Raw genomic sequence first — 57,671 nt, forward strand, 5'->3', positions numbered from 1 at the left:
AGCCCGCCCCGGGCGAGTACCCCGTGATCGACCGGAACGACGCCCCGATCCGTGCCTTCAAGGATGACGTGCTGGCCCACTTCGGCAAGCCGCTGATCGACGTCCGCTCCCCTGAGGAATACACCGGCCAGCGCACCCACATGCCTGCCTACCCCGAAGAGGGCGCCCTGCGCGGGGGGCACATCCCCACCGCGGCGTCCATCCCGTGGGCACGCGCCGCTGCCGAAGACGGCACGTACCGTAACCGGACCGAACTTGAGGACCTCTATCTCGGGGAAGCGGGCCTCACGGAAGGCGACGACGTCGTGGCCTACTGCCGTATCGGCGAGCGTTCCAGCCACACCTGGTTCGCCCTGAAGTACCTGCTTGGTTTCGAAACGGTCCGCAACTACGACGGTTCCTGGACGGAGTGGGGCAACGCGGTGCGCGTCCCGATCGCCAAGGGCGCTGAGCGGGGCTCCGTCCCCGCACTCGCCGGAAAGTAGTCCGGAATCTCCGGGCCCTGCCCGATAGGCCTGCCACCTTGGCTAGGCCATATTCAAGCAACAGGAGCCAGACCGGCCCGGACTTGCGTAAGCTGGAAGTGATGAGTACTTATACTTTGCCCGCCGCATTGGCGGAAATTGTCGATGACTTCCAGGCACTGACCGAGCCCGATCGCCTTCAGCTGTTGCTTGAGTTCTCGCGTGGGCTCCCGGCTTTGCCGGAACGGCTGCTGGACCACCCTGAGCTGCTGGAACAAGTGGTGGAGTGCCAGTCGCCGCTGTTCCTGACCATTGAACAGGAAAAGAACCCCGACGGCGTCGCTTACCGTTTGTTCTTCAAGGCACCGCCGGAGGCACCTACCACGCGCGGCTTCGCGGGGGTTCTGCACGAAGGACTGGATGGGCTGACTGCCGCGGAGATCCTGGCTGTACCGGATGACATGCCGGAACTGCTGGGCCTCACCCGGGCAATCACTCCCTTGCGCATGCGTGGCATGACGGCCATGCTGGGGCGGATCAAGCGCAAGGTCGCCGCGGCGGACCGCTTGTTGTCCTGATCCGGGATACCGGGAATGGCCAAGAAACAGGCTTCACAGGGAACGCCGGCCACAGCCGTACTGGCTGCGGCCGGCGTTCCTTTCACGCTGCACCCCTATGCGCACGATCCTTCGGCGCCCAGCTACGGGCTTGAAGCGGCCGAGGTCCTCGGTATCGATCCCGAGCGGGTCTTCAAGACTTTGATGGTGGACATTGACGGCAAGCTGGCGGTAGGCATAGTTCCGGTCAGCGGCACGCTGGATCTCAAGGCAATCGCGGCAGCTCTCGGATCGAAGAAGGCCACCATGGCCGACCCCAAGATGGCCGAGCGGCGCACCGGCTATGTCCTGGGCGGGATTTCCCCGCTGGGCCAGCGCCAGCCGTCGCCAACTGTGCTCGACGAATCGGCGTTGGCCTTCGGCACGGTCCTCGTGTCCGGTGGACGCCGCGGCCTGGACATCGAGCTGGACCCCGCAGACCTTATCCGGCTGACCGGCGCACGCACCGCGCCGATCGGCAGCCCCTAGCAAACGCCGGCAGTAGCACCGGCATGCTCACGCCGACACAGGCCCGCCGCGGGGCGTGAGGTGCGGAGCGAGCCATGAGCGCACCAACCGCTCCCATTTCTGCGGATCCACATTCCACTCCTTCGTGTGGCGCGCGCCTTCGAAAGGTTCGAAGGTGACCATGTCGGGATTCTTTTCGGCGAGGCTGGCCGAGGGTTCGTAGGGAACATACTCATCGTCCACGCTGTGGATGACCAGGGTTGGAGTCCGCAATTCGACGGCGCGGGCATCCCAGTCCATCGCCTTCAAGTCGACGGGCGCGGCCAGGCCGGTCAGGCGCCTGCCCAACGGGTGCCCCAACATGAGCTGCCCGTAACGGCCCACGGCGTAGGGGATCCTGTTGATCTGCGCGTGGTGCGCCAGGACGTTGACCCAGTTGATCACGGGTGCGTCCAGGACCATGGCCCTGATCACATGGCGGTGATGCGAGAGATCGGCCGTCTGCAGGCAGATCGCCCCGCCCATCGACCACCCGAACAGGACCACTTCGTGGGCGCCGTGCGCGAGTGCGTACTCAATGGCGGCGTCGACGTCGTGCCATTCCGTCGACCCCAGGCCGTACCGCCCGTCCGGGGCAGACGGCGCCAGGCCGTCGTTCCGGTAGGAAATGAGCAGGCTGTTGAGCCCAAGGTCGTGCGCTACGCGCGCGGCTCGCAAGCCTTCGAGCCGCGTGGCCCCACGGCCATGGACCATGATCGCCCAGGTTTTCGCCGGTTTCCCGGCGCTTGACGGAACCAGCCACGCAGGCGCCTGCCCACCCTCGACGTCGATCTGTATGTCTTCGGAGTCCAGGCCAAGCGCCGCCGGGGAGTCGTACACAGCACCGCTCCACCACCCGCGCCGGGCCGTCGACAGATCCCCGCTATAGACTTCCTCGACTTCGCGCTGCACCGTCCGTTCGGCGGGCGAATAGGACACGATCCGACCGATCCGCGCGAACCCTGTCCCGCCCGCGAAGAAGAGGCTGAACACGCCGTCGACGGTTGTGTCCGGGGTGGCCGCGAGAATGACCTGGAGCCCCTTATCACCGCGTACCACCGCCAACACCTCCTGGTCGGCCTCGCGCGTTGAGGGGGTAATGACACGCCGGGCAAAATAGGCTGCGAGCGCAGAAGACCCTGCGCCCAGCAAGCCGGCGATGCTGCTTCCAGCAACGATCCCCGCAACGGCCCATTTGGCGCGGACGGACATTTTCGCACCGGTCTCAACGTTTGGCGCAGCTCGGGTCATGGATGCCATGTGACCATTCTCCCGGTTGCGGGGCAGTGTTCCGAACAGCGCCCTCTGTGGCGTTTCCTCGCGGGAGGCAACACCGCGGCGAGAACAGAATTGCCGCGCGAAACCATGCCTCCCGGCACGGCTCAGGTCTACGCTGTAGCCATGAGTGAACCAATCGTCATCCTTACCGAAGAGCCTCTCGGCCCGGACGACCGCGTCAATATTGCCAAACTGATCGACGGCGGAGACTCGCCCCTGGTGGTGCTGGTGCCCGCAAACACCGAACGGCATTTGTTGGTGGACTTCCTTGAGAACCTCTCGTTGCTTGAAGTAGCCAAGGCATTCCGGGATCTGCTCGCGGAGGCGCCGGATCCGCAGTCGGAGCGGGCCCAGGCTGCCGAGGCCTTGTCGGCGTCGCTCGCGGCCCTGGATGGGCTGGGTGGCGGGGTGACTGGTGAAATCGTCGACGGCGGCGCGGTGGCAGGCTTGGTGTCCAAGGTCAAGGCTCTCAATGCCGCGCAGGCCGTCGTCGTCACGCGCCCGCACGCGATCGCCGATACCTTGCATACAGACTGGGCGAACAAGGCCCAGGATCAGTTGGGGCTGCCCGTCCTGCATCTCTATGCCGGCTCGGGATTTATCGGCGACTCGTGAGCGTTGAGTGAGCATGAGCACTGCAGATAACAGGAAGTACTTCCAAGCCGCGGACCCCTTGGCCGGGGTTCCCCTCCAGGATGTCCCGAAGGACGGGCAATGCGTGGAGAAAACGGACGCCGAGTGGCGCGAGGAACTTACCCCGGAGGAGTTCAGGGTTCTTCGCCAAGCCGGAACGGAACGCCCGTACACGGGTGAGTACTGGGACACCCATACGGCAGGCGTCTACCAGTGCCGCGCGTGCGGCGCAGAGCTTTTCACCAGCAACGAGAAATTCGATTCCCATTGCGGCTGGCCGTCCTTCTGGGCACCACTCGCGGAAGGCACAGTCCGTTACATCCACGACCGTACTTTGGGAATGGAACGGGTGGAGGTCCGCTGCGCCAATTGCGATTCCCACTTGGGGCACGTTTTCGCGGGTGAGGGCTACGGCACACCTACTGACCAGCGGTATTGCATAAATTCCGTTTCGCTCAGGCTTGTCGAGTCCCGGGCCGGGCAGTAGCGCCAAGCTACCGGCAGTCCCCAAGGCCAGCCCTCCCCGGGCTGGATCTTCCGGGGCTGCCGGAGCCACTTGCGAAAGAGTTTCTTATGCTCGAGCCACTTTTGAATTAGCGACTCTGGCCGCTTGCTACGCTCGCCTCAGAACAATGATTCTTGAGGAAAGGCACCGTCGACGATGACCATCACCGTTACCACCACCCGTCCGCGCATCACCTCTGACAACCGGGACTGGATTTCCCTGAAGGCCGCGGCCACTGCCCTCCAGGCGTTCCAAAGCCAGGACGGTTCCATCCAGGATTCCCTCCACCACGAGGCTGCCCGGGCATACACGGCCACCATCACGGAAGCCATCAAGAGCATGGCACCTGCGTTCCCGCATGACGCCGCCTATCTCGAACTCCTGGTCGCGGACTTCGGCCGCTGGGCCGACGCCGGCTTCGGAGTTCCGGACTTCCTCGACTCACTGCTGGCCTTCCAGCCGCAGGAACACCGCGAAGACGGGCTCCAGCACCTCGTAGTGTTCCCCATGTACACCCAGAACGGCAGCACGAGCCGTCTCGTGGAAGCGGTCCTGATCGAGGTGATCTGGCCCGAGTTCATCGGCGCCTTGGAGGCCGGCGACTACTCCAACAAGCTGTTCGTACCCATCCGTTTCGTGGATTTCACTCCCGGGTACGACACGAATTCGGCCGTCCTCTTCCCCGAGACCGTTGCAGTGCGGGAAACGCCTGCCTTCACGTGGGGCGCCATCTTCGCAGACCGCGAGGCCGCCCGCTTCCGCCGCGTGCTCAAAGCAGCCGCCGCAACGACGTCCCTGCAGCTTCCCCCAGATGCCGCCGAGCTGCTGGATGACCAGGAACTCACGCAGCGCACGTTCGTCATGTGGGACCTGATCCACGACCGCACCCACATGCGCGGCGACCTTCCCTTCGATCCGTTCATGATCAAGCAACGGATGCCGTTCTTCCTCTACTCGCTCGAGGAGCTCCGCTGCGACCTGACGGCTTTCCGCGAATCCGTCCGGATCGAAAAGGACGAGGATGCCTCCCCGGACGCCCGGCGCCACGCGAAGCTCGTGCAGTACGCCGTCATCTTCGACCGCATCTTCCGCTTCGCGATCACCGGCAACCGGGTCCGCAACTACGACGGACTGGGCGGCCAGCTCCTCTTCGCCTGGATGCACCAGCACCACGTCCTGCACTGGACCGACAGCAAGCTCAGCATCGACTGGGACGAGGCAGCCGACGTCGTGATCGAGCTCGGTGCCCGGATCGAAGAACTGTACTGGCGCTCGATCGACCGCCCCAAGGCCGCCCACTGGCTTGCAGCGTATAAGCTCATTTCCGGTACGGTCACTCCGCACCCGGCTTCGGTCTGGGCGAAGGGCCCGGAGGCACTGCCGCTCGACGGGCCGCCCCGCGGCCTCACAGACCAGGTCCTCGACGACGAATTCCCCCTGTCCATGTTCTACGAAGCACTGGAGAAGAAAATGCGTCCGATCATCGAATCAACCACCGGTATCACCGGGCAGACCGCAGCCTCATGACCGGCGGACCGCTGACTGTCGTCGTCACAGGTGGCAGCAACTCTTCCGGCATCGCCGTGGCCCGCACCTTCGCGCTGGCCGGGCACCGGGTCTTCACCATCGGCTCAAACGAGGCCCGAATCGAGGCTGCAGCGGCCGAAGCGGGCGACGACGTCACTCCCCTCGTATGCGATCTTTCCCGGCTTGAGTCCGTGCGCGAACTCGCCTCGGAGATCCACGGGAGCACGGAAAGGGTCGACGGCGTCATCCATCTGGTGGGAGGGTGGCGCGGAGCCAAGGGAATCGAAGACCAGCCGGACGAAGACTGGGCCGCCCTTGAGCAAAGCGCCATCACCACCCTGAGGAATGTCTCCAGGGTCTTCTACAAGGATGTCGCCTCTTCCCCCACGGGCCGTTTCGCCATGGTAAGTTCGACGGCGGTCGCCGCACCTACCGCCGGGGCCGCCACCTACGCGGCGGCCAAGGCTGCCGCGGAGACCTGGACCCTGGCCGTGGCTGACGGTTTCCGCCGCGATCAATCAGGAAACAAGGACGAACCAACGGAGCAGCACAGCGCCGCCGTCGTCTTCGTGGTGAAGTCGCTCCTGGACGCGGCGATGCGGCGGGAGCACCCGGAGCGGAAATTCCCCGGGTACACGGACGTCGAGGACTTGGCGGCGGCCGCCGTCGGGCTCTTCGACAAGCCTGCAGCGGAACTGAACGGACAGCGCCTCCTCCTGGCCAAATAGACTGAAAGCGTGAATGAACAAGTGACGAGCACTACAGAAGAATTCCCGGCTGCCCTCGACACGGAAGCCGTTGGGCGCCTCCACGATCCCTCCATCCGCGGTTTCGCCTCGGACAACTACTCAGGCGTCCACCCTGAAATCCTGGCGGCCCTGGCCGCAGCCAATGGCGGCCACCAGGTCTCTTACGGGGAGGACCAGTACACGGAGCGGCTCCAGGAAGTCATGGAGGAGCACTTCGGCGCAGGCATCGAATGCTTCCCCGTCTTCAACGGGACTGGCGCGAACGTGTTGTCCCTGCAGTCGCTGCTGCCGCGCTGGGGTGCGGTCATCTGCGCATCGACCGCCCACATCAACATGGACGAGAACGGCGCACCGGAGCGGATCGGCGGCATCAAGCTTCTCCAGGTCCCGACGTCGGACGGCAAGCTGACCCCGGAATTGATCGACCGCGAAGCGTGGGGCTGGGGCGACGAACACCGCGCGCAGCCCCTGGCCGTCTCCATCACGCAGACCACGGAGCTCGGCACGTGCTACACGCCGGAAGAAATCCGGGCGATCGCCGACCACATCCATGCCAAGGGCATGAAACTGCACATGGACGGCGCCCGGCTCGCCAATGCTGCCGCCCACCTTGGCGTGCCCTTGCGGACGTTCACCCGCGACGCCGGCGTCGACATCTTGTCCTTCGGCGGCACCAAGAACGGGCTGCTGTTCGGCGAAGTAGTGGTCGCCCTGAATCCCGAGGCCGCCCACGGGCTGAAGTTCCTGCGCAAGATGAACATGCAGCTGGCCTCCAAGATGCGCTTCATCTCGGTCCAGTTCGTCGCGCTTCTGGAGTCCGGGCTGTGGCTTCGCTCAGCGGAACACGCGAATGCCATGGCCTCACGGCTGCGTGCGGCGGTCGACTCCATCGAGGGCGTGGAGCCTACCCAGGCCACGGAGTCCAACGGCGTCTTCGCGGTACTGCCCGCCGGCGTCGCCGATCGCCTCCGCTCCTCCTTCAAGTTCTACGACTGGAACGAAGCGAACCGGGAGGTGCGCTGGATGTGTTCCTTCGACACCACCGAAGAGGACATCGATTCCTTCGTTGCCGCAATCAAGCGCGAACTGGCCGCGGCATAGGCCGCAGGACGGGGCGGCGTGGCTTCAAGGTTTCGCCGCCCCGGACACATAATCTGCGAAGGTGAACGCACTCGCACAGGTTCCCGCGGATTTCTTGCATGCGTTGGGAACGCTACGAAAAGCAAAGTGCCGGAGCGAGCTGCGGCTCGTGGAAATCCCGGCGCCCTCCCGCTTGGCCCCCTACGCCGTTGCCCTGGGGGCAGAGGTATTCAGCCGGTCGACGCGTCCCGGCCGAACCCCGGTCCATGGCCCCGCCGCCATGGCATTTTCCAGCGAAAACACACCGGGTTCCCCCGGCACGGCCGACGACGAAGACGACGAGCTTGCAACAGGCCGGTTCATCTTGCTCCATGATCCCGACGGCTCGGCTGTATGGGACGGCGAATTCCGGATCGTCACCTATATCCGCGCCCAGCTGGAAGCCGACATGGGCAATGACGCCATGCTCGGTTCCGTTGCGTGGACATGGCTCGTGGACTCCCTGGAGAACCATTCAGCCCAGTACCGGGCGGCTGGCGGAACGGCCACGCGCATCCTGTCCGAGAGCTTCGGCACGTTGGCCGAAAGACCTGAAACCATCGACATCGAACTCCGCGCCTCATGGACACCAGCGTCTTCCGATGTCCAGGCCCATCTGGAGGCATGGTGCGATATGGTCTGCACGTTCGCGGGGCTCCCTCCCCTGCCTCCCGGTGTCACGCCCCTGCCAAATCGGCGGCTCACATGAAGCCTGTGAAGGTGTGCTGGAGCCCTTGGCCGGACCGGCCGGGCACAGAGTCGGTAAACTGAAGGCACCATGACCCCTGAAAATCTGGAACCCACCACAGCCGGCGCTCCGGCTGCTGATCCCACACCACACATCACGGTAGACGGCTTCGAAGGCCGAATACCCGAGATCATCGATCTGGATGCCCCGCGCGAGGGGGTGCCGCTTGTCATCGACACCCTGTCCGGCCTGGAGCGGTGCGCCGCTGCCATCGCCGCGGGATCCGGCCCCGCCGGGGTCGACGCCGAAAGAGCCTCCGGCTTCCGCTACGGGCAGCGCGCCTTCCTCGTGCAGATCAGGCGCGACGGCGCAGGCACCTGGCTGATCGATCCCGAACCCTTCGATGACCTGAAAATCGTCAACGAGGCGCTGCGCGGCGTCGAGTGGATCCTGCACGCCGCGACGCAGGATCTTCCGTGCCTGGCCGAGCTTGGCATGTGGCCCGACAAGCTCTTCGACACGGAGCTCGCCGCACGCCTTGCCGGGCTGCCCCGCGTAGGCCTGGCGGCCGTCATAGAGCAGCTCCTGGGCTTCGGCCTCGCCAAGGAACACTCGGCCGCCGACTGGTCCACCCGCCCCCTCCCGGAACCCTGGCTGCGGTACGCGGCCCTCGACGTCGAGGTGCTCGCCGAACTGCGCGAAGAACTGATCGAACTCCTGGAAGCGGATGGCAAGCTGGATTTCGCCGAACAGGAATTCGCCGGAATCCTCGGAGCAGGCCTTCCCGCCCCGCGGGTGGACCCGTGGCGCAAGACCTCCGGACTGCACCAGATCCGTGACCGCCGCCAATTGGCTGCCGTGCGCGAACTTTGGTACGAACGGGATCAGCTCGCTCGGAAACGGGATGTTGCTCCCAGCCGCCTCATTCCCGACTCCGCCTTGGTCGCCGCCGCCAAGGCCATGCCCACAACCGTTCCGCAGCTCCTGGCCACCAAAGGTTTCCACGGACGGGCGGCACAGCGCGAAGCACCACGCTGGCTGCGCTGCATTGCCGGCGCGAGGACCACCGACGACCTTCCGCCGCTCCATCTTCCAACCAACGCTCCCCCGCCGCCTCGTGTCTGGACAGACCGCGATCCCGAAGCCGCGGCCCGGCTCGGGACTGCCCGGCCCCGGCTACAAGAGGCCGCCGATGGGCTCAAGCTTCCCGTGGAAAACCTGCTCACCCCGGATTACATGAGGCGCGTGCTGTGGCGGCCGCCGTCGGACATCACCGTGGAGTCCGTGTCGGAAGAGCTGCGCGCCCTTGGCGCCCGCGAGTGGCAAATCGCCATCACGGCGCCGATCCTCACCGAGGCGTCACTGAATCCGCAGCCGTTGCCCCCCAAGGAGCCCAAAGAGCCGCGGACCCCGGCGTCCAAGGAACGGACCCCGGCGCCTTAAAGCGGGGTTCCCGCGTCTCGGCCCAACCCCCGCTCACAAACAAGCCCTCCCGGCCCGACCCCCGCTCAGTGACGTGAGCGAGGGTCCGCCGGAAACCGGTCATACGTGAGCGAGGATCGGACCAAAGGCAGTCATATGTGAGCGGGGATCTCCTTGCGCGCTAAGTTACTGGCGAGTAACATGGCCGTAAATGACACCGGCTTCCCCCGTGAGGGCTGTCCGGCATCCATGTCTCAACGAGGAGTCACACATGAGCCAAACCGGGAACAGCGCCAAGCCGAGGACAGTCCGCGACGTCGTTTTCGTTGACGGTGTCCGGACGCCATTCGGCAAAGCGGGCGACAAGGGCATCTATGCAGGCACCCGCGCCGACGACCTCGTGGTCAAGTGCATCCGGGAACTGATGCGACGCAACCCGGGCTTGCCCGCCGAACGCGTTGACGAAGTCGCCATCGCCGCCACGACGCAGACCGGCGACCAAGGCTTGACCATCGGCCGCACTGCGGCCCTCCTGGCCGGCCTCCCCCGCAGCGTGCCCGGCTTTGCGATCGACCGCATGTGTGCCGGCGCAATGACCGCGGTCACGACGACGGCGAGCGGCATCGGTTTCGGCGCGTACGATGTCGTGATCGCCGGGGGCGTGGAGCACATGGGCAACCACCCCATGGGCGCGGGCGCGGATCCCAACCCCAGGTTCATGTCCGAGCGGATCGTCGATCCAGCCGCCCTGAATATGGGCAACACCGCCGAGAACCTGCACGACCGCTTCCCGGCGATCACCAAAGAGCGAACCGACGCCTACGCAGCGGCGTCCCAGGCAAAGCTCGCCGCCGCCTACGGCAAGGGACAGATCCAGCCCGACTTGGTCCCGGTCGCCACGATGAAGCCCGGACAAGGCTGGTCAGTGAACACCGTCGATGAGCCGCCGCGGCCCGGGACCACCGTTGAAGACCTCGCGGAGCTGCGTACGCCGTTCAGGGCCCATGGCCGGGTCACCGCAGGCAACGCGGCCGGCTTGAACGACGGCGCGACGGCGGCAGTCCTGGCCTCCGCGGAGGCTGCCGAAGAGCTCGGCCTGTCCGTGAAAATGCGCCTGGTCTCCTATGCTTTCGCGGGGGTCGAACCCGAGGTCATGGGTATCGGCCCGGTCCCGGCCACTGAGAAGGCCCTCAAGAACGCCGGACTCGGCATCGGGGACATCGACCTTTTCGAGATCAACGAGGCCTTCGCGGTTCAGGTCCTGAGCTTCCTGGACCACTTCGGAATCGCCGACGACGACCCTCGCGTCAACCGCTACGGCGGAGCGATCGCCGTCGGGCATCCCCTCGCATCATCCGGCGTTCGGCTCATGAATCAACTGGCCCGCCAGTTCGAGGAAGACCCGTCCGTCCGGTACGGCATCACTACCATGTGCATCGGTTTGGGAATGGGTGCCACAGTAATCTGGGAGAACCCGCACCACCCCGACTACAACAGCCACAACAGCTACAACAGCGAGACCGAGACCGCCGTCGAGACCGAGAGCAAGGGAGCCGCAGCATGAGCGCCGCAGAATTCCAGAAACTGGCCGGACTGTTCCCGGACGAGACCGTGACCCACTCCTACGTTCAGGACATCGAACTCCCCGGCAACGCCGGAACGTTCGCCCTGATCACCCTCGACAACGGCCTGGACCACACCAAGCCCACCACCCTCGGACCCAATACCCTCGTCGAGCTCGGGACGGTACTTGAAGGCCTTAAGGATCGCGCTGCGCGCGGCGAGATCGTCGGCGTCGGCATCACAGGCAAGCCATACTTCCTGGTGGCCGGCGCGGACCTCTCTGCGGTCAAGCGACTCGAAGAGCGGGAACACGGCCTGTGGATGGCGCAACTGGGCCACGATGTCTACGCGACGCTCGCCGATCTGGGTGTTCCCAGCTTCGCCTTCATCAACGGCCTCGCGCTCGGAGGCGGCCTCGAAATCGCCCTCCAGTCCACGTACCGCACGGTCTCGACGGGCGCCGGTGCCCTCGCTTTGCCCGAAGCCTTCATCGGGCTCGTCCCTGGTTGGGGCGGCGTCTACATCCTGCCGCGACTCATCGGCCCGGAAAACGCCGTCAAGGTCATGATCGAGAATCCGCTGAGCAACAACCGCACGCTCACCGGTCCCCAGGCTTTCCAGCTGGGCATTGCCGACGCGATCTTCGAACCCGCGGATTTCGTGGAGCAGTCCATTGCCTGGGCCGCGAAAGTGATCGCGGGCGAGGCCGTCCCGGATCGGAGCAACTCCGTGGACCCGGAGGACCCCTCGGTTGCCGAACGCTGGGCCGGCGCTGTGGCGGCGGGCCGTGCGTTCGTGGAAGCCAAAACCTCAAACGCATCACCGGCTCCGGCCAAGGTGCTGGATATCCTCGAGGCCAACCGGACCATGGGCAAGGCGGATTCCGCGGCCCTGGAATGCGAGACCCTCGCAGAGTTGATGCAGACGGACGAGTTCCGTTCCACCGTCTACGCCTTCCTGGACCTCGTGCAGAAGCGCTCGAAGCGGCCTGCAGGTGCGCCCGACCGCAAGCTCGCGCGCCCGGTGACGAAGATCGGCGTCGTCGGTGCCGGCCTGATGGCGAGCCAGCTCGCCCTGCTGTTCGCGCGCCAGCTCAAAGTGCCCGTGGTCCTGACGGACATCGACCAGGAACGCGTGGACAAGGGAGTTGCCTACGTCCATGCGGAGGTGGACAAGCTGCTCGGCAAGAAGCGGATCAGCTCCGACGCCGCCAACCGGACCAAGGCCCTGGTCACCGGCTCCGTCTCCAAAGAGGCATTCGCCGACGCGGACTTCGTCATTGAAGCTGTCTTCGAAGAACTCAACGTCAAGAAGCAGGTCTTCGCCGAAGTGGAGGCCATTGTCTCCCCCGAATGCATCCTCGCCACCAACACGTCCTCGCTGTCCGTGACCGCGATGGCTGAGGATCTGCAGCACCCGGAACGCCTGGTCGGGTTCCACTTCTTCAACCCCGTCGCCGTCATGCCGCTCCTGGAGATCGTGCGTGCCCCGAAGACCGACGACGCCGTGCTGGCCACCGCGTTCGAGCTCGCCAAGGGATTGAAGAAGACAGCCGTGCTGGTCAAGGACGCCGCCGCTTTCGTTGTCAACCGGATCCTGCTGCGGCTCATGGGCGAAGTCATTGCCGCGTTCGACGAAGGGACGCCGGCGGACGTCGCCGATTCGGCGCTTCGCCCCATGGGCCTGCCGATGAGTCCGTTCACCCTCAGCGCGATGGTAGGCCTTCCGGTCGCCCAGCACGTCCAGGAATCGCTGCACGCTGCCTTCGGCGAGCGTTTTGCGGTATCCCAGAACCTGCAGAAGTTGGTTGACAACGGCGTGAAGTCACTCTGGGCTCCGGGTCCTGACGGACAGCCGGTCATCCCGGCCGACACGTTGGCACTCATGTCCTTCGGCACCACGCCGTCCACTTCCGAGGAGGTCCTTCGTCGCACGCAGGACGCCCTGGCCGAGGAAATCGGACTCATGCTGTCCGAAGGCGTGGTGGCCGGGCCTGAAGACATTGACCTCTGTGTCATCCTCGGCGCCGGCTGGCCGATGTTCCTGGGCGGCATCACACCGTATCTGGATCGGGTGGGCGCCTCCGAGCGTGTCAACGGCAAACGCTTCCTGGCTCCCGGGATCGCGTCGAAGCCGGCCGCCGGGTAGCGTTCCGGCGTCAAGAACCCGGCAGGCTCCGGGCAAGGCCGCCCAATGCGCGCACCAGTTCGGCGAAGGCTTCGCTTGGGTGGTTTTCCGAGACGATGCGCGCGTTGGGAGGCTCGCCCCACAGTCCGCGGAAGTCCGCCACGGTGGTTCCGATGAGCTTGGGGGCCGCCGTCTCGACGTGCACCGTGGCCGTGCGGGTGCTGTACCTGGCAGTGCGTGCGGCGACGGACGCCGCGAAGTAGTCGTGGATGTGCGCCACGTAGCCTTGGCCGTACTTTCGGTGGAACTCGAAATAGAAGCGCAGCATATCGCTGAGGTGCCGCACGAGTTCGTTGGACGCAGTACTGCGCCGTCCCTCCGGCTGCTCCGGGAGGACAAGTTCCGGCTCCGTGCAACCCGCCTCGGCAGCCAAGGCCGCCACGTGCCCGGGTGTCAGTTCGATCCGTTCCGTGGTCTCCAAGGCGCACACCACCGGAAGGCATTCCTCGGGAAGTCCGGAGAAGGCCGCAAACACCTCGGCGGCTGCGTGCGGATCAACGTGGGTGTTCCACTCGGCGGTGGGCGTCGTGTTGCCCTGGTAGTAGTAGCTGCCACCCATGATCACGACGCCGCGCAGCAGCTCCGGCAGCCGCGGCTCGGCCCGCAGGGCGCGGGCAAAGTTGGTGAGGGGCGCCGTCAACAGGGCGGTCAGCTCCCCCGGCCGTGACCGGGCCGCTTCGACCCAAAGCTCGACGGCGTCGACGCCGTTCAGTTGTCCGCGCGGTTCCGGTAGCTCGGCGTAGCCCACGCCTTGGGGACCGTGGGTTTCCGGCGTGGTGGTCAGCGGGATCCGCAGCGGAGCCCGGGCCCCGATGGCAACGGGCACGTCAGGGCGGCCACACAACTCGAGCAGGGACAGGTTGTTGCGTGCCACCTGCTCCGCCCCGACGTTGCCCGGAGTGCTGCTCACTGCGACGAGTTCCACCTGCGGCTGGCTGCACAGGTAGGCGAGGGCCAGGGCGTCGTCGATTCCTGTGTCGCAGTCCACCAGCAAGCTCACGGATTCGCGCCGGCCTGCAGCCGCTGCCTGCTCCCCGCTCATGGAACGCTCCTTAGAAAAGGGCTACCTTGGGCGTGCGCGGGAAGATGTCGTCCATTTCGGCACGTTCTTCCGCCGTGGGCACCCAGCGCACGGCTTTCGCGTTTTCTGCGATCTGCTCCGGGCGGGTGGCTCCCGCAATGACGCTGCTGACTGCGGGCTGGGCGGCCAGCCAGGAGAAGGCCAGCTGCAGTTCGTTCAGGTCCCGCTCCTTGGCGAATTGGCTGAACCTGCCCAACTGGACCCAGTCGGCGTCGTGGACCATGTTGGTCCGCGTGTGGCTGAGGCGCGATCCTTCCGGGGCGCTGCCTGGAGCATACTTGCCCGTCAGGAGCCCGTTCGCCAGGGGGAAATACGGCAGGACACCGAGCCCGAAAGCCTGGGCGGCCGGAAGGACTTCGAGTTCCGCGCGGCGGTCCAGAAGGTTGTAGTGGTTCTGCGTCGAAATGAACCGTGCACCGCCCTGTATCCGTGCGACGTATTCGGCTTCGGCGATCTGCCACCCAGCACGGTTGGAATGGCCGAGGTACCGGACCTTGCCGCTTGTGACGAGGTCATCGAGGGCTGCGAGGGTCTCGTCAACCGGGGTGAGGGGGTCCGGGGTGTGGTACTGGTACAGGTCAATCCAGTCCGTGCCGAGGCGGCGCAGCGATGCCTCGGCTGCTTGGATGATGTAGCGGCGCGATCCCCGGGCGCCGAAATCGTTGCCGTTGGCGCCGTGCATATCCATGCCGAATTTCGTGGCCACGACGGCGTCGTCCCTGCGACCTTTCAGGGCGACGCCCAGCATGGTCTCGCTGAGGCCGGGCTCCCGGCCGTAGACGTCTGCAACATCGAAAAGCGTCACTCCGGCGTCCAAGGCGGCGTGCACTACCGCGTTGGTACCCTCCTGCGATTCAGTGGCCGTATTGGCCCGCCCGAGATTGTTGCACCCCAAACCGACTACTGAGACGGTCAATCCGGAATTTCCAAGACGGCGATATTCAGTCATGGTTTCACCCTACAACGACCGCGGGGGCGGGTCCGCCGCTCAGGATCCGAAGGCGATTCCCGCTTCTTCCATCGCATCGTGCAACTGGGCCATGACCTTGGGTCCCATGCCGTGCAGGGCCGCGACCCGTCCCTCGCCGAACTCGGCGAGTTGTTCCAGGGTTTCCAGACCTTCGTGGGCGAGTGCCCTTCGTGCGGGAGCGGACAAGCCCTTGGGCAGCGGAGTGTGTCCGGGCCAGTTGCTCTTGGGCGCCATGCGTGTCCCTTCGAAGCGGTGATGTGGTCCTTAGAGGGTAAAGCCCGCGCCCGTTTTCGGCGAGTGTTTTACTTTGAATGCGGTGGGTTCGGCATGGGGCGCCGCCGCGATGCTCAGCTTGGTGAAGTCCAGGTCTTCTCCCCTGATGCACACCTTGATGGCGTTGACGGCCTTGTTGACATCCGGGCACAGGCAGAAAATGTTGAGCTTCGAGTCGCTGATATCGGATCGATCCACGGTACCCAAACCGCGCCAGGCCAGTTCGCTCGTCAGGGCGGCCTTCGCCTTGCGTTCAAGATAGCGGTCGCGGTCGGTGCCGTCCTTCGTCTTGAGCGCGATCTGAGCGACCACCCAAAACTGCTCGGTCTCGGGAATCTCCGCGTAGCCATCCTCTTCGCATTGCGCGGCAAAGGCCGTCATGAGGCCTTCGACGGCGGATTCGTCGTCGACGTCGGTTTCGTCAGTGCTGCTCTGGTGTCCTACGACCCCGTGGTTGATGACGAACTGCTTGAATTCGTCGTCATACCAGGCTTCCCGGAAATGCAGGACCGCTTCGTCGTCGCGCTTATAGGTGCGGATGATGCCGCTCATGCCTGTCCTTTTCTGAACCACTCCGGGCAGGTGCTGTTCGGACCTGTGCCGTCGAAGGGTGCCTGTTTGTTGGATACTGCGCTGAACAGGCGGTTCACAGTTTGGGGAGACTGCCTGTGCTGGGGTGTTCTTGTCCTGGCAGGGGCCGCGCGAAAGGCACCTTTGTCCCCAGGACCTGCGCGACGACGTCGTGCGTTATCTGTTGGGCGGTAAGGCCCACGCGCTCAAGGACTTGGCTTCTGGTTCCATGGTCGAGGAATTCGACCGGAAGCCCCACTTCGTTGAGGGCCGTGTCCACGCCGGCCGCGCGCATCTCCTGGCGGATCCGGGAGCCGACGCCGCCTGCCCGGACGCCGTCTTCGATGCAGATCACCAAACGGTGCCGGGCAGCGAGGGCGATGATGGACTTGCGTACAGGCAGGACCCACCGCGGATCCACCACGGTGGAACTGATGCCTTGGGATCCGAGCCGGGACGCGACGTCGAGGGCGAGTTCGGACATTGCGCCTACGCTGACAACCAGGACATCGTTCTCGGTAGAGCCTTCGGGGCGGCGCGCGAGCACGTCGACGCCGTCGGAAAGCCGTTCGATCGCTTCGATCTCGCTTCCCACGCTGCCCTTGGAGAAGCGCACCACGCTGGGCGCGTCGGCGATGGCAACCGCTTCGCGAAGTTCTTCCCGCAGGCGGCTGGCATCCCGCGGAGCCGCGAGGTGCAGCCCTGGAACGATCTGGACCATCGCCATGTCCCACATGCCGTGGTGGCTGGCCCCGTCCGGGCCCGTCACGCCGGCGCGGTCCAACACGACCGTCACTCCGGCTTTGTGCAGGGCGACGTCCATGAGGAGCTGGTCGAAGGCACGGTTCAGGAACGTCGCGTAAACGGCGACGACGGGGTGCAGTCCACCGAAGGCCATGCCTGCGGCCGAGGTGAGGGCGTGCTGTTCGGCGATCCCGACGTCGATCACTCTTTCAGGGTGCCGTTCAGCGAACTTGTGCAACCCGACGGGGATCAGCATGGCCCCGGTGATACCGACGATGTCTTCGCGCTCATCGGCGATGTCCGCGATTTCCTCAGCGAACACGGATGTCCACGAGCGGGCTCCACCCGCTTCGGTGGGTTCGCCGGTTTCGGGATCGATGATCCCGACGGCGTGGAACTGGTCCGCCTCGTTGGCGAGGGCAGGCGCGTAGCCGTGCCCCTTTTCAGTCATGGCGTGGACGATCACCGGGCCGCCGTAATTACGGGCGGTAGTCAGCGCGTGCTCAAGGGCACGCATGTTGTGGCCGTCGACAGGGCCGATGTACTTCATGCCGAGGTCTTCGAACATGCCTTGCGGAGCCCACCAGTCCTTGATGCCCTTCTTCATGGCATGCAGGCTCCTGTAGGTGAACTGGCCGATCGGGCCGCCGCTTTGGAGTTTCTTCTTCCACCAGTCCAACACCACTTCATAGGTGGGGGCTGCCCGGAAGGAATCGATCGTGGGGCGCAGCGAAGCGAGGTAGTCGGCAAGACCGCCGACCGTCGGGGCATAGGAGCGGCCATTGTCGTTGACGACGATCACCACGCGTCGCCGCTTGTCGGCGGCGATGTTGTTGATTGCCTCCCAGGCCATGCCGCCCGTCAGCGCACCGTCTCCGACGACGGCGACAACGCAGCGGTCGCCCTCGCCGGTCAACTGGCGGGCACGGGAGATACCGTCGGCCCAGGACAAAGAGGAGGACGCGTGGGAGCTTTCCACGATGTCGTGCTCGGACTCGGCACGATCGGGGTAGCCGGACATGCCACCTTGCTGCCGGAGGGTGCTGAAATCCTGCCTGCCGGTCAGCAATTTGTGGACGTAGGACTGATGGCCGGTGTCGAAAACGATGCTGTCGCGCGGCGAATCGAAGACCTTATGGATGGCCATGGTGAGTTCCACCACGCCAAGGTTCGGTCCAAGGTGACCACCCGTTTGGGCGACGTTGGTGATGAGGAAAGTCCTGATCTCGCCTGCAAGCTGCTCCAGCTGCTGACTGGTGAGCTTGCTCAGGTCCTGCGGGTTCCGGATTGTCTCCAAGAGTCCCAACGGCCCCTCCTTAGGGTGGTTGACGTGCTATACAACTCTAACGCCTTGGCCGGAACCAAGCCGCAGGAAAGGCTACAGCCCCGGCCGGTCGATGACCAGCCGGGGCTGTAGCTTTTGCCTTTGGCGCAGGCGGAGCCCGCGCCGGTATCGGCTAGTGGGCCGAGATTTGGCGCAGAACGTACTGCAGGATGCCGCCGTTGCGGTAGTAGTCCGCTTCGCCCGGCGTATCGATACGCAACACGGCGTCGAAGGACTTGGTGCTGCCGTCCTCGGCCGTTGCCGTGACCTTGAGCGTCCGCGGCGTGGTGCCGTTGTTCAGCTCGGTGACGCCCTCCACGGAGAACGTTTCCGTTCCGACCAGGCCGAGCGACGCAGCCGATTCGCCGGCCGGGTACTGCAGCGGGAGGACGCCCATGCCGATGAGGTTGGAGCGGTGGATGCGCTCGTAGCTTTCGGCGATGACAGCCTTGACGCCCAGCAGCGCGGTTCCCTTGGCAGCCCAGTCACGGGACGAGCCGGAGCCGTACTCCTTGCCGGCCAGGACCACCAGCGGGGTGCCGGCTGCCTGGTAGTTCTGGGCAGCGTCGTAGACGTAGGCCTGGGGGCCGTCCGCCTGGGTGAAGTCGCGGGTGAAGCCACCCTCGACGCCCGCACCGTCGTTGAAGTCAGCGAGCAGCTGGTTCTTGATGCGTATGTTCGCGAAGGTTCCGCGGATCATGACCTCGTGGTTGCCACGGCGCGAACCGTAGGAGTTGAAGTCCTTGCGCTCCACGCCGTTGGCCAGAAGGTACTGGCCTGCCGGGGTGTCCGACTTGAAAGAACCGGCCGGGGAGATGTGGTCGGTGGTGACGGAGTCGCCGAGCTTCAGCAGCACGCGGGCTCCGGCGATGTCCGTTACCGGTTCCGGCTGCGCCTTCATGCCTTCGAAGTACGGGGGCTTCCGCACGTAGGTGGACTTGGCGTCCCAGGCGAAGGTGTCGCCTGCCGGAGTGTCGAGTGCCTTCCAGCGGTCGTCGCCGTCGAAGACGCCCTCGTAGCCGCGGGCGAACATTTCCTTGTCGATCGAGGAATCGATGACCTTCTGGACCTCGACCGGGTTCGGCCAGATGTCCTTCAAGAAGACATCGTTGCCGTCCTGGTCCTGGCCTAACGGATCGGCGTCGAAGTCGAAGTCCATGGTTCCGGCCAGGGCGTAGGCGATGACCAGCGGCGGGGAGGCCAGGTAGTTCATCTTGACGTCCGGGTTGATGCGGCCTTCGAAGTTGCGGTTGCCGGAGAGGACAGCCGAGACGGAAAGGTCGTTGGCCTGGATGGCCTCGGAGATTTCGGCGTCGAGCGGTCCAGAGTTGCCGATGCAGGTGGCGCAGCCGTAGCCCACGATGTAGAAGCCGAGCTTCTCCAGGTAGGGGGTCAGGCCGGACTTCTCGTAGTAGTCGGTGACAACTTTGGAGCCGGGAGCAACCGAAGTCTTGACCCACGGCTTGGACGTGAGGCCCTTGTCGACGGCGTTGCGGGCGAGCAGCGCGGCAGCAAGCATCACCGACGGGTTGGACGTGTTGGTGCAGGACGTGATCGACGCGATCGAAACGGCACCGTGGTCCAGTTCGAATTCGCGGCCGTCCGCTGTTGTGACGCTCACCTTGTTCGACGGACGACCGTTGGACTTCGGGCCGTGTCCGTGCGGCGCGACGTCGGACAGGTGCGTCGCGGTGGCGGTGAACGACGGCGAATCGGAGGCCGGGAAGCTCTCGTCGATCGCTTCGTCCAGGCTTCCGTCGGCCAGGTCTTCCTTCACGTAGTTGCGCAGGTCCTCGCGGAACTGGGCCTTGGACTCGGTGAGGATGATGCGGTCCTGGGGACGCTTCGGGCCCGAGATCGAGGGAACAACCGTGGACAGGTCGAGCTCGAGGTACTCGGAGAACTTGATCTCGTGCGAGGGATCGTGCCAGAGGCCCTGTTCCTTCGCGTAGGCCTCGACCAGGGCGACGTTCTGCTCGGAGCGGCCGGTGAGGCGCAAGTACTCGAGGGTGACGTCGTCGATCGGGAACATCGCTGCCGTTGAGCCGAACTCCGGGCTCATGTTGCCGATAGTGGCGCGGTTGGCCAACGGCACGGCCGCAACGCCTTCGCCGTAGAATTCCACGAACTTGCCGACCACGCCGTGGTTGCGCAGCTGCTCGGTGATGGTCAGGACGACGTCCGTGGCGGTGGCGCCGGCGGGGATGGAGCCGGTGAGCTTGAAGCCGACAACGCGCGGGATCAACATGGAAACGGGCTGCCCAAGCATGGCGGCCTCGGCTTCGATGCCGCCAACGCCCCAGCCGAGCACGCCCAGGCCGTTGACCATGGTGGTGTGGGAGTCCGTGCCGACGCAGGTGTCCGGGTAGGCGCGGAGGACGCCGTCAACTTCGCGGGTCATGACGGTGCGTGCCAGGTATTCGATGTTGACCTGGTGGACGATGCCGGTTCCCGGGGGGACAACCTTGAAGTCGTCGAAAGCAGTCTGGCCCCAACGCAGGAACTGGTAACGCTCGCCGTTGCGCTGGTATTCGATCTCCATGTTGCGCTCAAGCGCGCCGGAGTTGCCGAAGGCATCGATCTGCACGGAGTGGTCGATGACCATCTCAGCCGGAGCCAGCGGGTTGACGCGCTTGGGGTCGCCGCCGAGGTCCTTGATGGCTTCACGCATGGTGGCAAGGTCAACCACACAGGGAACCCCGGTGAAGTCCTGCATGATGACTCGGGCCGGGGTGAACTGGATCTCGGTGTCTGGCTGGGCATCCGGGTCCCAGCCAGCCAGGGCGCGGACGTGGTCGGCCGTGATATTGGCGCCATCTTCTGTCCGCAGGAGGTTTTCAAGCAATACCTTAAGGCTGAACGGAAGGCTGTCTGCGCCCTCAACGGAGTTCAACCGGAAAATTTCATAATCGGTGCCGGCTACATTCAGTACGCCTTTGGAACCGAAGCTGTCCACAGTGCTCATGGCAGGACTCCTCTCGCAACAGCTTTCATCTTTGTCGCGTGGTTGACCGCTAGCTAGTTAGGCAAACCTAATCTGAGCGACTGCCGGCCGGTGGAGAAGTGAAGCGCGACGTAGGACTTCTCCCCCATCGTAGTGGCGCCTATGCCGCGGGCACCAGCAACGCAACGGTCTCCAGGTGGTGTGTGTGCGGATACAAGTCAAACGCCCGGAGGGATTCGAGGCGCCATCCGCCGTTCCGGAAGTACCCCAGATCACGCGCGAAGGAGGCCGGATCACACGACACATAGGCGATTGCGCGCGGCCCGGACTCGATGAGCTGGCTGACCACGGCCTTGCCGGCGCCGGCCCGCGGCGGGTCGATCACCAAGGCGTCGAAGCTCCGGGAGCGCTGCCGGAGGACACGTTCCACCCTGCCCTGGACAATTTCCACCTGGGTCTCTCCGTGCAGGTTCTTGCGGGCATCGCGGCTGGTCCCGGGCGATCCTTCGACGGACAGCACCGAACCGGTGATCCCCACGGCATCCGCCAAGGGCGCCGTAAACAATCCGGCTCCCGCGTAAAGATCGGCGACGGCCGATCCCGGAAGGAGGTATCCGCCGTCGTGCAGGAATCCCGTCACCGCCCCCACCAGGGTCCCGGGCGCGTCCTTGTGGATCTGCCAGAACCCTTCTCCCGTCACCCGGTATTCGTGGCCGGCAGCCGATTCCTGGACCCACGTCCTGCCGCGCAACTGCAGGACGTCTCCACCCACGGGGTCGAAGCTCGCCACTGAGACTTCCTGCGGGAGCTGGCCCAGGATCCGGTTGAGGCGCCGGGCGTCAGTACCCTCCTCCGGGGCGAGAAGGACGAGGGGACGCGATCCGTTGGCGGGCGCGGCCACCTCCACCCGCGAGATCCCCCGCAGGTCGATGTCCCAGAGCCGCAACTCGTTGATGCCCGGCAGCGCCAAGGGCATTTCGTGGACTGGAATCACGACGTCGGAGCGGTGGGCATGCATCCCCAGCCGGCCACCGGGGGTGACGGCAAAGCTGGCACGGGTCCGCCAGCCGAGCCCGGTATCGCCGTCGGATGCCGCAACACCGCCGAGGGCCGCGTCACCGGCGGCCGCCGGCTCCACTTCGACATCGAGTTCGACGCCGGCGAGCCGCTTCAACTGTTCGGCGAGGACTTCGGATTTGAGCAGCCGTTGCCGTTCCAGTGTTACGTGCCCGAGTTCGGCGCCGCCCACGGGCGGACCGCCCTTGCGCCAGGCGGCAAGAGAGTCGGCGAGCGGCCAGAAATGGCGCGTCCGGTCGTCTGACGCTTCCAGGACGTCGACGACGTCGGCACGCCAGAAACGGGAAGACTCTCCTGCGTCGGTCAGCCGGACCCGGACCTTCTCCCCCGGGATGCCGTGCCGGACAAAAATAACCCGGCCTTCGTGCCGTGCGACAAAGTGGCCGCCATGGGCGATGGGGCCGACGTCCACCACCAGCTCCGTGGCAGCTCCGTCCTGGGCCGTGGGCGAGCTGGACTCGGTGTTGATCGGGTGGGTCATCAGGTATCCTGCAATGCCTTTGCTTCTTCGGAGGATTTCAATTGCCAGGGGACGCTGGCCACCATGACGCCAGGTTCAAAGTGGAGCCTGGCCTTGATGCGCAAGGCGGTCTGGTTGTGGACGAGTTGTTCCCACCACTTGCCGACGACGTATTCCGGGATGTAGACGACGATCAGGTCGCGCGGGGAATCACGGCGCATGTTCTTGACGTAGTCGAGGATCGGCGTGACGGTTTCGCGGTACGGGCTCGCCAAAACGGTCAGCGGCACAGGGATGTCCAGTTTGTCCCAGGCCTCGACGGTGTGCGCGGTTTCCTCGTGGTCGATGTCGACGATGATGGCGTCAAGCCGGGACGGCCTCGACGCCCGCGCGTAGGCGAGGGCGCGCAGCACCGGTTTGCGGACGTGGGACACCAGGAGCACGGCATGGACCCGGGTAGGCAATGCACGCGGGGAAGAATCTTCGTCAACGGCCAGTTCCTTGGCCACGTTGTCGTAGTGGGCGCGGATGCTCCACATGATGAGGAACAGGACGAACATCGCGAGAAGGGCGATCCAGGCACCCTGTTCGAACTTGGTGATCAGCACGATGGTCAGCACCAGCGCCGTCATGGCGAAGCCGAGCATGTTGATGGTGCGCGACTTCACGATCCTGAGGCGGACGGCTTTGTCCTGCGCAAGTTTGAGTTCCCTGCCCCAGTGACGCACCATGCCCAACTGGCTCATCGTGAAGGAAATGAAGACGCCCACGATGTACAGCTGGATGAGCTTGGTGACATCGGCGTTGAAGGAAATGATGAGGACCAAGGCGCCGGCAGCAAGGGCGAGGACGCCGTTGCTGAAGGCCAGGCGGTCTCCGCGGGTCCGAAGCTGGCGGGGAAGGTAGCCGTCCTGGGCGAGGATGGACCCCAGGACCGGGAATCCGTTGAACGCCGTGTTGGAGGCGAAGACGAGGATGACGCCCGTCGCGGCAACAACAACGTAGAACGGGATGGACCCGGCGCCGAAGATCGTCTGTGCAATCTGGCTGATGGCAGGGTTCTGGATGTAGTCGTCCGGGAGCGGCTGGCCATGCAGGAGGAATTCCTTGGCCGGATCCAGCACGATGTGGACCTTGGTGGCGTTGGCGAGGTAGATGATGCCCGCGAGCATGGCCGAGGCGATGACGCCGAGCAGCAAGAGCGTAGTGGCCGCGTTCTTGCTCTTGGGTTTCTTGAAGTTCGGCACACCGTTGCTGATGGCCTCCACGCCGGTCAGTGCGGCGGCTCCGGAGGAGAAGGCCCGCAGCAGCAGGAACGCGCCTGCCAGGCCCACGAGCCCCTGGTCGAATCCCTCTTGCGGGACGATGGTGAAGGCTGCCGAGGGAGCCTGGCCGAGTTGGCCCGTGGCCGCCTGGAAGATACCGACGGCCGTCATGCCCAGGATGGAGAACATGAAGATATAGGTGGGAACCGCGAAGACACTGCCCGCTTCCTTGATTCCGCGCAGGTTGACGAGTGCCAGGACGATGACGCCGACTGTGGCGATGAGCGCCTGCTGCCCGTGCAGCGAGGGGATCGCCGTGGTCAGGTACGCCGCGGCGGAGGACATCGACACTGCGACGGTGAGGACGTAGTCCACCAACAACGCGGCGGCGACGGTCAGGCCAGCGAACTTCCCCAGGTTGACGTTGGCGATTTCGTAGTCGCCACCACCGGAAGGGTAGGCGTGGACGTTCTGCCGGTACGAGGCAACAACCGTGAGCAAGACCACCATGACCGCGAGGCCTACGAGCGGCGAAATAGCCACGGCACTCACGCCCGCGAGGGCCAGCGTCAGCAGGATTTCGTCAGGGGCGTACGCCACGGAGGACAGGGCGTCCGAGGCGAAAATCGGCAGGGCAATGCGCTTGGGAAGCAGGGTGTGGGCCAGGCGGTCGTTCCGGAACGGCCGCCCCACCAACACCCGCTTCGCGGCGTTGAGAATTGTCAGCACTCCGCAAAGCTACTCTGAATCGAACGCGATGTCATGACGGCGGACTGGCTTCCGCGACCTGCCCCGGTAGAGTCTTACCGAGCGGCATGCATAAGAGTGAAGGAGAAACCGTGGCTCACTTTGTGATCATGGGTTGCGGACGAGTTGGCGCAACGTTGGCGCACACCTTGGAAGACGCCGGCCATTCGGTGGCAATCATCGACCAGGACGACCGTGCTTTCCGCCGCCTGCGCAGCGGGTTCACCGGCAGGAAAGTCACCGGCGTCGGCTTCGACCGGGACACCCTCAAGCAGGCAGGTTGCGAGGAAGCGTACGCTTTCGCCGCCGTCTCCAGCGGTGACAACTCCAATATCCTCGCCACCCGGGTAGCCCGTGAGACTTTCCATGTTTCGCATGTTGTAGCCCGCATCTACGATCCCGGCCGCGCCGAAATCTACCAGCGCCTGGGCATCCCCACGGTAGCCGCCGTGCGCTGGAGCGCGGACCAGGTCCTGCGCCGGATCCTGCCCGAGCAACACTTGGCGGGCGACTACCGCGAACCCTCGGGCCGGTTGGTTTTGTCCGAAGTAGACCTCGACCAAGGCTGGATCGGGCACCCGCTGACTGCCATCGAAGCAGCATCCGGAATCCGTGTCGCTTTCCTCACCCGTTTTGGAGAGGGCGTCCTGCCCCAGGCCGGAACGGCGTACCAGGAGGGCGACACCGTGCACGCCATGTTGAATCTGGACCGCAGCGCCGAGGTGGCGCGCATCCTTTCCAGCGCACCTGCCAAGGAGTCTGAGTGAAAGTCGTTATTGTCGGCGCGGGCAGCGTCGGTTCATCGATCGCGCGTGAATTGCTCGCCCACAAACACGAGATCATGCTGATCGACCTCAAACCCGAGGTCATCGGTCGCAGCGGGCTCCGCGGGGCGCGCTGGCTCGTGGGCGACGCGTGCGAATTGAGCACGCTGCAGGAAGCGAAGCTGGAAGGGGCCGACGTCGTCGTGTCCGCGACCGGCGACGACAAAGTCAACCTCGTGGTGTCCTTGCTGGCCAAGACCGAATTCGGTGTGGGCCGCACGGTTGGCCGGGTCAACAATCCCAAGAACGACTGGATGTTCAACGATTCCTGGGGCGTCGACGTCGCAGTCAACACCCCGCAGCTCATGACGGCGCTCGTGGAAGAAGCCGTGGAAATCGGTGACCTTGTCCGCTTGCTGACCTTGCAGACGGGCGTCTCCTCACTCGTGGAATTCACCGTTCCCCACGACTCGCACATCATCGGCAGCACCGTGGGCGGCATCGAATGGCCCGAAGACGCCACCCTGGTGGCGATCCTTCGGGACCATGCGCCCATCACGCCGAGCCGCGACGACGTGATCGACGGCGGCGACGAGCTGTTCTTCGTCACCACCATTGCGGCTGAGGACGGCCTCAGGGGGCTGCTTTCCCCGTCCGCCGCGGACCACGGCTCAGTTGACGTCGAAGAAGAGTTTTCGGATCAGTCCGACGACGACGGCTTCGACGGCTGAGGATCACGATCCGGCTTCTGGCCCGGCACCGGCCGGGTCAGGAGCCAGGCAATCCAGAGCCCGAGGATGTATAGCGGAGCGCCCATGATCAGCCTCATGGTAGCGAGCGCGGCAAGGCCGGGTTCGCCCATGAAATACAGGGGCACCTGGACCACCAGCCGTAGTGCCAGGACGGCAATGACTACCCACGTGCCGATGGCGTAGGCCCGCAGGCGCTCCGGGTTCTTCCGCCATTCGAAGCCCTCGTTGCGGACGAATCCGAAAAGCAGGCCGGCAATCGGCCACTTGAGCAGGATCGACAGCACCATTCCGGCGATGTAGGCGATATTCGTATAGAAGCCCAGGACGTAGAAATCCTCGGCCTTGCCGGTGGTGTTCGCGAGCCAAGCGGAGATGGCGACGCCGGCGATCCCCGCAAGCGCCTGGGTCAACGGGCGCCGTTGGACAAGCCGGACTACGGTGAAGACGGCTGCCGCCGCGAGGGAGGCAATCAGGGACGCCGGAAGGTCGCGGGTGACCATGAAAGCGATCAGGAAGACGAGGCCTGGCACGATGCTCTCGGCTATGCCCTGGACACCCCCGGCGGATTTGAGGATATCCACGTGCCCGTGGCTGTTGCGTTGGAGTCCGGCTTTCTCGGCGTAGCCGGCGGCAATGTCCGCAATGCTCGGCCCCTGGGCGCCCTGCCTGGCCTCCTCGGCCGAGCCGGGCTCCTCCTCCGCTGGTTTTTCGTGGGGGCCGGATCCATTGGCGACGGTCATTGGTGCTCCTGCCGGGAGAGGATTTCGTAGCGCGGATTGAACATTGTGGGCATCCCGTCTTTCGGCGTGACCATGCCCTCGAGCCGCAGGACCGTCCCTGGTTCAATACCGGGCACCTTGCGGCGCCCGAGCCAGATGACGCGGAGCCGGGTCAACGGACCGGTGTCGCCCCTGTGCGCAATCCGGTCGACGACGATAGCCGAGAAGTGTGCTTGCTCATTGGCGGGCTGGTAGGTGACCGACTCGATGAAACCCGTGCAGTCGACCCTGCCCCGGACAGGGAGTTCAGTGAGGGGCAGGGACGCCGAGCTGCCATGGGCGGCAGCGGCACGCGCCGCTTTGTCAGCCAATCTGGGTGATCTCCGGGCCGCGTTCCGGCCGCTGAAGCTCCGGCGTTTCATGGGGAGCGCCGTGCTGGCCGGAGGCCACAGCATCCTTGGGAAGCTTCAGCTGAAGCAGCTCGCGGGGCGGCATGGGGTTGTCTCCGCGAATAACCACAACCTTGCGGAAGAGGTTCTCCAGTCCTTCGGCCGCTTCCCTGTCCAAGGCCGCGTTGCCGCCGATGACGCCACGGAGGAACCAGCGGGGTCCGTCCACGCCCATGAACCGGGCGGCCCGGAAGCCACGGCCGCCGTCGGCGGATTCGGTGGGAAGCTTGGCGATGAGTTCCGTGCCGAAGGTGCCGACGATCTCCTCGACTTCGCCTCCTTGGCTGGATACGGACTGGCCGATTTGTTCGCGGATCTCGTCCCACAGCCCTTCGGAGCGTGGCGCGGCAAATGCTTGGAGCTGGAGGCTCGAGCCATCGAGGTCCATGGTGACGGCCACTACCCGCTGGGTTGCTTCTTCGACTTCGAGGCGCAATTGAAGGCCCTCGGAAGGCTCGATCAGCAAGGCGCCAAGATCCACGTAGCCATCCTGGCTATCTATTTCGCTGGCATCCAATGGCCCCTTGGACAGGCGGAAGTCGCCCTTGGCGGCTCCACTGGCTACCGTGCCGGCGTCCTGCTGCGTCGTCGCGGCATTGGCCTGCTCAGTACCGTTGTCTTTCGGCTGCTCAGCCTTGGACTTCTTTCCGCGCCCAAAAAGCATCGGGTTGTCTCCTTAGTAGTGGTCTATCCCCAGTAAACCGCAGACTGCCCATCAACTCGCGGGCAGCATGGCAATCAGCTCCGTGCGGCGCCGATTGTCGAGGGTTGTTGCTAGCTCACGGCCGGCGCGAAGCCTCCGGTGGATCCAAAGCCGCCGGTGCCGCGCGAGGTGTCGGACAACTCCTCCACGGATACGAACTGCGCATACTCGACGCGCTGGATCACCATTTGAGCAATTCTATCGCCGCGCTTGAGTTCGATTGCGTGGTTTTGGTCGGTATTCAAAAGCGTCACGGAAATTTCACCTCGGTAGCCGGCATCAACCGTCCCGGGAGCGTTCACCACCGTGAGTCCGTGCTTGGTTGCCAGCCCTGACCGGGGGTGGATCAGCGCGACAAAGCCGTTCGGCAGTGCGATTGAGACGCCCGTGGGAACAAGCTTCCGCTCACCCGGCGCAAGCGATACGTCCGCGCGGGCCCGAAGGTCCGCCCCGGCGTCACCGGGGTGGGCGTAGGACGGCGCTTCCAATCCGGCGTCGAGCATTTTCAGTTGGACCTGAAGGGTCGGCGCGCCGTATTCGGCGGAGGTGTCTGCTGGGCTGGCTACTGCTGTCTCGTGGCTCACAGTCACACATTCTATCGCCCACGGAGTGCTTCCCCGGTTGCGGCTGCACGCCGGCCGCAGGGCATGAGGGGCGTTAATTCCCGGGGGCACAGTCCCGATAAGCTGGTGGTATGCCTGAATCGACTGCTCCCGTACCCGCGCCGCACCATTCCTCGAGTGGAACGGGCGTCCTGTTTACGGAAAAGCTCTGGCCCTCCCCCTGGATTTGGATTGTGGTGGTCGGCTTGTCCGCCGCGGGCATCTTGATGTTCGCGCCGATCAGCATCACCGCGGGGATTATCGCCGCGCTGGTCCTCTTTGCGATCATGACCACCATGCTGGTGTTGTCCACCCCGGCGATTGTGGTGGACCGGGACACCGTCCAAGTGGGACGCGCTACTATCCAGCGCGAGTTTGTCGGCGCCGTCACCGCGTACCGCAAGGACGAGGCCACCGCGGAGCGCGGAACCCGTCTCCACGGACTGGCGTTCCTGTGCCTCCGGGGCTGGATCGATCCCGTGGTGCGTATTGAAATCACCGACCCGGCGGACCGCACCCCGTACTGGTTGACGTCCACGCGCCGCCCCGAAGAACTTCTGGCAGCGCTGTCCACGCAGTCTTCGCGAGGCTAGCTTTCGCATTCCTTGCAATAAAGGTGCCCGTCCTTCTCCCGCGCAATCTGGGAGCGGTGTTTGACGAGGAAGCAATTGAAGCACGTAAATTCGTCCGGTTGCGGAGGCAGGACGCGGACCAGCAGCTCTTCGCCGGACAAGTCCGCCCCGGGGAGCTCGTAGGCATCCGCGAGGTCAGTCTCATCGATGTCAACAGCCGATGACGACTGTTTCTCGGTGCGATGCGACTTGAGTTCCTCGATCGAGTCCTCGGTGTCTTCTTCGGTCTTCCGAGGGGCGTCGTAGTCCGTTGCCATGGTCCCTTCTTCGTTCTCCCTTGCACGTCACGCAGGGCTTGCGATCCTGTAGACCGGAACCTCGCCCGGTCTAAGGATGTAACGCAGCGGGCCGCATTTTTGTGCCCGATATCGGGCAGATTGTCCTCCCGGATGTCTCGAATGTCCATACCCCGGTGCCGATCGCCTGCGCACGGAATGCCGGAAATCGCGGAATATCGCGGCGCGCCCTTTGTCCTAGTAGGAAAAGGCCGTACCGGGTGGCAGAGTTTCGAATGTCAGATAGGCCATGGTGGAGGATTTTATGCGGGATCTACGGCTGGTTGGCGTCCACGACGACGGCGGACATCTCCTGTTGAGCGGTACCGGCGGCGAGATGTTCCAGCTTCCGATTGATGAGGCGTTGCGGGTTGCAGCGAGCCGGACACCTGCCCAGGTGGCCGCACGTTCCTCGATCACGCCCGTCGCCATGTCCCCCCGTGACATTCAGTCACGCATCCGCAGCGGCGCTACGGCCGCGGAAGTGGCGGAGCTGTCCGGGATGCCGCTCGCCAACGTGCAGCGGTATGAGGGCCCTGTGCTTGCAGAGCGCGAGTACATCGCCCAGCAGGCACGCAAAGTCGAAGTCGCCGCCCCTGCCCCCGGCCAGGACGCCTACCGCGCAGCGTTCGGCGATGAACCCGCAAGCCTGGGCGAAATGGTCGCACACCGGCTCACGGCCCACGGAATCGATTCCTCTAGCGTGGAATGGGATTCCTGGCGCCGGACCGATGGCACGTGGACCGTCGTCGCACGCTTCGAAACCAAGCCAGGCAGCCTGGAGAGCATCGGCGAAGAACCGCCTGCGATGTGGACGTTCCATCCCGCCCGCAAATCCATCCAGAACGCCAACCGCTGGGCCCAGCAGCTCAGCGAACTGGAACCCCTTGATGGGCCCGTACCGGCGCGGCGGCTCGCGGCCGTCTCCGACCGGCCCTTTGACTTTGAGGCCGATGCCGGGACCGCCGCACGCGCGGCTGCCGCCGCTGCCACGAAGGAAGCCGATGGGCTCCTTGACATGTTGCGCTCGCGTCGCGGACAGAGGCTGGGACTTGACGAAGACAGTGACGACGCGTTGGCGCTGCTTCTGAGCAGCGGCGTTCCGGCTGCGCATCCACGTCCTGGCGACGTCGACGACGAACGTGCGGACAGCGACGCAGCTGACAAAGAGCCGGTCGATACGGAAACGGACCAGCAGCCTGAATCCGGGCCGGCCCCCAGCCGCCGTGACGCGCGTGCATCCATGCTGTCGCGGCTGAGCCTGGCCCCGAAGCATGACGACAAGGAAGACGATTCCCTCCACCTTCACGACGGCGTCAGCACGGACACCCGTGAAATCACGGTGATCCCCGGTCCGCTGCGCCCCGTGACCATGTTGCGCGGCAGGAACGATCACGACGGTCAGACCGGCCAGGACGAGGCGCGAACCCCGGGAGCAGCATCGCCGCGGGCGGGCTTGGACGAATTGCTCGGCGGCGCTCCCCGGCGGGATCGCGAAGAGCCGAAGCCCACCCGTTCCGGGCAGAAGGATGAAGAAACTTCCGACGCGGGAGCGGCCGAGCGCCAGCCGTCACGGCCCAAGCGCTCCAGCATTCCGAGCTGGGATGAAATCGTCTTCGGGACGCGCGGAGACTAGGCAGCGTTCAATTCGTTGCGGCTTCAGCCGGCGCCGTGCCAAAGGCAAGCGTCGACGTCGAACGGCAGCAACTGATCCCGGCTCGCCATGAGATTGGCTCCATGAGCGGTGACCCGGCGCATGTAGTGCCTTCGGCATAGGGTCTCGTACCCGACAACCGGCTGCGACGCGTCGATTTGCTCCGGGGTGACCTCCGCTTGTCCGGCCTCCCTGGCAACGTCTCCCACCACGACTTGCTCGCCTTCAACCACCATGATGCCGTCGACGGTCCGCGCATTGTGTGTCGCCCGGCGGCCGCACCAGCAAAGCGCTTCCACTTGCAGGACTTGGACCCGGTCCGCGAGCTCGACGAAACGCTGGGATCCGGGGAACAGCCGGGTGCGGAAGTCGGACGTGATTCCGAAAGCGAACACGTCTACGCCCATCTCGTCAACCACGCGCGCCAGCTGTTCCACTTGCCCGGGTGAGTAGAACTGGGCTTCGTCACAGATCAGGTAGTCCACCTTGAGGCCCGTGGTCCGGCGTCGGACAACCTCGTCCCAGAAATCGGTGGTGTCAATGACTTCCACGGCGTCCGTCTGGAGCCCGAGACGGCTGGAGATGACGGATCCGCCGGCGCGGTCGTTGCAACTGAAGCGGACCCCGCCCCGGCCGCGGGCACGGTGGTTGTAATCCATCTGCAAGGCAAGGGTGGACTTGCCGCAGTCCATGGTTCCGGAGAAGAAAATGAGTTCAGCCACGGCGGCCCTTGGGACCTCCGGCTTGGAAGCATAGCAAGGGAACTTCACGCTCCGCCTTGGTCAGCGAACCATGTTGCCCCACCACCTCCAAGGCAGTCGGACGGACGCGGCGGACGTCGTAGAGCGCCAAGGTGTCCCGGGCCGCGATCATGACATCCCCGATCCGGGGGGAAACCTCCGGCCGAAGGACCCCGAAGAGTCCTGCTTCAAGGGCCTGCCCGCGCGTGAAGGCCCAGATCCGGTCGCCGAAGCGGGCGCGCCAGGCATCCAGCAGGGCGTCCCGGTGAAGCTCCCGGGCGTCGGGTTCGAGGTACAGGTGGACCATGCGTGGCTCGCCCGCTGTGTGCCGCACCCCTGCGATAAGGGCAGGATCGGCGGAATAGTCGATGCGCTGAGACTCGGGAACGTCGAGCATTCCATGGTCGCCCGTGAGCAGGATGGTTGTCCCCGCCGGCAGTGAGGCAGAGAGCCTCTTGACCGTCGAATCGATTTCCTCGAGCTGGTGCTCCCAGCGATCGGACTGACAGCCGTAGCGGTGTCCGGCTTTGTCCAGCTCGTTGACGTAGAAGTACATGAGGGAGGGGGTTCCCGCAGCCATTTCCTCCCCCGCCATTGCCGTCCGGGCATGGAGCGAGGTGCCGCCCACGAACCGGCTTCCCCGGAGCGCCGCGCGGGTCATCGGCGACGCCCCGAACTGGGGCAGGCTCACGGTGACGACGTCGGCGTCAGCGGCCACCCGTTCGAAGATTGTCGGGAACGGCTGCCAACGCAAGGGGTCGACACCAGCGTCCCAATTGCCGAGCAAGTTGACTACCTTGTCCTGGGCAGGATCCAGGACGTCATAGCCCACCATGCCGTGTTCACCGGGCGTGCGGCCGGTTCCAAGGCTGGCCAAGGACGATGCCGTGGTGGAAGGAAAAGCCGAATCAAGCCACACCGGGACGGCCCCCTGTCCCGAATTCGCAATCGACCTCAGAAACGGGGTGTGCGCGGCCCTCTGTTTCAGGAGATTGCGCCCCAGGCCATCGGCGAGAACAACGCACACGCGTTGCGATGCGGGCAAGTGCAGTTTGTTGTCGAAGCCGGGCAGGCCCATGCTCGCCGCGGCGCTCGTGAAAACCTCGGCGATCGATTTGCTGCCATACAGCGGCGCGCCGGGAAGCTCGGGGATGGCGCCGGTAACGGGGACGGTGTCCTGGGCGACGGGTTCCGACGTCGCCATCAGCGCTGGTGCCCGCGGCTCAGCCTGTTGCCGAAGACGCCGGAGCGGAGTCGCGGACCGGAGATGGTACTTGCGTGAACCGAGGGCCCGGGAGCGCCCGTATTCACGGCCCGCAGCGCGCGGGCAAAGACCTTCGCGTCCTGAACGGCCCGGGGTCCGTCAGCCTCGGAGCTGATCCGCAGCACGATGTCCTCCTGGGAGATGGTGCCCGTGTATCCGTGGTCGGCTTCGCACTGGGGATCGCCGCAGCTGGCGGGTCCCACGTCCAGCCGCTGGCCTCCGGACCAGGCAATGGAGAGGGTCAGCTCCCTGACGGGGTCGCTGGGAGTGTAGTTCTGCGGCTGCGCATACATGTAGCTGAGGACGACCGAGCGGATCTGTGCCACGGGGACGGACTCGGTGGAAATCTGGGCGACGATCTGCTCCCCGGCTTCGTCGAGCTGCTGGTCGTCGACGTGGGTGATCACCAGCATGTCCTCGGTGAGGACGAGGACCGTGATGTGCCGCCGGACCTCGGCACGGTCGAAATGTGTTTCCAAATGCACCAGATGCGCAAGGCAGTCGCGCCCGTCCAAGGCGTCGGCCACAACATCGGCAACCAGGACAGGATAGAAGCCTGCCCGTTGAAGTGCCTGGTCCAGGCTCTGCCCCTGCGAGCTGTGGTTGTGTGCTGCATGGTGCCCGGTGGTAGCCGGACCGGACGGAGGCGTCGGGGACTTCGAGCTCATTCCCCCATTTTCACAGATCGGCTGGGGACTTCATAACCGTCCGGCCCTCCGGCGGTCAACTGCCGGCTCAGCTGAGCATCGCACGGCGGGCACTGTCTGTGCGCTGTGCGGCGTTCCCGATCCACACCTCGGCGGCAAGGATTTTCGCGCCCCGTGTCCCGGCCAGGACGGGATTGAACTCCACGAGCGCGATTTCGGGGTGTTCATCCTTGAGCCGGACCAGCCGTGCTCCGAGGTCTTCGAGGGCGGCCACGTCCACGGCCGGCAGCCCTTGGTAGCCGAACAGTTTCAGGGAAGCCCGGGGTGCCCTGATGAAGTCGTGGAGATCAGTCGTGGACAAGGGAGGTACCCGGTGCGCCCAATCGTCCAGGAGGTTCACGGCGTCTCCCGCCAAACCGAAAGAGACCACGGGCCCCAGGAGCGGATCCTCGATGGCCCGGAAGGTGCACGCCTGTCCCACTGGAACCATGGCCTGCACCTCTATGGCCGATGAACCGTAGGGCTCTAGTGCGCGACGCATCTGCGCGATGTTGCGCCGAAGCGAGTCCGCATCCTCGATGTCGAGACGCACGCCTCCCAGGTCCAGGCGGTGCCTGAGGGCGGGATCCGTGGTCTTGAGCACCACGGGCCAGCCGAGCCGTTCGGCGGCGTCTACCGCTTCGTCGTCGCTCTCGAACACAGCCGACGGCACCACGGGGATTCCGTAGCGGGACAGAAGCGCGGCCGATTCGCCGCCGTCGAGCCGTACCAATTGCTCCCCCGCGACAGCAGACAGGAGCCGCTCGATGTGTTCGCGGGTACCTTCGCGGTCGCAACCAGGAGGCTCGATGAACATGCCTTGGTCCCGGTCCAGCCACTTCGCGTAACGGACCACAGCCGCCAAGGCCGCCACTGCGCTGCCCGCGCTGGAGTAGCAAGGAAGGGAAGACCCGGACTCCCCGTTTGGGGCGAGTAATCCGTCCAGTTGCACGGAAGTGTCGAGGATCCCGGTGAATGCCGCCACGACGGGCTTTCCGGCCTCCGCCGCGCATTCAGCGAGCACTCCCGCGATCGCTTCCATCGTGAGGCTGCGGGACGGCACCATGGCCGCCACCACCGCATGCACGGAATCGTCTGCAAGATTCTTCCGGAGGCTGCGCCGCAGCCCGTCCCGCGATGCGGACATCCCCGCGTCCAGATCCACGTCGGTGACGATCCTGTCGACGACGAGCCCCTGGGGCGCCGCGTTGTCCGCCACGACCTTGCCGAAGGCCGCGGAATTGCTGTAGACGGCGAGCGCCGGGCCCTTGGGCAGGGGCTGGCTGGACACGATCTGCGCCACGTCCATGAGCTGTTCGATGGTTTCGACGGCGATGACGCCGGCTTGGCGCATCATCGCGTCCAGGGCGGCCGCAGGCGCCAGTGTGGTCCTCACCACGTGCCCCGGCGGAAGCCGAAGCCCCGTCACATCCGATTTGGCGACGATGACCGGCTTGCTCCGCGACAATCGGCGGGCCAGGCGGGAGAACTTGCGCGGATTGCCGATCGACTCCAAATAGAGCCCGACGGCGACAGTATCGGGATCGTCTTCCCAGAACTGCATGACGTCGTTGCCGGAGACATCGGCGCGGTTGCCGGCAGACAAGAACGAGGAAAGGCCCAGGCCCCGGCGGCTCGCTGCCGCGTAGACGGAGACCCCGATGGCCGCGGATTGCGAAAACAGCCCCAGTCCCCCGCGCCGGGGCAGGTTCGGGGCCATGGAGGCGTTGAGGGAAACCTCCGGGTTCGTGTTCACGATCCCCAAGGACTCGGGGCCGATCACGCGCATCCCATAGGACCTCGCCTGGCGCACGAGCTCACGTTGCCTCCGTAGCCCCCGCTCGCCGTCGTCCGCGTACCCTGCTGTGGCGACCACGAGGCCTTTGACCCCGGCCGCCCCGCACTCGTCCACGACCTTCGGCACTTCCTCGTTAGGCACAGCGACGATGGCGAGCTGCACCGGCCCGGGGACTTCGCCGATCCGGGCGAACGACTTCATGCCGCCCACCTCGAAGGCTTCAGGGTTGACCGCATAGACCGCACCGGTGAATCCACCATCCAGGATGTGCTCAAGCAACTGGTGCCCGACGGTCCCCCACCGGCGGCTGGCGCCCACCACCGCGATCGACGACGGCGCAAGCAAGTCCCGCACGCTGCGGGCCTCGGCGCGGTGTTCCCGCGATTCCATGACGGCGAGGGATTTTGCGGTGGGGTCGATGTTGAATTCAACGCTGACCACGCCGTCGTCGAATTTGCGCGCAAGCTCATAGCCGGCATCGGCGAAGACCCGCAGCATTTTGCGGTTCTCCGGCAGGACCTCGGCCGTGAAGCGGCGGATGCCGTTCTCCCGCGCGGCCGCGGCCAAGTGTTCGAGCAGGATGGAGCCGATGCCCCGGCCCTGCTGGACATCGGAAATATTGAAGGCCACTTCGGCCTCCGTGGGGTCATCGAGCCGATCGTAGCGGCCCACGCCGACGATCTCTCCGCCGATGGTGATGACAAACGCCACCCGGTCCTTGTGGTCCACCTCCGTGAAGCGGTGCAGTTCCTTGCTGGAGAGCCTCGGCTTGAACGAGAAGAACCGCATATAGATGGACGTCTCGGACTGCGCCGTATGGAAGGCTTGGAGGGCGCCGGCATCTTCGGGTGAGATTGGTCTCAAGTGGGCCGTTCCGCCGTCGCGAAGCACGACATCGGCCTCCCAATATTCCGGATATACGCCGGCGCCGGGCTGATCCACCATAGGCTTAGCCTAGCCAAGTCTTCCGCAGTACACGTTTAAGGATCCACCGACTCCATGGCACGAAGCCAAAGTCCCTCCCGCTCAAACGCGGCCTCGGCCGCTGTCGACGGGGACTTCACCGAGAACATCATCGATATCGACGTCACTTCCGAAATGGAAGGCTCCTTCCTGGAGTACGCGTATTCGGTGATCTATTCCCGTGCGCTCCCCGATGCGCGCGACGGCCTCAAACCCGTTCAGCGGCGCATCTTGTACATGATGAGCGACATGGGCCTGCGCCCGGACCGCGGCCATGTGAAGAGTGCCCGCGTGGTGGGCGAAGTCATGGGAAAGCTGCACCCCCACGGTGATGCGGCCATCTATGACGCCATGGTACGCATGGCACAGGACTTCTCGCTGCGCTTGCCCCTGATCGACGGGCACGGAAACTTCGGTTCGCTCGACGACGGCCCGGCAGCACCGCGCTACACGGAAGCCCGGCTCGCCGCGGCTGCGATGACGATGACCGAGAACCTCGACGAAGACGTGGTGGACTTCGTCCCCAACTACGACAACCAGCTCACCCAGCCGGACGTGCTCCCGGCCGCCTTCCCCAATCTGCTGGTCAACGGCACTACGGGCATCGCCGTCGGCATGGCCACCAACATGGCACCCCACAACCTCGTGGAAGTCATCGCGGCCGCCCGGCACCTCATCGCCAACCCGGATGCCACGCTGGAAGATGTCATGCGGTTCGTGCCCGGCCCGGATTTGCCCACCGGCGGCCGGATCGTGGGCCTGGACGGAATCCGCGACGCCTACGCCACGGGACGCGGTTCATTCAAGACCCGCGCCAAGGTGGAGATCGAGCAGCTCACGGCGCGCCGCACCGGCCTCGTGGTGACCGAGCTCCCCTACATGGTGGGTCCGGAGAAGGTCATTGAAAAGATCAAGGATGCCGTCAACGCCAAGAAGCTGAGCGGCATCAGCGACGTCATGGACCTCACCGACCGCAAGCACGGACTGCGGCTCGTGATCGAGATCAAGAACGGCTTCAACCCCAACGCCGTGCTGCAGCAGCTCTACCGGTTCACGCCGATGGAAGACTCCTTCGGCATCAACAACGTGACCTTGGTGGATGGGCAGCCGCAGACCTTGGGCTTGCTCCAGCTCCTGCAGGTCTATGTGGGCCACCGCCTTTCCGTCGTGCGCCGTCGCACAGCCTTCCGCTTGGGCAAGAAAAAGGACCGCCTCCACCTGGTGGAGGGCCTGTTGATCGCGATCGTCGACATCGACGAGGTTATCCAGATCATCCGCTCCTCGGACGAGGCATCGGCTGCCCGCGAACGGCTGATGTCCATCTACGACCTGTCCGAGATCCAGGCCAACTACATCCTGGAACTCCGCCTGCGCCAACTGACCAAGTACTCACGCATCGAACTCGAGAAGGAGCAGGAAGAACTGCGGCGCGAGATCGCCGAGCTCGAGGCGATCCTGGCATCCGACGTGCTCCTGCGCGAGCTGGTGTCCGGAGAGTTGGCCGAAGTGGCCGAGAAGTACGGTACCCCGAGACGCACAGTCCTCCTTGAATCCGAGGCTGTCTCCCCCACCGTCGCCGCCGCCCTCGCAGCAGCCGTCCCGGCCGGCAAGGGCAAGGCCGCCGCGCTCCCGCTCGAAATCCCCGATGACCCTTGCTGGGCACTCCTGAGCGCCTCCGGCCAGATCGCACGGACCTCCAATCAGGAGCCGTTGGCCGAACCCGGCCCGCGGAGCAAGCATGATGTCTACCGCTCCGTGGTCAAGACAACCGCGCGCGGCGAGATCGGCGCGGTCACCTCGCAGGGCCGCATGCTGCGGGTGCAGGTCATGGACATGCCGGCACTGCCGGCAATGTCCGGCCTGCCCAACCTTGCCGGGGGCGTCGCGGCAAAAGACTTCATCACCCTGCTCAAGGGCGAATCGCTCGTGGCGTTCGTGCCGCTGGATGCCGTGCTGGCCATCGGAACGGCGCAAGGCGTGGTCAAGCGCGTCCAGCCTGACTACCCGCTAAACCGCGAAGACTGGGAAATCATTGCCCTCAAGGACAAGGACACTGTGGTGGGCGTGGAGCCCGCCCAGGACGACGACGTCGACCTCGTCTTCGTGACCCGGCTTGCGCAGCTCCTGCGTTTCAGCGCCTCCGCCGTTCGGCCGCAGGGCCGTACCGCCGGCGGCATGGCAGGAATCAAGCTGGGAGTCGGCGACGACGTCATCCACTTCGGCACAGTGCGCGCCAACGATCCAGCCGCCGTCGTGGTGACGATTGCGGGCAGCAACGGCGCGCTGCCGGGAACCGCTCCGGGCACGGCGAAGATCACCCCGTTCGAGGAGTACCCGGCCAAGGGCCGGGCGACCGGAGGCGTGCGGGCGCACCGTTTCCTCAAGGGTGAAGACACACTCCTGCTCGGGTGGGCGGGCCATGGTCCGGCGAAGGCGTCATCCAGCGCCGGCGTTGCACGTGCCCTCCCACAAGAACACGGCCGTCGCGACGGCTCCGGCGTTCCCCTCTCCCAGCCCGTGGATGCCATCGGTGCGAGCATGGCCTGGGAAGAAGGAAACGCCGGCGAGAAATGACGGGACGTAGCCGTTGAAGGCTACGTCCCGGCCGCGCTGGGCTACATCGTGGCGATACTGAGGATGTTTCCTTCCGAATCGAGGAACCAGGCTCCCCGTTCTCCGCTCGGCATGGTGGCTACGCCGTTTTCGGTCTTCAGGCCCGGGAAGTCGTACTCTTCGAAGACCACTCCGCGTTCCCTGAGATCGGCCATGTCCTGGTCCAGGTCCGTGCTCTGGAATCCCAACTGCGTGTTCTTCGCGGTCCCGGCATTGGGCGTCTCGTAGAGCAGGAAGGCTGTGCCGTTGGCGCACTTGTACATCAGGTTGTCTGTGGCTTCCGGGTTATCCGGTTCGAGGCCTAGCTTGTCGCGGTAGAAGTCGCGTGCGCGGGCGATATCGCTGGCAGGGAGCACGCCGGCGACGTTTAGATCCTTTAGCATGGCAGTTTCACTTTCCAGGCTTCCCCAGCACCTAACTTTACTCCTGATCGGGCTGATCAGGGCTGGAACAGGGGGCTCTACGTGCGGTGTGACCGGATCAGGAATCCGGGCCCTAGACTACTGCCATGCCGATCATTCCCGATGACAAGGACTGGACCTGGGTCCTGTCCACGCCCTGTCCCGAGTGCGGCTTCGACGCCGCCACTGTGACGCCGTCCACCGTCCCGGGGACAGTCCTGAACATGCTGCCGCGTTGGCGGGCCGTTTTGCGCCGGGAGGACGCCTCCACCCGCCCGGACGAACACACGTGGTCACCGCTGGAGTATGCCTGCCACGTGCGGGATGTCTTCAGCCTCTTCGACCAGCGCCTGAACTTGATGCTGCGGGAGGACGACGCCCGCTTCGCCAATTGGGACCAGGACAAGGCCGCGATCGACGGCGACTACGCGAATGCGGATCCGGCCGAAGTCGCTGGGCAGCTGGCCGCCGAGGGCACCCAGATTGCCAACTCCTTCGCTGCCGTGCACGAGGACGAATGGCCCCGCACGGGGGTGCGCAGCAACGGCTCGACGTTCACAGTGCTGACGTTCGCCCAGTACTTCCTGCACGATGTCGTCCATCACCTGCACGACGTGGACGGCTAGGCGCCGCGATGTCGTGGAAAGACACGAGGGCAACCCGCCTGTTCACCATTGATCTGCCCATTGTCCTCGGACCATTCGGCGGCCTGTCATCGGTGGAGCTGGCGGCCACAGTCAGCGAAGCCGGCGGGCTGGGTTCGTACGGCCTCTACGGCTACGATGCGGAACGGATTGCGGCCACGGCCCGCGACCTCAGGGAGGCCACCGGGAAACCGTTCGCACTGAATATTTGGCTCCCCATCGAGGGCGAGGAGCCGCCAACCGCGGACCCCGGTCAGTTCGCCGCCTACGTGGACATCCTCCGGCCGTACTTCGAGCTGGTGGGCGTGGAACCACCCGCGCAACCGGACGCCTACCTGCCCGATCTGCAGGAACAGATCCAAGCGGCCATCGAGGCCCGGCCGGCTGTGCTGAGCTTCGTATTCGGTGTTCCATCGGGGGCCGTCATTGAACAGGCCCGGCGGAACGGCATTGTGGTGGTCGGTACCGCGACCACTGTTGACGAAGCGGTGGCCTTGGATGCCGGCGGCGTGGACGCCATCGTCGCCACGGGGATGGAGGCCGGCGGACACCGGGTTTCCTTCCTGCGCGCCCCGGAGGACTCGCTCGTGGGGACCATGGCACTGGTGCCCCAGGTGGTGGATGCCGTCTCGGTTCCGGTCATCGCGGCCGGCGGTATCTCGGATGGCCGTGGAGTCGCTGCCGCGTTGGCGCTGGGCGCGGACGCCGTCCAGATCGGTTCGGCCTTCCTGGCCACGCGGCAGTCAGCCATCAGTCCCGCACACCTGGCCGCGATGCGCGGACCCGGCGCCGCCCACACGGTCCTGACCCGTGCCCTCAGCGGCCGTTTGGCTCGCGGCATCCCTAACAGGATCATCGCGGAGCTCGCCGATCCTTCCGTGCATGCCCCGTTCCCGATCCAGAACTGGCTGACCGGCAAGTTCCGGCCCGCCGCGGCGGCACAGGGAATCCCGGGCCTGATGTCGCTGTGGGCAGGCCAATCGACGCCGCTCATCAGGGAGGACGACGCCCGGAAACTCGTGGACAATATCGTCGAGTCTGTGGACGCTACCCTCGAGCGGCTCGGACAAACGTAACTTCGGGCTAGTTCCCGCGCACCAGCTCCGGGAGCGCCGACGGCGAGCCGAGATCAAGCCGGGAATCTCCCCCGTCGATGTCGGCCGGGTTGTGGGTCACCAGGACCACTGTGACGTCCTTGAGCCCGGCGCGCAGCTCCGCCATCATGAGCCGCCCGGCCTCGGCGTCGAGATGGGCGGTCGGCTCGTCCAGGAGCAGCACAGCTGCTCCTGTGAGGAGGGTGCGGGCCATGGCCAGCCGTTGGCGTTCGCCGCCGCTCAAGAACGAACCCGAGGGGCCAATGCGGCTATCGAGACCACCGGGAAGCCCGGAAACCACTCCGGAAAGCCCGACGGCGCCCAAGGCCTTGTACATATCCACTTCGGAAGGCTTGCGGCCGGCCGGGCGGGAGAGCAGCAAATTGCCTCGAATCGTGGAGTCGAAGAGATGGGCCTCCTGGGGACACCACGCGGCCTTCCCGCCGATGTAGGCCCTCCCGGATGATGCGGGCAGGAAGCCAAGCAGCACGGAGAGCAGCGTGGATTTCCCCGAGCCTGAAGGTCCGGTGACCGCGAGCCAGCGTCCGGGCACCGCTTCGGCGCTGAGCCCTCCGAATACAGGCGCGCTGCCGGGCCAGGACGCTTCAAGGCCATCCAGCAGCAGCCCCGAAGAGCCGTCGGGTCGTTCCGGCAGCGTCAGCACACCGCCGTCGACCTCCGGCGTATCGAAGGCACCTGACTGGGCAATCCGCCGCAGTACCGCGGCCAATGCCGGACCCTGCCGCACGGCGGACACTGCCGCCGCGTAGGGTTCCGCGAGGGCCAGCTGGACAAGGACGACGACGGCGAGCACCGCCGGCGCGACCGTTCCGGCCTGCACTGAAGGTGCTGCCAAAATCCCAGCCCCCAGGGCTCCCAGGGTGCAGGCAAGCACGGTCAACCCCTGGCCGATTCCATCAGCCCACGCGGAACGCTGTGCGGCCACCGTGGCTGCGTTGTCCTTCCGGGTCAAGGACGACAGGACTGCTCCGGCGACGCCGTTGGAGCTGAGCTCCGCGCGGGCGTCGAGGGCCGCGGCAACATCGCGCAGAACGAGCGAGCGCAGTTCCTGCTCGGCGCGTGCCGCGTTGCGGTCCGCTGTCAGGGCAAGAACCGGAGCCAGGACCAGCCCAACCACGGCGGTCGCTGCAACCGCCGGCACGGTGGCGGGAACCAGCAGCGCCGAGGCGACCACCGCCGACACCGCGACGGCGAGCGCTGACAGCGGGGGAAGCACGACGCGCGGCAGAACGTCGCGCAGCGTATCGACGTCGTCCACCACAGCTCCAAGGACATTGCCGCCCTGCAGGAGCCGCCGCAAGGACAGCGCCCGGGCGCTGAGAGTTGCCCAGAGCGCGCCCCGGAGCCTCGTCATGGCGGCGAAGACCGTGTCGTGGACGACCAGCCGTTCGGCGTACCTCAGCACCGCCCGGCCTATCCCGAAGAACCGGACGCCCACGATCGCTCCAAGCAAGTACAGGATGGGCGGTTGCTCGCTGGCCCGGATGATGAGCCAGCCGGACAGCCCGGACAGTGCCACGGCAAACAAGGCGGCGAGCGCCGCGAGCAGCACGGCAACGGCGAACTTGTAGCGGACGGGCGCCAGGATCCGTGCGAGGGCCTTGAGCGTGGAGATGGCGGTGCGGGGTTCAATTCCCCCGTCCGGTGTGGTTCCCGGAGTCGCGTCGCCCCGGAGCGGAGGAGGCACGGACACGGCGGATTCCAGGCCCACGGGACCGGAGTGTTCCTGCGCGGCCACGCGGTCGCTCGTCCCGCCGTCGACGCTCACTACGTTGTCCGCCAGCTTCCGGGTCGCGGCGTCGTGGGCCACGAGGATGACAGTCGCGGCCCCCCGCAGCCCCGCGATCGCCGAACGGATGGCGTCCGCGGACGCGGCGTCGAGGTGGGCGGTGGGTTCGTCGAGCAGCAGGACCGTGGCACCGGCGTCGAGGCGCGCCAAGCCGCGGGCCACGGCCACCCGCCGCACTTCGCCAGGGCTCAACTCGGCAGGATGTTTGAACGCGAGGTGCTCCGCGGCGGCCTGCTCCAGGCAACGCATGGCCCTTGCGATATCAGCGTCCGGCGTGGATCCAGGGCCGGACGGCGCGAAGTCCTGGTTGCCGCCGTTCAGGTAAAGGATGATCTCGTCGAGCACCGTGCCGGCGACCATGACGGGATGCTGCGGAACCCAAGCGACCGCTCCGGCTTCCAGTCCGGTGACGGACCCTTCGATGGTTGCCAGCGGACCGTCGCCGATCGTGCCGGCGAGGACACCTACGATGGTGCTCTTGCCTGAACCGCTGCGGCCGTCAAGGGCGGTGATCTGCCCGGCCGGAGCCTTGAAGCCGATGGGCCCGACGGCGGCAGCCGTCCTTCCCGCGTACGTCACCGTCAGTCCGGTGGCCACGACGCCGGCTGGCGCCCCGCTGCTGGCGGGCGCGCCGTCGTCGTGCCCGTCATTCAGCGGGCGTCCCGCCGGCGACTCCAGCACGGCGGTGGCTGCAGCCAAAGCCTCACGCCCGTCGTCGCTGGCGTGGTGGGCAGTGCCCAGCTCGCGCAGGGGAAGATAGCAATCGGGGGCGAGGATGAGGGCCAGCAGGCCTGCTTCCAGACCCATGTCGCCGGCCACGAGTCGAACCCCGATGAAGACGGCCACGACGGCGACGGAGATGGTGGCTATGAGTTCCAGGGCGAGAGCCGACAGGAAGGCAGTCCGCAGGGTTCCCATGGTGCGCGAGCGGTATTCCTCGGAGAGGTCCTCAAGGGCTGCGCGTTGTTCTCCCGCGCGGCCCAGTCCCACCAGCACCGGAAGTCCCTTGGCCAACTCCAGGATGTGCCCCGAGAGCCTCCGCAGCGTGGATTGGGCTTCGCGCACCCGGTCCTCGGTATGGCGGCCGATCAGGACCATGAAGAGCGGGACCAGCGGCAGGGTCAGCACCACCACCACGGCGCTGACCCAGTCCGCGAAGAGGATCCGTACGCCGAGGAGCAAGGGCAAAGCGGCACAATTGACCAACGCGGGAAGGAACTGGGTGTAGTAGTTGTCCAGTGCATCAAGGCTCCGGGTCGCAAGCACGGCAAGGCCGCCGTCGTTCACGTCGCCGACCCGTCCCGCTGCCCCGGGGCCGAGTGCCCGCCCGAGCAGCCGGGACCGCAGCTCTTCCTTGACCCCGAGGGCCGCGCGGCGCGCCGCGACTCCCTGGCCCCAGACTGTCAGCGAGCGCAGGACGGCGCCGGCGGCGCCCCAAAGGAGTCCTTCGCGCCACCCCAAGCCGCCTGCCGCGAGTGCGGACAGCATCCCCGCGATGGCCTGCGCGATCAGTACCAGGGACAAGGCCTTGAGTGAGGACAGCAGGCCAAGGAAATACAAAGCCGATCGGGTGGCGGGTCCGGCAGGCAGCTGGGGCTTCATCCGCTACTCGCCGGCGTTGCGGGGTGAGTGTTTGGCGGCTGGTCCGCCCGGCGCCGCATGGCCCACCAGCACCTTTGCCGCGATGGCGGGGAGGAAACCATGTGCGGGGGGAATATGTGCAGCGCTCACGCGGCGGCGGAACACCCAATAGGTCCAGGCCTGGTAGGCGATGACGAGGGGCAAGCCGACGGCAGCCACGATGCTCATCAGCCCCAGGGTGTAGGCGGAGGACGAGGCGTTGGAAATGGTGAGGTTGAAGGCAGGGTTCAAGGTGGACGGGATGACCACGGGGAACGCCGCGCCGAAGATGGACGCAGTGGCGCACACCAGGAACGCACCCAGGGCTCCGAAAGCCTTGCCCTCAGCGCCGCGGCGGGCAAGGACCCAGGCGCCTGCCGCTGCGAGGACTCCGAGGGCCACCAGGATCCACGTCAACGGCTTGCCGCTGAGCAGCTGCACGGCGACCATCCATGCCAGCAGCGGCAGCAATGCGAGCGGGGCAAGCCGCACAAACCAGCGGCGCGCCCGGTGGCGCACTGCGCCGTCGGTCTTCAGTGCCAGGAACGCGAGCGCATGCACCAGGGCGAACGCGACCACGGCGAATCCGCCCAGCACCGCGTATCCGCTGAACCAGGCAAAGGGGCCGCCCTGGCGGTCGCCGTTCGAGTCGATCGGCAGCCCGGTGGTGGTCAGCGCGAGGGCAGCGCCGATGCCGAACGCGGCCGTGAACGAGCCCAAGGCGATCGCCCAGTCCCAGACGGTCCGCCAGCGCGCGGTGTCCACTTTTCCCCGGTACTCGAAGGCCACAGCCCGGAAGATCAGGGCCACCAGGACAATGAGCAGCGGCAAGTAGAGCGCCGAAAACAACGAGGCGTACCACAGCGGGAAAGCCGCGAAGGTGGCACCGGCCGCGGTCAGCAGCCACACTTCGTTCCCGTCCCACACCGGGCCGATCGTGTTCAGCAGCACCCGGCGGTCGGTGTTGTTCCGGGCGAAGAGCTTCATGAGCATTCCGACGCCTAGGTCGAAGCCCTCCAGGAAGAGGTAACCCGTCCACAGCACGGCGATGGCCACGAACCAGACGGTAGGCAACAGTTCCATTCGAAAGATCCCTTTGCTTCCTAGTAGGCGAATGCCAGGACGTCGTCGCTGTCACCGGGCTGGCCCGGAGCACCCGGCGTCCCGCCGTCGTCGTCCTTCTTTTCTTTCTTTTCGCTGCTGCGAGCCTCAGCGAGCTCCGGCATCGCGGACACCACTCCGCCCCGGGCGTATTTGACCAGCAGCCGGACCTCGACCACCAGCAGGACCGCGTAGATGGAGGCCAACACGACCAGCGAGGTGATGAGCTCGGCGGCGGAGACGCCGGGTGAGACGGCCGCGGCCGTGAACATGAACACTTGGTCGACGCCGCTGGCGTCCGGATTGGGCGCGACGACGAACGGCTGCCGGCCCATTTCGGTGAAGATCCAACCGGCGGCGTTGGCACCGAAGGGAGCGAGGATGCCGAAGACCGCCAGGCGCATGATCCAGCGGGATTGCGGGACCATGCCCTTGCGGGTCACCCACAGGGCGAGCAACGCGGCAAAGGCAGCGATCCCGCCGAAGCCGATCATCATGCGGAAGCCCCAGTAGGTCACTTCCATGACGGGTACGTACTGGATGTCTTGGCCTGCCCGATCGCCGTACAGGGGATTGTCCGGCAGGTGGGTGCCGTACTTGGCCTTGTATTCGTCAAGCAGGCTGTTGACGCCCTTCACTTCGGTGTTGAAATCACCCTTGGCCAGGAAGGAAAGGATGCCGGGGACCTCGATCACGGCCACAATGTCGTTGCAGCTCTTGGACCCGAGGTTGCCCACGCTCAACACGGAGAATCCGGTGCCGTCGTGGCAGGCGGCCTCGGCCGCGGCCATCTTCATGGGCTGTTGTTCGAACATCAGCTTGCCTTGCAAGTCGCCCGTGAATGCGGTGCCGGCGAACGAGATCATGGCGACGACGGCGCCGATCCGCAGGGAGGTGATCCACACCTTGTAGTCGGCCTTGTCCCGTCCGGGAATGACGGCTTCGCCTGCTACGGCCCGGCCATCGGCTCCTACGGTGTCAATGCCATCGTGGCGGCGGCGCCAGAGGTGGTACCAGGCGATGCCCAGGAGGAACGCACCGGCGACGGCCAGCGCGCCGAAGAGCGTGTGGGGTACGGCCACCATGGCGGTGTTGTTGGTGAAGACCGCCCAGGCGTCGGTCATGACGGGACGCCCGTTGACCATCGTGACGCCGACGGGGTGCTGCATCCAGGAGTTGGCCACGATGATGAAATAGGCCGAGAAGACCGAGCCGATCACGGCGATCCAGAGGCACGCGAGGTGGATGCCGCGCTTGAGTTGCTTCCAGCCGAAGATCCAGAGTCCCAGGAAGGTCGATTCCACGAAGAACGCCAGAAGCGCTTCCAAGGCCAGGGGCGCACCGAACACGTCGCCGACGAACCGGCTGTATTCGCTCCACGCCATGCCGAATTGGAATTCCTGCACGATGCCCGTGGCCACGCCCATGATGAAGTTGATGAGGAAGAGCTTGCCCCAGAACTTGGTCATCCGCAGGTATTCCACCTTGCCGGTGCGATACCAGAGGGTCTGGATGACGGCCACCACGAGGCCCAGCCCGATGGTCAACGGCACCATCATGAAGTGGTAGACCGTGGTGATTCCAAATTGCCAGCGTGCGATTTCCAAGGCGTCCATGGCTGTCCTTATTGTTCCGCCGCCCTCTGGCGGCGTCCATTTTCTACGTTGCGTAGAACCGACTTCTTCTACACAGTGTAGAACAAACCCCTGCGATGTGCTCACCACTCTTCCAGCGGTGTCACAGTGCCGCAAGGACACGCCGCGCCGCATGTTCTACCTCACGTAGAATCGCCGCCCGAAAAGGGGTAGATTGAGGGAGGAATGTTGGATCGTCGCACTTCCATGCAGCCCGCGAAAACGGGCAAGGCAAGTGCGGAAAGTAGGGATGCGTTGATGGCAAGTCTTGGCGAACTGGAACGGGCGGTCATGGATCTCCTTTGGGCGGGCCAGGAGGCTGCGACAGCCAACAAACTCCGTGATCTGCTGGCGCAGGATTCCGCCGCCACGGATGGTATTGCAGGACACCAGGGCAAGGACCTCGCAGTCACCACGGTGCTGACGGTCTTGTCCCGCCTCGAGAAGAAAGGCCTCGTGGAGCGCGAACGCGGCACCCGCCCGCACCGCTACCAGGCTGTTTCGAGCCGCGCGGACCACACGGCGGACCTCATGCACGAGGCCCTCGGCTCCGCCCCGGACCGCGAAGCCGTGCTGGCCCGGTTCATCGGTTCCGTAAGCGAAAGTGAAGCCGCCACGCTGCGCAAGCTGCTCGGCAAAAACTAAGCCCCCATGTTCTGGACCTCATATTTTCTGGCGGTCCTTGCTTTGGTGCTGGCCTGGCCGGTTCCTGTCCTTTTGTCGCGCGCCGAATGGCCGTCACGCGCACCCTTCATGGCAATGGTCCTCTGGCAGGCCATCGCACTCGCCGGTGGCCTCTCCATGATCGGCGCCATGCTCGTCTACGGGCTCGAGCCCATCGGCGACAACCTCATTGCGGGCCTGCGCTCCCTGGCCGGCATGGTGCTCCACAATGAGCCCACCACGGCACTGGGCTTCTGGCACTTGTTCGCTTTGTCCGCCGCGGCACTGTTGAGCGCCCATCTCGTATTCACCTTGCTGCTCACCTACGTCAAGATCGAGCGGCAGCGGCGGAGGCACCGCGAACTCCTCGCACTCCTGGCCTCACCGTCCGACGACGGCCCCGGCACCGTGGTCATCAACCACGACTCCCCCGTTGCGTACTGCCTGCCCGGCGGCGCACGGTCGGTGACCGTCCTGTCCGACGGCCTGATGGCTGCCCTCGAGCCTGCCGAGCTCCGGGCCGTCCTCATCCACGAGAATGCCCACCTCTCGCAACGCCATGACCTTCTCTTGTGGGCCTTCGCGGCGTGGCGCCAGGCACTCCCCTGGTTCCCCACCACGCGGCTCGCCCAGGTTGCGGTCAACTCCCTGATCGAAATGCTCGCCGATGACGTGGCCCTGCGCACCGAAAGCAAAGGAACACTCATCAAGGCGATCGCGATCGTGGCCAGCGGTTCCGCCCGTCCCGTGGAGCAATTCGCCCCGCCCGGAACAAGCAGCGACGACGCTTCCCCCGAAGGCAGCACCTTGAGCGGCACCGGCGGTGCCGATTCACCGCGTACGACGGCGTCGCGCGTCAGCCGGCTGCTCTCACCCAAGCCACCGCTTCCGGCAGCCCAGCGCGCCCTGGTCCTCGCGGCGTCGGCCATGTTGCTCGCTGTGCCGACAGGCTTGCTGATTGTCCCGGGTTTGCTGGGCTGAACCGGATTGGACTGAGCAGGCTGCCGGGCTACGCAGGCCCACCGGATCACCGGATCAGGCGTCGATGCGTTCCCGGTCCAGGTCCGCTGCGCCGGCAATAATGAAGTCCTTGCGCGGGGCGACATCCGATCCCATGAGTAGGTCGAAGGTGTCCTCCGCCATCTTCGCGTTCTCGATCCCCACTTTGCGGAGGGTGCGGTGGCGCGGATCCATCGTGGTCTCGGCGAGCTGTTCGGCGTCCATTTCGCCGAGGCCCTTGTAGCGCTGGATCGGCTCCTTGTAGCGCTTGCCCTCCTTGGCGAGCCTGGCCAGCAGGACGTGCAGTTCGGCCTCCGAGTACGTATAGATCATCTCGTTGGCCTTCTGGCCGGCGTTGATGACTTCCACACGGTGCAGCGGCGGGACGGCCGCATATACCCGGCCCTCGTCGATCATCGGACGCATGTACCGGAAGAACAAGGTGAGCAGCAGCGTACGGATGTGCGCGCCGTCGACGTCTGCATCGGTCATCAGGATCACCTTGCCGTAGCGGGCGGCGTCGATGTCGAAGCTGCGGCCCGAGCCGGCACCCACCACCTGGATGAGGGCTGCGCACTCCGCGTTGGAGAGCATGTCCCCCACCGAGGCTTTCTGCACGTTCAGGATCTTGCCACGGATCGGCAACAGCGCTTGGAAGTCCGAGGACCGCGCCAGCTTTGCGGTGCCCAGGGCGGAGTCACCTTCCACGATGAACAGCTCAGAGCGTCCGACGTCGTCCGTGCGGCAATCTGCCAGCTTGGTGGGCATCGACGACGTTTCCAGCGCATTCTTCCGGCGCTGCGTTTCCTTGTGGACGCGGGCCGAGATACGGGACTTCATTTCGCTGACGATTTTCTCGAGCAGCAGGGCGGACTGGGCCTTGTCGTTGCGGTTCGCCGAGTTCAGGCGCGCGGTGATCTCATCCTCGACCACCTTGGCAACAATCGCCCTGACAGCCGATGTCCCCAGGATTTCCTTGGTCTGGCCCTCGAATTGCGGCTCGGCCAAGCGGACCGTCAGCACTGCCGTGAGGCCAGCCAGGACGTCGTCTTTTTCAATCTTGTCGTTGCCCGCTTTGAGCTTGCGCGCGTTCGTTTCGACGGCCTTGCGGAACGTCTTCAGGAGTGCCTGCTCAAAGCCGGCCTGGTGCGTGCCACCCTTGGGCGTGGCGATGATGTTGACAAAGCTCCGCATGGTGGTTTCGTAGCCGATTCCCCAGCGCAGCGCTATGTCCACTTCACAGTCGCGTTCCACTTCAGCGATCTTGCTGTGCCCGTTTTCGTCAAGGACCGGAACGGTTTCCTTGAACTTGCCCGCACCATGGAGCCGCCAAATATCCGTGACGCCCGAATCCGCGGCGAGGAAGTCGACGAATTCGGAAATGCCGCCGTCGTGGTGGAAGACCTCCTGGTGCGGGCCGCTCTCGCCGGGGGTGCCGGGGAGCCGGCGCTCGTCCCGGACAGTGAGCTTGAGGCCCGGAACGAGGAAAGACGTTTGGCGGGCGCGCGCGGCCAAGTCCTCGTAGGCGAACTTCGCGTCCGGGGTGAAGATCTGCCGGTCTGCCCAGTAGCGGATGCGGGTACCGGTGACGCCGCGCTTGGCCTTGCCGACGACGTCGAGCACCGAGTTCTCGACGAACGGTTCGAAGACCGACGTCGGGCTGAGCTTCGAGCCGGTGTCCTTGAACCGTCCGGGCTCGCCCCGGCGGAAGGACATCTGGTAGGTCTTGCCGCCGCGGTCCACCTGCACGTCCAGACGGGCGGAGAGCGCGTTCACTACCGACGCGCCAACGCCGTGCAGACCGCCGGACGCCGTGTAGGAGCCACCGCCGAACTTTCCGCCTGCGTGAAGTTTGGTGAAGACAACTTCGACGCCGGTGAGCCCGGTCTTGGGTTCCAGGTCCACGGGGATGCCGCGGCCGTCGTCGTGGATTTCCACCGAATTGTCCGCATGGAGGATGATCTGGATGTCGTGTCCGAAGCCTGCCAGCGCCTCGTCCACGGAGTTGTCGATGATTTCCCACAGGCAGTGCATGAGGCCGCGGGAGTCGGTGGAGCCGATGTACATGCCCGGACGTTTGCGGACCGCCTCCAGTCCTTCCAAAACTGAAAGGTGCCGGGCGTTGTATTCAGAACTCGGTGCCACGGGCGGGGCGCTCCTTCGGGGGTGTAACAGAGGCAAAAAACACTCCTCCTAGGCTAGCTGCCCCGGAGCCCGGACGAGAGCTGCCACTCCCAATCGTGCTGGACGCCACTTCCCGGTGTTACGCACATGTGATACGCGGACAGCGAACGTGACCCATCCTTGCCATGGTTTTGCTTCGAATGCTGGTTATATGGATACACAGAACTACTAAGGAGGCCGAACATGACAACAGCAGTTGCAGACCGCACACTCAATGCACTCGACCGGTGCGACCGTTGCGGGGCCCAGGCATATGTCCGCGTTGTACTCGAGTCCTCCGGCGGTGAGCTGCTCTTCTGCGGCCACCACGCACGTGCAGTAGAGGCCACGCTGCGGCCGATGACTTCGGACTGGCATGACGAGACGGCGCGCCTTCAGGAGAAGGAACCCGTCCTCGCCGACTAGCCCCAATGGCTGGCCCCCGCGGCCACCTGGCTGACAAAACTTCATAGAGACAGCGGCCCCCCCCGGACGGGGGGGGCCGCTTCGTTAACCGGGGTCTCCCGGCCCAGGCCGCAACGTTGCCTAGGCGCGGCCCGCGTCCCGGTGCGTCCTATCCTGCCTGGCCCTGGCCACGTCGGCAGCGATCTCCTGGTGCCCTTGGGCGCCAAGGCCGGCCACGACCCCAATGATGTCTTTATCGGGCCGGTTCTGGCTCAGTTTTGCCTTCGCCTCGATACGGCTGATCACCAGCTCGATGCCGACGATCGCACGCAACTGGCCGGAGACGTAGCGCTCCGGGGCGTCATCCACGGACCACGGCCGCTCGGAACGGGCTTCATTGAGCCCGGTCAGCTGCCTGACATGATTCCCGAGCCACTCGGCGTCGTCATGGACGGCAAGCCTGCCGTAAACGTGGGCCGTGGAGTAGTTCCACGTCGGGACGACGCGTCCGTGCTCTTCCTTCGATGCATACCAGGTAGGCGAGATGTAGGCGTCCGCGCCCTGGATGATGACGAGTGATTCCCCGATCGAGGGCGCGGACCATTGCGGGTTGGTTCGGGCGAGGTGTCCGTGGAGCGCGCCGTGTTCGCCGATCGAGGGCTCGTAGATGAGCGGCAGGAAAGTCGCGAGCATGCCCTGTGATGTCATGGTGACCAGATTGGCTGCACCTGGCCGCGTCAGGAGGTCGTGGATCACGTCAGGACCGGCCTCGAAGTGCGCTGGGATGTACATGGGTTCTATTCTTCCTTTTCTGTGGCGGGTGGTCTCGGTGTTCTATTGGTCTTCAGCGGCCTTGGTCGGCGGGCTGCGGATTGAGGCGGACCCGGACCGCGATGCCGGCGCAAGCGATGACGGCCAGCCCGCCGACGATCGTGGTCCAGCCCAGGGATTCGCCCAGCAACAGCCCTGCCCAGCAAATGCTCAGCACGGGCTGGATGATTTGTACCTGGCTGACCTTGGCCATGGGCCCGACGGCGAGGCACCGGTACCAGGCGACGAAGCCGAAGAACATGCTGACGACTCCGAGGTATGCAAAAGCGGCCCATTGGACCGGTGAGGCTGACGGCGGCTGCTGGGACACGGAGAGTGCTGTCAGGCCGGCCATCAACGGCAGGGCCAGGACGAGCGCCCAGGATACGGTCTGCCATGCGCCGAGTTCGCGGGCGAGCAGGCCACCTTCCGCGTAACCGATGGCCGCGGAAACGACGGCGCCGAGGAGGAGCACGTCTGCCCAGTTGAGTTGCCCGAACCCACCGGACTGCGCTGGGTTACCGGCCTGCGATAGGGCAAATCCGATGGCCGCAACGGCCCCTACGGCCGTGACCAGCCAGAAGGCTGCCGGAGGATGCTCACGCCCGCGGAGCACCGCGGCGGTTGCCGTCGCAGCAGGCAGCAGGGCGATGACGACAGCGCCGTGGCTGGCCGGCGCCGTCGTAAGCGCGAATGAGGTGAGTAGCGGAAAGCCGACAACAATCCCGGCGGCGACCACCGCGAGCCGTGCCCATTGTTTGCCTCGCGGAAGGCGCTGCCTGGTGAGCACGAGGGCGGATGCCGCGAGTATCGCTGCGACGACGGCACGGCCGGAGCCGATGAACAGCGGCGACAGGCCACCCACCGCCACTCGGGTGAAGGGAACAGTGAAGGAAAACGCCGCTACTCCGAGGAGGCCCCACCAGAGGCCCGTTATCGAGCGGGAAGGTATCACTTCTCGAATAAGTGTAGTAGCGCTACTATTGTCTTTCATGAACAACGATAGCAGTTCCAGGATTGCGATGCGAATGCGGGAATGGATCACCGGGGCCGCTCCGGGATCCCGGCTGCCGTCCACGCGGTCACTGGTTGCCGAGTACCAGGCCAGCCCTGTGACGGTGCAGAAGGCCTTGCAGACGCTCACTTCGCAGGGCTTGATCGAGAGCCGGCCCGGCGTCGGGACCTTCGTCCGGGCCGTCCGGACAGCGCGCCCCTCGGACTACGGCTGGCAAACCGCAGCGTTGCGTGCGCCGCAGGCGCCTTCCCGCTCAGCCTCCACCACGATGCGCGACACCTCGAACGCCACTATTGCCTTCCACTCCGGATACCCGGACCGGGAACTCCTGCCGGAACGGCTTGTCCGGGCCGCTCTCGCCCGCGTGGCCCGCGGCGACGCTGCCCTCTCCCGACCTCCGGCGCCGGGACTTCCCGAATTGCAGTCCTGGTTCGCGCACGAGCTCGGCACCGCGACGCCGGCAGGACTCACCCCGCCGACACCGAGCGACGTCATCGTCCTGCCGGGAAGCCAAGGCGGCCTCAGCTCCATCTTCACGGCATTGGTGGGCCACGGGCAGCCACTGCTCATGGAATCCCCGAGCTACTGGGGAGCCATCCTGGCCGCGACCCAAGCCGGAGTCCGCATCGTCCCTGTGCCCAGCAGAGCCGAGGGGCCCGAGCCCGAAGAATTGGCCAGGGCCTTTGAGGAGACGGGCGCCCGGTTGTTCTACGCCCAACCGAACTATGCCAACCCCACCGGTGCGCAGTGGTCCGCCCGCCGGGGGGAAGAAGTCCTGGATGTTGTCCGGGAGTACGGCGCCTTCCTCGTCGAGGACGACTGGGCCCACGACTTCGGCATCACGTCGACGCCGGTACCCATCGCCGCACGTGACGATTCGGGCCATGTGGTCTACTTGCGCTCCCTCACGAAAAGCGTTTCACCCGCCATCCGCGTTGCCGCGGTTATTGCTCGCGGCCCGGCCCGCGAACGCATCCTTGCGGACCGGGCGGCCGAGTCGATGTACGTCAGCGGGCTGCTGCAGGCTGCGGCACTCGATGTGGTCACGCAGCCGGCCTGGCAGACGCATCTGCGCAGCCTCCGCCATCAGCTTCAGTCGCGCCGCGACCTCCTTGTCACGAGCCTGCGTGAACATGCCTCCCAGGCCCATCTCAGCCTCATCCCCAAGGGAGGGCTGAATCTCTGGGCACGCCTGCCGGACGGCACGGACCTCGAGGGGCTGACCCGTGACTGCGAGAGTGCCGGGGTGATGATCGCGGTCGGTACTGAGTGGTTCCCCGCCGAACCGGCGGGACCGTTCATCCGGCTCAACTATGCGGGACCCAACCCTTCGGCGTTCCCGGAAGGTGCCCGCATCCTTGGCCAAGCGCTCGAACGGAACAGCCCTTAGATACAGCCGCTGATGCAAAAGTGGGCCCCCGGGAATCCGGGGGTCCACTTTTGACGGGGGTGCCGGCTAAGGCATGGCGTCCGTTGCTTTAGTCAAGGTAGTCGCGCAGAACCTGCGACCGCGAGGGGTGGCGCAGCTTTGACATCGTCTTCGATTCGATCTGACGGATGCGTTCGCGGGTGACTCCATAGACCTTGCCGATTTCGTCTAAAGTCTTCGGCTGGCCGTCGGTAAGGCCGAAGCGCATCGCAACGACGCCTGCTTCCCGCTCGGACAGGGTATCGAGCACTGAGTGCAACTGCTCCTGGAGGAGGGTGAAGCTTACGGCGTCCGCGGGCACAACTGCTTCGGAGTCCTCGATGAGGTCGCCGAATTCGGAATCGCCGTCCTCGCCCAGCGGAGTGTGCAGCGAGATGGGCTCGCGGCCGTACTTCTGGACTTCAACGACCTTCTCGGGAGTCATGTCCAGCTCGAGGGCAAGTTCCTCAGGCGTAGGTTCGCGCCCAAGGTCCTGCAGCATCTGGCGCTGGACGCGTGCCAGCTTGTTGATGACTTCCACCATGTGCACCGGGATGCGGATGGTACGGGCCTGGTCCGCCATGGCGCGGGTGATGGCCTGACGGATCCACCAAGTGGCGTAGGTGGAGAACTTGAAGCCCTTGGTGTAGTCGAACTTCTCCACTGCACGGATCAGGCCCAGGTTGCCTTCCTGGATGAGGTCCAGGAAGAGCATGCCGCGGCCTGTGTAGCGCTTGGCCAGCGAGACCACGAGGCGCAGGTTGGCTTCGAGGAGGTGGTTCTTGGCCCTCTTGCCGTCGTGGATGATGAACTCGAGTTCACGCTTCAGCTTCGGGTCCATGGAGCCGTCGTCGGCGTTGATCTTCTCTTCTGCGAAGAGACCCGCTTCAATGCGGAGCGCAAGGTCGACTTCCTGCTCCGCGTTAAGCAGGGCAACCTTGCCGATCTGCTTCAGGTAGTCCTTGACGGGGTCGGCCGTGGCACCGGCTGACATGACCTGCTGGACAGGCGCGTCATCGTCATCGGCATCCGAGTAAACAAAGCCGGAGCCGGTGGTCGCGGGCTTCTTGCCCTCTTCGCCTTCTTCGACTTCCTCCGTGAGCTCTGCTTCGTCGGGAACGACGGCGTCAAAATCCTCGGCTTCTTCTTCGGAGTCCTCGTCGGCGCCGGCGGACTTGTTGGCTGCTTCGGCAGCGGCCTTGGCGCCGGGCTTGGGCCCGCGCTTCTTGGGTGCCGGCTTGTCTGCACCTGCAGTCGAAGCATTGGCAGCACGCGTTGCCGCACGCTTCGCAGCTGTAGCCGCCTTCTTTTCTTCGGCGGACAGTTCGGCCAGGGCGGCGGGTTCCTTCTCGGCGGAAGACGGGGTCACAGAAAACCTTTCTAGCGGCGGTCTGTGGAATCACCATGGGGGCAACACCACTATGACCCTGTCAAGTCCGTGATCAACATCAAGTGCCATCGCCGACTGCAGAGTCTTTAGGTAAAACTCCCGACGGCGCCTTAATGTTCCCTAGAGTTCAGGGGACGTTAACGGCACTTGAAACACGGACCCAACCGGGTCTCGGCAACCATTGTCTCACGGTTTTGAGTTCCGGGGGTCGATATCCGCTACCGGGCAGACAATTACGTGCCGCACGGATTTCACTCAATGTGACGCTCCTGGAGTCACCCCGGGGCTTGGAGTCATGCCACCGCACCACCGAACTTCCGCCACGCGGACGACTTGCTTTTGGCCCAGCCGCAGACTGTTCCGCGCCTCACTACCTCGGCGAGCAACTCCGCGAGTCGATAGCCCCGTTGTTCAGCGTCAGCCTGGGACAGGAGCTCGCGGGCGAACGAACCGCTCCCCCGGCACCACTGAATCCACCCCCGGATCGTAAGCGTTGCAGCGCGCGCCTCCCCACCACTGCGCCGGGAGAGCATCGCCAGAACCCCGTCCAGGCTCGTCAACCGTCTCCAGTCGGGGTTCTCCGGGTAGAGGCCCAGGAGCACGTCTCCATAGCGCAAGACGCTGACATCCGTGGCCGGAGTCCGCTTGCCCGCTGCTGGTGGAGGGGGACAGAGACCGGGCGGAACGACCAAGGAACCCTGTTCATCGTCGTCTTGGTCAAAGAAGCCGAAGGCCTCCGCACCGCCACAAGCGACGGTTTTCCCGGCAGCCGCTAGGACCACCACGGCGTCGCGCCAGGCGGAGACCCGCAGGCTTGCCCGGAGGAACGCCGCAGCCTCGCCGTCGAACTCCGCTGGGCGGCCGGAATCGAGGACCCCGCTCCACACATCCAGCATTTCTTCGAATGCCTTCCTGCTCCGCCATAGCCGGAGCAATTCCCCAAGCGTGGCGTCTTCCGTGCGCATGAATTCCGGATCACGGACGGGCTCGTCCTCAGGCCCCAACAACAGTGGCGATTCCAAGACGTTGCTCCCTCTGAACACCATTTCCGCGTTGAGCCGGCTATCCAGGATCTGGTCTACGGGACGGCCGGGAAGGGGACAGCACTCCACATCGGTGCAGAATGCGCTTCGCCAGTAGTCGGAACCAATGAACCATGCATCCCGCAACACCATGCCCCGATGATCCAGGACGCGTACCAGGGCTT

Annotated in this window: 50 protein-coding genes (1 of these 50 running past the window's edge); 23 read left to right on the forward strand and 27 right to left on the reverse strand. The window is 65.4% G+C overall.

Translation table 11 applies throughout. From position 1 onward, the window contains the following. From AC3WJM_RS14590 to ybaK, 3 genes are all read left to right on the forward strand, one after another. The coding region (locus AC3WJM_RS14590) for a sulfurtransferase (protein ID WP_492272230.1) at nt 1-485 on the forward strand (485 nt) is incomplete at its 5' end. 101 nt (nt 486-586) lie between these two features. Further along, the gene (locus AC3WJM_RS14595; RefSeq protein ID WP_284990698.1) at nt 587-1,042 is read left to right on the forward strand and encodes a SufE family protein; all 456 of its coding nucleotides are present in this window, start codon (nt 587-589) and stop codon (nt 1,040-1,042) included. A 15-nt stretch (nt 1,043-1,057) separates the two neighbouring features. Next, the gene (gene ybaK, locus AC3WJM_RS14600) at nt 1,058-1,549 is read left to right on the forward strand and encodes a Cys-tRNA(Pro) deacylase (RefSeq protein WP_284990699.1); all 492 of its coding nucleotides are present in this window, start codon (nt 1,058-1,060) and stop codon (nt 1,547-1,549) included. 27 nt (nt 1,550-1,576) lie between these two features. Here ybaK and AC3WJM_RS14605 read toward each other — a convergent pair whose 3' ends face one another. Further along, nucleotides 1,577-2,827 carry an alpha/beta hydrolase family protein gene (locus AC3WJM_RS14605; RefSeq protein WP_307055154.1) on the reverse strand — a complete coding sequence of 417 codons (1,251 nt, stop codon included), beginning with the start codon at nt 2,825-2,827 and terminating at the stop codon, nt 1,577-1,579. Nucleotides 2,828-2,968: 141 nt separating this feature from the next. Between AC3WJM_RS14605 and AC3WJM_RS14610 the strand changes: the two genes are divergently transcribed. From AC3WJM_RS14610 to AC3WJM_RS14650, 9 genes are all read left to right on the forward strand, one after another. Continuing rightward, entirely contained in the window at nt 2,969-3,460 is a 492-nt protein-coding gene (locus AC3WJM_RS14610) for a hypothetical protein (RefSeq protein WP_492272231.1), read from the forward strand. A gap of 13 nt (nt 3,461-3,473) precedes the next feature. Further along, nucleotides 3,474-3,965 (forward strand): peptide-methionine (R)-S-oxide reductase MsrB, encoded by a 492-nt coding sequence (msrB, locus tag AC3WJM_RS14615; RefSeq protein WP_492272232.1) that lies wholly within the window; start codon nt 3,474-3,476, stop codon nt 3,963-3,965. A gap of 174 nt (nt 3,966-4,139) precedes the next feature. Further along, nucleotides 4,140-5,510 (forward strand): DUF6421 family protein, encoded by a 1,371-nt coding sequence (locus AC3WJM_RS14620; RefSeq protein WP_284990702.1) that lies wholly within the window; start codon nt 4,140-4,142, stop codon nt 5,508-5,510. Further along, nucleotides 5,507-6,238, forward strand: coding sequence for an SDR family NAD(P)-dependent oxidoreductase (locus AC3WJM_RS14625; RefSeq protein ID WP_492272233.1), 732 nt, complete (start codon nt 5,507-5,509; stop codon nt 6,236-6,238). The genes AC3WJM_RS14620 and AC3WJM_RS14625 overlap by 4 nt, the downstream gene beginning before the upstream one ends. A gap of 21 nt (nt 6,239-6,259) precedes the next feature. Continuing rightward, complete coding sequence (locus AC3WJM_RS14630; RefSeq protein WP_492272234.1) at nt 6,260-7,360, forward strand: threonine aldolase family protein; 1,101 nt, start codon at nt 6,260-6,262, stop codon at nt 7,358-7,360. Between the two features lie 61 nt (nt 7,361-7,421). Then, nucleotides 7,422-8,087 (forward strand): DUF3000 domain-containing protein, encoded by a 666-nt coding sequence (locus tag AC3WJM_RS14635; protein ID WP_492272235.1) that lies wholly within the window; start codon nt 7,422-7,424, stop codon nt 8,085-8,087. 69 nt (nt 8,088-8,156) lie between these two features. After that, nucleotides 8,157-9,509 (forward strand): HRDC domain-containing protein, encoded by a 1,353-nt coding sequence (locus AC3WJM_RS14640; RefSeq protein ID WP_284990704.1) that lies wholly within the window; start codon nt 8,157-8,159, stop codon nt 9,507-9,509. Between the two features lie 250 nt (nt 9,510-9,759). Beyond that, nucleotides 9,760-11,052 carry a thiolase family protein gene (locus AC3WJM_RS14645; RefSeq protein ID WP_492272236.1) on the forward strand — a complete coding sequence of 431 codons (1,293 nt, stop codon included), beginning with the start codon at nt 9,760-9,762 and terminating at the stop codon, nt 11,050-11,052. Beyond that, nucleotides 11,049-13,199 (forward strand): 3-hydroxyacyl-CoA dehydrogenase NAD-binding domain-containing protein, encoded by a 2,151-nt coding sequence (locus AC3WJM_RS14650; protein ID WP_492272237.1) that lies wholly within the window; start codon nt 11,049-11,051, stop codon nt 13,197-13,199. The genes AC3WJM_RS14645 and AC3WJM_RS14650 overlap by 4 nt, the downstream gene beginning before the upstream one ends. Before the next feature lie 10 nt (nt 13,200-13,209). Here AC3WJM_RS14650 and AC3WJM_RS14655 read toward each other — a convergent pair whose 3' ends face one another. From AC3WJM_RS14655 to AC3WJM_RS14690, 8 genes are all read right to left on the reverse strand, one after another. Beyond that, the gene (locus AC3WJM_RS14655) at nt 13,210-14,280 is read right to left on the reverse strand and encodes a nucleoside hydrolase (protein ID WP_492272238.1); all 1,071 of its coding nucleotides are present in this window, start codon (nt 14,278-14,280) and stop codon (nt 13,210-13,212) included. Between the two features lie 10 nt (nt 14,281-14,290). Beyond that, the gene (locus AC3WJM_RS14660) at nt 14,291-15,268 is read right to left on the reverse strand and encodes an aldo/keto reductase (protein WP_284990709.1); all 978 of its coding nucleotides are present in this window, start codon (nt 15,266-15,268) and stop codon (nt 14,291-14,293) included. Between the two features lie 39 nt (nt 15,269-15,307). Beyond that, entirely contained in the window at nt 15,308-15,523 is a 216-nt protein-coding gene (locus AC3WJM_RS14665) for a helix-hairpin-helix domain-containing protein (protein WP_028266791.1), read from the reverse strand. Nucleotides 15,524-15,553: 30 nt separating this feature from the next. Next, entirely contained in the window at nt 15,554-16,114 is a 561-nt protein-coding gene (locus tag AC3WJM_RS14670) for a hypothetical protein (protein ID WP_059389101.1), read from the reverse strand. A gap of 94 nt (nt 16,115-16,208) precedes the next feature. Further along, complete coding sequence (gene dxs, locus AC3WJM_RS14675) at nt 16,209-18,182, reverse strand: 1-deoxy-D-xylulose-5-phosphate synthase (protein ID WP_059389102.1); 1,974 nt, start codon at nt 18,180-18,182, stop codon at nt 16,209-16,211. A gap of 151 nt (nt 18,183-18,333) precedes the next feature. After that, nucleotides 18,334-21,165, reverse strand: a complete 2,832-nt coding sequence (locus AC3WJM_RS14680) for an aconitate hydratase (RefSeq protein WP_306962474.1) — start codon at nt 21,163-21,165, stop codon at nt 18,334-18,336. 139 nt (nt 21,166-21,304) lie between these two features. Beyond that, nucleotides 21,305-22,702 (reverse strand): class I SAM-dependent RNA methyltransferase, encoded by a 1,398-nt coding sequence (locus AC3WJM_RS14685; RefSeq protein WP_492272239.1) that lies wholly within the window; start codon nt 22,700-22,702, stop codon nt 21,305-21,307. Further along, nucleotides 22,702-24,675: an APC family permease gene (locus tag AC3WJM_RS14690; protein ID WP_332603114.1), complete on the reverse strand. Its 1,974-nt coding sequence runs from the start codon at nt 24,673-24,675 to the stop codon at nt 22,702-22,704. Before AC3WJM_RS14690 ends, AC3WJM_RS14685 begins: the two co-directional genes overlap by 1 nt. A gap of 110 nt (nt 24,676-24,785) precedes the next feature. Between AC3WJM_RS14690 and AC3WJM_RS14695 the strand changes: the two genes are divergently transcribed. After that, the gene (locus tag AC3WJM_RS14695) at nt 24,786-25,460 is read left to right on the forward strand and encodes a potassium channel family protein (protein WP_059389103.1); all 675 of its coding nucleotides are present in this window, start codon (nt 24,786-24,788) and stop codon (nt 25,458-25,460) included. Then, the gene (locus tag AC3WJM_RS14700; protein ID WP_284990714.1) at nt 25,457-26,188 is read left to right on the forward strand and encodes a potassium channel family protein; all 732 of its coding nucleotides are present in this window, start codon (nt 25,457-25,459) and stop codon (nt 26,186-26,188) included. The genes AC3WJM_RS14695 and AC3WJM_RS14700 overlap by 4 nt, the downstream gene beginning before the upstream one ends. On the opposite strand, the gene AC3WJM_RS14705 is transcribed toward AC3WJM_RS14700, so the two are convergent. The 4 genes from AC3WJM_RS14705 to dut form a co-directional block, all read right to left on the reverse strand. Further along, nucleotides 26,158-26,949: a DUF3159 domain-containing protein gene (locus AC3WJM_RS14705; protein ID WP_284990715.1), complete on the reverse strand. Its 792-nt coding sequence runs from the start codon at nt 26,947-26,949 to the stop codon at nt 26,158-26,160. The genes AC3WJM_RS14700 and AC3WJM_RS14705 overlap by 31 nt on opposite strands. Beyond that, a complete protein-coding gene (locus AC3WJM_RS14710) occupies nt 26,946-27,299 on the reverse strand; it encodes a hypothetical protein (RefSeq protein ID WP_059389104.1) in 354 nt (117 codons plus the stop codon). The genes AC3WJM_RS14705 and AC3WJM_RS14710 overlap by 4 nt, the downstream gene beginning before the upstream one ends. Next, nucleotides 27,292-28,041, reverse strand: coding sequence for a DUF3710 domain-containing protein (locus AC3WJM_RS14715; protein ID WP_492272240.1), 750 nt, complete (start codon nt 28,039-28,041; stop codon nt 27,292-27,294). Before AC3WJM_RS14715 ends, AC3WJM_RS14710 begins: the two co-directional genes overlap by 8 nt. Before the next feature lie 110 nt (nt 28,042-28,151). Beyond that, the gene (gene dut, locus AC3WJM_RS14720; RefSeq protein WP_059389105.1) at nt 28,152-28,664 is read right to left on the reverse strand and encodes a dUTP diphosphatase; all 513 of its coding nucleotides are present in this window, start codon (nt 28,662-28,664) and stop codon (nt 28,152-28,154) included. A gap of 110 nt (nt 28,665-28,774) precedes the next feature. Between dut and AC3WJM_RS14725 the strand changes: the two genes are divergently transcribed. Then, nucleotides 28,775-29,275, forward strand: coding sequence for a DUF3093 domain-containing protein (locus AC3WJM_RS14725; RefSeq protein WP_492272241.1), 501 nt, complete (start codon nt 28,775-28,777; stop codon nt 29,273-29,275). On the opposite strand, the gene AC3WJM_RS14730 is transcribed toward AC3WJM_RS14725, so the two are convergent. After that, nucleotides 29,272-29,571, reverse strand: coding sequence for a DUF4193 domain-containing protein (locus AC3WJM_RS14730; RefSeq protein WP_059389107.1), 300 nt, complete (start codon nt 29,569-29,571; stop codon nt 29,272-29,274). The genes AC3WJM_RS14725 and AC3WJM_RS14730 overlap by 4 nt on opposite strands. Before the next feature lie 283 nt (nt 29,572-29,854). On the opposite strand from AC3WJM_RS14730, the gene sepH reads away from it, so the two are divergent. Continuing rightward, a complete protein-coding gene (sepH, locus tag AC3WJM_RS14735) occupies nt 29,855-31,225 on the forward strand; it encodes a septation protein SepH (RefSeq protein WP_284990719.1) in 1,371 nt (456 codons plus the stop codon). A gap of 23 nt (nt 31,226-31,248) precedes the next feature. On the opposite strand, the gene AC3WJM_RS14740 is transcribed toward sepH, so the two are convergent. From AC3WJM_RS14740 to AC3WJM_RS14755, 4 genes are all read right to left on the reverse strand, one after another. Continuing rightward, nucleotides 31,249-31,965 carry a thymidine kinase gene (locus AC3WJM_RS14740; protein ID WP_306962487.1) on the reverse strand — a complete coding sequence of 239 codons (717 nt, stop codon included), beginning with the start codon at nt 31,963-31,965 and terminating at the stop codon, nt 31,249-31,251. Beyond that, entirely contained in the window at nt 31,958-33,187 is a 1,230-nt protein-coding gene (locus AC3WJM_RS14745) for an alkaline phosphatase family protein (RefSeq protein ID WP_492272242.1), read from the reverse strand. Before AC3WJM_RS14745 ends, AC3WJM_RS14740 begins: the two co-directional genes overlap by 8 nt. Next, nucleotides 33,187-33,915 (reverse strand): DUF5998 family protein, encoded by a 729-nt coding sequence (locus AC3WJM_RS14750; protein WP_284990723.1) that lies wholly within the window; start codon nt 33,913-33,915, stop codon nt 33,187-33,189. Before AC3WJM_RS14750 ends, AC3WJM_RS14745 begins: the two co-directional genes overlap by 1 nt. Nucleotides 33,916-33,982: 67 nt before the next feature. After that, on the reverse strand, nt 33,983-36,676 hold the full coding sequence (locus AC3WJM_RS14755; protein WP_306962492.1) for a bifunctional acetate--CoA ligase family protein/GNAT family N-acetyltransferase: 2,694 nt from the start codon (nt 36,674-36,676) through the stop codon (nt 33,983-33,985). Between the two features lie 54 nt (nt 36,677-36,730). Between AC3WJM_RS14755 and AC3WJM_RS14760 the strand changes: the two genes are divergently transcribed. Then, entirely contained in the window at nt 36,731-39,268 is a 2,538-nt protein-coding gene (locus AC3WJM_RS14760) for a DNA gyrase/topoisomerase IV subunit A (protein WP_492272243.1), read from the forward strand. Nucleotides 39,269-39,309: 41 nt separating this feature from the next. Here AC3WJM_RS14760 and AC3WJM_RS14765 read toward each other — a convergent pair whose 3' ends face one another. Further along, nucleotides 39,310-39,690, reverse strand: coding sequence for a VOC family protein (locus AC3WJM_RS14765; protein WP_059389111.1), 381 nt, complete (start codon nt 39,688-39,690; stop codon nt 39,310-39,312). 125 nt (nt 39,691-39,815) lie between these two features. Here AC3WJM_RS14765 and AC3WJM_RS14770 point away from each other — a divergent pair, with 125 nt between their 5' ends. Next, complete coding sequence (locus AC3WJM_RS14770; protein WP_059389112.1) at nt 39,816-40,334, forward strand: DinB family protein; 519 nt, start codon at nt 39,816-39,818, stop codon at nt 40,332-40,334. Between the two features lie 8 nt (nt 40,335-40,342). Further along, nucleotides 40,343-41,428, forward strand: a complete 1,086-nt coding sequence (locus AC3WJM_RS14775) for an NAD(P)H-dependent flavin oxidoreductase (RefSeq protein WP_492272244.1) — start codon at nt 40,343-40,345, stop codon at nt 41,426-41,428. A 7-nt stretch (nt 41,429-41,435) separates the two neighbouring features. Here AC3WJM_RS14775 and cydD read toward each other — a convergent pair whose 3' ends face one another. From cydD to AC3WJM_RS14790, 3 genes are read right to left on the reverse strand one after another with little or no spacing between them, the layout of a single operon-like run. Further along, entirely contained in the window at nt 41,436-44,858 is a 3,423-nt protein-coding gene (gene cydD / locus AC3WJM_RS14780) for a thiol reductant ABC exporter subunit CydD (RefSeq protein WP_492272245.1), read from the reverse strand. A 3-nt stretch (nt 44,859-44,861) separates the two neighbouring features. After that, nucleotides 44,862-45,959 (reverse strand): cytochrome d ubiquinol oxidase subunit II, encoded by a 1,098-nt coding sequence (gene cydB, locus AC3WJM_RS14785; RefSeq protein WP_492272246.1) that lies wholly within the window; start codon nt 45,957-45,959, stop codon nt 44,862-44,864. Nucleotides 45,960-45,979: 20 nt separating this feature from the next. Next, on the reverse strand, nt 45,980-47,593 hold the full coding sequence (locus AC3WJM_RS14790) for a cytochrome ubiquinol oxidase subunit I (protein WP_059389113.1): 1,614 nt from the start codon (nt 47,591-47,593) through the stop codon (nt 45,980-45,982). A gap of 276 nt (nt 47,594-47,869) precedes the next feature. On the opposite strand from AC3WJM_RS14790, the gene AC3WJM_RS14795 reads away from it, so the two are divergent. Both AC3WJM_RS14795 and AC3WJM_RS14800 read left to right on the forward strand, forming a co-directional pair. Continuing rightward, nucleotides 47,870-48,256 carry a BlaI/MecI/CopY family transcriptional regulator gene (locus AC3WJM_RS14795; RefSeq protein ID WP_078105520.1) on the forward strand — a complete coding sequence of 129 codons (387 nt, stop codon included), beginning with the start codon at nt 47,870-47,872 and terminating at the stop codon, nt 48,254-48,256. Between the two features lie 6 nt (nt 48,257-48,262). Next, entirely contained in the window at nt 48,263-49,255 is a 993-nt protein-coding gene (locus AC3WJM_RS14800) for a M56 family metallopeptidase (RefSeq protein WP_306962502.1), read from the forward strand. Nucleotides 49,256-49,309: 54 nt separating this feature from the next. Here AC3WJM_RS14800 and AC3WJM_RS14805 read toward each other — a convergent pair whose 3' ends face one another. Beyond that, the gene (locus AC3WJM_RS14805; RefSeq protein ID WP_284990733.1) at nt 49,310-51,418 is read right to left on the reverse strand and encodes a DNA gyrase/topoisomerase IV subunit B; all 2,109 of its coding nucleotides are present in this window, start codon (nt 51,416-51,418) and stop codon (nt 49,310-49,312) included. 222 nt (nt 51,419-51,640) lie between these two features. On the opposite strand from AC3WJM_RS14805, the gene AC3WJM_RS14810 reads away from it, so the two are divergent. Then, complete coding sequence (locus AC3WJM_RS14810) at nt 51,641-51,862, forward strand: DUF7455 domain-containing protein (RefSeq protein ID WP_059389114.1); 222 nt, start codon at nt 51,641-51,643, stop codon at nt 51,860-51,862. Between the two features lie 120 nt (nt 51,863-51,982). Here the strand turns inward: AC3WJM_RS14810 and AC3WJM_RS14815 are convergent, their stop codons facing one another. Both AC3WJM_RS14815 and AC3WJM_RS14820 read right to left on the reverse strand, forming a co-directional pair. Continuing rightward, entirely contained in the window at nt 51,983-52,633 is a 651-nt protein-coding gene (locus AC3WJM_RS14815) for an FMN-binding negative transcriptional regulator (RefSeq protein WP_492272247.1), read from the reverse strand. A gap of 52 nt (nt 52,634-52,685) precedes the next feature. After that, on the reverse strand, nt 52,686-53,645 hold the full coding sequence (locus AC3WJM_RS14820; RefSeq protein ID WP_492272248.1) for a DMT family transporter: 960 nt from the start codon (nt 53,643-53,645) through the stop codon (nt 52,686-52,688). On the opposite strand from AC3WJM_RS14820, the gene AC3WJM_RS14825 reads away from it, so the two are divergent. Continuing rightward, nucleotides 53,644-55,056, forward strand: coding sequence for an aminotransferase-like domain-containing protein (locus AC3WJM_RS14825; protein WP_492272249.1), 1,413 nt, complete (start codon nt 53,644-53,646; stop codon nt 55,054-55,056). The two genes, AC3WJM_RS14820 and AC3WJM_RS14825, sit on opposite strands and share 2 nt — an antisense overlap. An 88-nt stretch (nt 55,057-55,144) precedes the next feature. Here AC3WJM_RS14825 and AC3WJM_RS14830 read toward each other — a convergent pair whose 3' ends face one another. After that, nucleotides 55,145-56,443 (reverse strand): RNA polymerase sigma factor, encoded by a 1,299-nt coding sequence (locus tag AC3WJM_RS14830; protein WP_059389116.1) that lies wholly within the window; start codon nt 56,441-56,443, stop codon nt 55,145-55,147. A 314-nt stretch (nt 56,444-56,757) separates the two neighbouring features. Then, nucleotides 56,758-57,671, reverse strand: the 3' portion of a protein-coding gene (locus AC3WJM_RS14835; RefSeq protein WP_492272250.1) for a DUF4192 domain-containing protein. Its footprint extends 304 nt past the window's final position; 914 of the gene's 1,218 nt are visible here — the last part of the coding sequence; its start codon lies beyond the right edge, outside the window — the gene reads right to left on this strand; it ends in the stop codon at nt 56,758-56,760.

The sequence above is a fragment of the Arthrobacter sp. FW306-1B-G06A genome, assembly GCF_058781765.1.

Coding starts and splice junctions, on each gene's coding strand:
- AC3WJM_RS14645 (WP_492272236.1), top strand. CDS start 9,760: ATGAGCCAAACCGGGAACAGCGCCAAGCCGAGGACAGTCCGCGACGTC.
- AC3WJM_RS14605 (WP_307055154.1), bottom strand. CDS start 2,827: ATGGCATCCATGACCCGAGCTGCGCCAAACGTTGAGACCGGTGCGAAA.
- AC3WJM_RS14790 (WP_059389113.1), bottom strand. CDS start 47,593: ATGGACGCCTTGGAAATCGCACGCTGGCAATTTGGAATCACCACGGTC.
- AC3WJM_RS14765 (WP_059389111.1), bottom strand. CDS start 39,690: ATGCTAAAGGATCTAAACGTCGCCGGCGTGCTCCCTGCCAGCGATATC.
- AC3WJM_RS14755 (WP_306962492.1), bottom strand. CDS start 36,676: ATGGTGGATCAGCCCGGCGCCGGCGTATATCCGGAATATTGGGAGGCC.
- AC3WJM_RS14825 (WP_492272249.1), top strand. CDS start 53,644: ATGAACAACGATAGCAGTTCCAGGATTGCGATGCGAATGCGGGAATGG.
- msrB (WP_492272232.1), top strand. CDS start 3,474: ATGAGCACTGCAGATAACAGGAAGTACTTCCAAGCCGCGGACCCCTTG.
- AC3WJM_RS14670 (WP_059389101.1), bottom strand. CDS start 16,114: ATGAGCGGCATCATCCGCACCTATAAGCGCGACGACGAAGCGGTCCTG.
- AC3WJM_RS14665 (WP_028266791.1), bottom strand. CDS start 15,523: ATGGCGCCCAAGAGCAACTGGCCCGGACACACTCCGCTGCCCAAGGGC.
- cydB (WP_492272246.1), bottom strand. CDS start 45,959: ATGGAACTGTTGCCTACCGTCTGGTTCGTGGCCATCGCCGTGCTGTGG.
- AC3WJM_RS14705 (WP_284990715.1), bottom strand. CDS start 26,949: ATGACCGTCGCCAATGGATCCGGCCCCCACGAAAAACCAGCGGAGGAG.
- AC3WJM_RS14725 (WP_492272241.1), top strand. CDS start 28,775: ATGCCTGAATCGACTGCTCCCGTACCCGCGCCGCACCATTCCTCGAGT.
- AC3WJM_RS14650 (WP_492272237.1), top strand. CDS start 11,049: ATGAGCGCCGCAGAATTCCAGAAACTGGCCGGACTGTTCCCGGACGAG.
- AC3WJM_RS14750 (WP_284990723.1), bottom strand. CDS start 33,915: ATGAGCTCGAAGTCCCCGACGCCTCCGTCCGGTCCGGCTACCACCGGG.
- AC3WJM_RS14655 (WP_492272238.1), bottom strand. CDS start 14,280: ATGAGCGGGGAGCAGGCAGCGGCTGCAGGCCGGCGCGAATCCGTGAGC.
- AC3WJM_RS14820 (WP_492272248.1), bottom strand. CDS start 53,645: ATGAAAGACAATAGTAGCGCTACTACACTTATTCGAGAAGTGATACCT.
- AC3WJM_RS14745 (WP_492272242.1), bottom strand. CDS start 33,187: ATGGCGACGTCGGAACCCGTCGCCCAGGACACCGTCCCCGTTACCGGC.
- AC3WJM_RS14595 (WP_284990698.1), top strand. CDS start 587: ATGAGTACTTATACTTTGCCCGCCGCATTGGCGGAAATTGTCGATGAC.
- AC3WJM_RS14810 (WP_059389114.1), top strand. CDS start 51,641: ATGACAACAGCAGTTGCAGACCGCACACTCAATGCACTCGACCGGTGC.
- AC3WJM_RS14770 (WP_059389112.1), top strand. CDS start 39,816: ATGCCGATCATTCCCGATGACAAGGACTGGACCTGGGTCCTGTCCACG.
- AC3WJM_RS14775 (WP_492272244.1), top strand. CDS start 40,343: ATGTCGTGGAAAGACACGAGGGCAACCCGCCTGTTCACCATTGATCTG.
- AC3WJM_RS14715 (WP_492272240.1), bottom strand. CDS start 28,041: ATGCTTTTTGGGCGCGGAAAGAAGTCCAAGGCTGAGCAGCCGAAAGAC.
- sepH (WP_284990719.1), top strand. CDS start 29,855: ATGCGGGATCTACGGCTGGTTGGCGTCCACGACGACGGCGGACATCTC.
- AC3WJM_RS14815 (WP_492272247.1), bottom strand. CDS start 52,633: ATGTACATCCCAGCGCACTTCGAGGCCGGTCCTGACGTGATCCACGAC.
- AC3WJM_RS14625 (WP_492272233.1), top strand. CDS start 5,507: ATGACCGGCGGACCGCTGACTGTCGTCGTCACAGGTGGCAGCAACTCT.
- AC3WJM_RS14640 (WP_284990704.1), top strand. CDS start 8,157: ATGACCCCTGAAAATCTGGAACCCACCACAGCCGGCGCTCCGGCTGCT.
- AC3WJM_RS14660 (WP_284990709.1), bottom strand. CDS start 15,268: ATGACTGAATATCGCCGTCTTGGAAATTCCGGATTGACCGTCTCAGTA.
- ybaK (WP_284990699.1), top strand. CDS start 1,058: ATGGCCAAGAAACAGGCTTCACAGGGAACGCCGGCCACAGCCGTACTG.
- AC3WJM_RS14800 (WP_306962502.1), top strand. CDS start 48,263: ATGTTCTGGACCTCATATTTTCTGGCGGTCCTTGCTTTGGTGCTGGCC.
- AC3WJM_RS14760 (WP_492272243.1), top strand. CDS start 36,731: ATGGCACGAAGCCAAAGTCCCTCCCGCTCAAACGCGGCCTCGGCCGCT.
- cydD (WP_492272245.1), bottom strand. CDS start 44,858: ATGAAGCCCCAGCTGCCTGCCGGACCCGCCACCCGATCGGCTTTGTAT.
- AC3WJM_RS14730 (WP_059389107.1), bottom strand. CDS start 29,571: ATGGCAACGGACTACGACGCCCCTCGGAAGACCGAAGAAGACACCGAG.
- AC3WJM_RS14685 (WP_492272239.1), bottom strand. CDS start 22,702: ATGACCCACCCGATCAACACCGAGTCCAGCTCGCCCACGGCCCAGGAC.
- AC3WJM_RS14620 (WP_284990702.1), top strand. CDS start 4,140: ATGACCATCACCGTTACCACCACCCGTCCGCGCATCACCTCTGACAAC.
- AC3WJM_RS14610 (WP_492272231.1), top strand. CDS start 2,969: ATGAGTGAACCAATCGTCATCCTTACCGAAGAGCCTCTCGGCCCGGAC.
- AC3WJM_RS14680 (WP_306962474.1), bottom strand. CDS start 21,165: ATGAGCACTGTGGACAGCTTCGGTTCCAAAGGCGTACTGAATGTAGCC.
- AC3WJM_RS14795 (WP_078105520.1), top strand. CDS start 47,870: ATGGCAAGTCTTGGCGAACTGGAACGGGCGGTCATGGATCTCCTTTGG.